This window comes from Streptomyces sp. CA-249302 (genome assembly GCF_050936785.1).
Taxonomy (GTDB): Bacteria; Actinomycetota; Actinomycetes; order Streptomycetales; family Streptomycetaceae; genus Streptomyces.
The window spans coordinates 10,357,358-10,412,582 of the sequence record NZ_JBNJMG010000001.1 but is presented as its reverse complement, the minus strand read 5'-3'; the positions used below and the strand labels follow the sequence as shown (position 1 = coordinate 10,412,582).

Annotated in this window: 50 protein-coding genes, 2 pseudogenes and 1 riboswitch (2 of these 53 cut by a window edge); of the genes and pseudogenes, 29 read left to right on the top strand and 23 right to left on the bottom strand. The window is 71.1% G+C overall.

Translation table 11 applies throughout. The features are described 5' to 3' along the window. Positions 1-811 carry the 5' portion of an ROK family protein gene (locus tag ACQEWB_RS47130; RefSeq protein WP_432842671.1) on the bottom strand. Its footprint begins 350 nt before the window's first position, so the window shows 811 of its 1,161 coding nt (coding positions 1-811); it begins with the start codon at positions 809-811; its stop codon lies off the left edge, out of view. Between the two features lie 167 nt (positions 812-978). Between ACQEWB_RS47130 and ACQEWB_RS47125 the strand changes: the two genes are divergently transcribed. The 4 genes from ACQEWB_RS47125 to ACQEWB_RS47110 are packed head-to-tail and all read left to right on the top strand — an operon-like array spanning position 979 to position 5,465. After that, a complete protein-coding gene (locus ACQEWB_RS47125) occupies positions 979-1,947 on the top strand; it encodes a carbohydrate ABC transporter permease (protein WP_432842669.1) in 969 nt (322 codons plus the stop codon). A 17-nt stretch (positions 1,948-1,964) separates the two neighbouring features. Continuing rightward, entirely contained in the window at positions 1,965-2,891 is a 927-nt protein-coding gene (locus ACQEWB_RS47120) for a carbohydrate ABC transporter permease (RefSeq protein WP_432842667.1), read from the top strand. Between the two features lie 10 nt (positions 2,892-2,901). Then, on the top strand, positions 2,902-4,251 hold the full coding sequence (locus ACQEWB_RS47115; RefSeq protein WP_432842665.1) for an ABC transporter substrate-binding protein: 1,350 nt from the start codon (positions 2,902-2,904) through the stop codon (positions 4,249-4,251). Between the two features lie 14 nt (positions 4,252-4,265). After that, entirely contained in the window at positions 4,266-5,465 is a 1,200-nt protein-coding gene (locus ACQEWB_RS47110; RefSeq protein WP_432844367.1) for a Gfo/Idh/MocA family protein, read from the top strand. Positions 5,466-5,492: 27 nt separating this feature from the next. Here ACQEWB_RS47110 and ACQEWB_RS47105 read toward each other — a convergent pair whose 3' ends face one another. Further along, positions 5,493-6,191: a L,D-transpeptidase family protein gene (locus tag ACQEWB_RS47105; RefSeq protein ID WP_432842663.1), complete on the bottom strand. Its 699-nt coding sequence runs from the start codon at positions 6,189-6,191 to the stop codon at positions 5,493-5,495. Positions 6,192-6,322: 131 nt separating this feature from the next. Next, complete coding sequence (locus ACQEWB_RS47100; RefSeq protein WP_432842661.1) at positions 6,323-7,702, bottom strand: PLP-dependent aminotransferase family protein; 1,380 nt, start codon at positions 7,700-7,702, stop codon at positions 6,323-6,325. A 62-nt stretch (positions 7,703-7,764) separates the two neighbouring features. Between ACQEWB_RS47100 and ACQEWB_RS47095 the strand changes: the two genes are divergently transcribed. Further along, a complete protein-coding gene (locus ACQEWB_RS47095) occupies positions 7,765-9,159 on the top strand; it encodes a pyridoxal phosphate-dependent decarboxylase family protein (protein ID WP_432842659.1) in 1,395 nt (464 codons plus the stop codon). Between the two features lie 3 nt (positions 9,160-9,162). Here the strand turns inward: ACQEWB_RS47095 and ACQEWB_RS47090 are convergent, their stop codons facing one another. Then, on the bottom strand, positions 9,163-9,957 hold the full coding sequence (locus ACQEWB_RS47090; RefSeq protein ID WP_432842657.1) for an SDR family NAD(P)-dependent oxidoreductase: 795 nt from the start codon (positions 9,955-9,957) through the stop codon (positions 9,163-9,165). Positions 9,958-10,007: 50 nt separating this feature from the next. On the opposite strand from ACQEWB_RS47090, the gene ACQEWB_RS47085 reads away from it, so the two are divergent. Beyond that, positions 10,008-10,535, top strand: coding sequence for a hypothetical protein (locus tag ACQEWB_RS47085; RefSeq protein WP_432842655.1), 528 nt, complete (start codon positions 10,008-10,010; stop codon positions 10,533-10,535). A 12-nt stretch (positions 10,536-10,547) separates the two neighbouring features. Here the strand turns inward: ACQEWB_RS47085 and ACQEWB_RS47080 are convergent, their stop codons facing one another. From ACQEWB_RS47080 to ACQEWB_RS47060, 5 genes are all read right to left on the bottom strand, one after another. Further along, complete coding sequence (locus ACQEWB_RS47080; protein ID WP_432842653.1) at positions 10,548-11,462, bottom strand: SDR family oxidoreductase; 915 nt, start codon at positions 11,460-11,462, stop codon at positions 10,548-10,550. Positions 11,463-11,556: 94 nt separating this feature from the next. After that, positions 11,557-11,931, bottom strand: a complete 375-nt coding sequence (locus ACQEWB_RS47075) for a DUF4180 domain-containing protein (protein ID WP_432842651.1) — start codon at positions 11,929-11,931, stop codon at positions 11,557-11,559. 61 nt (positions 11,932-11,992) lie between these two features. After that, positions 11,993-12,622, bottom strand: a complete 630-nt coding sequence (locus tag ACQEWB_RS47070; protein WP_432842649.1) for an MBL fold metallo-hydrolase — start codon at positions 12,620-12,622, stop codon at positions 11,993-11,995. Beyond that, positions 12,622-13,707: an S-(hydroxymethyl)mycothiol dehydrogenase gene (locus ACQEWB_RS47065; RefSeq protein ID WP_432842648.1), complete on the bottom strand. Its 1,086-nt coding sequence runs from the start codon at positions 13,705-13,707 to the stop codon at positions 12,622-12,624. Before ACQEWB_RS47065 ends, ACQEWB_RS47070 begins: the two co-directional genes overlap by 1 nt. Positions 13,708-13,796: 89 nt before the next feature. After that, positions 13,797-14,375, bottom strand: a complete 579-nt coding sequence (locus ACQEWB_RS47060) for a transketolase (protein ID WP_432842647.1) — start codon at positions 14,373-14,375, stop codon at positions 13,797-13,799. 227 nt (positions 14,376-14,602) lie between these two features. On the opposite strand from ACQEWB_RS47060, the gene ACQEWB_RS47055 reads away from it, so the two are divergent. Genes ACQEWB_RS47055 through ACQEWB_RS47040 form a run of 4 tightly spaced genes read left to right on the top strand, consistent with a single transcriptional unit; the run spans position 14,603 to position 19,983 of the window. Continuing rightward, positions 14,603-15,361: an isopentenyl transferase family protein gene (locus ACQEWB_RS47055; protein ID WP_432842645.1), complete on the top strand. Its 759-nt coding sequence runs from the start codon at positions 14,603-14,605 to the stop codon at positions 15,359-15,361. Continuing rightward, a complete protein-coding gene (locus tag ACQEWB_RS47050; RefSeq protein WP_432842643.1) occupies positions 15,358-16,707 on the top strand; it encodes an FAD-binding protein in 1,350 nt (449 codons plus the stop codon). Before ACQEWB_RS47055 ends, ACQEWB_RS47050 begins: the two co-directional genes overlap by 4 nt. Further along, complete coding sequence (locus ACQEWB_RS47045; protein WP_432842641.1) at positions 16,704-18,200, top strand: TIGR00730 family Rossman fold protein; 1,497 nt, start codon at positions 16,704-16,706, stop codon at positions 18,198-18,200. The genes ACQEWB_RS47050 and ACQEWB_RS47045 overlap by 4 nt, the downstream gene beginning before the upstream one ends. A gap of 28 nt (positions 18,201-18,228) precedes the next feature. Continuing rightward, positions 18,229-19,983, top strand: coding sequence for an ABC transporter ATP-binding protein (locus tag ACQEWB_RS47040; RefSeq protein ID WP_432842639.1), 1,755 nt, complete (start codon positions 18,229-18,231; stop codon positions 19,981-19,983). A 94-nt stretch (positions 19,984-20,077) separates the two neighbouring features. On the opposite strand, the gene ACQEWB_RS47035 is transcribed toward ACQEWB_RS47040, so the two are convergent. After that, entirely contained in the window at positions 20,078-20,368 is a 291-nt protein-coding gene (locus tag ACQEWB_RS47035) for a hypothetical protein (RefSeq protein WP_432842637.1), read from the bottom strand. A gap of 171 nt (positions 20,369-20,539) precedes the next feature. On the opposite strand from ACQEWB_RS47035, the gene ACQEWB_RS47030 reads away from it, so the two are divergent. Beyond that, positions 20,540-20,905, top strand: coding sequence for a nuclear transport factor 2 family protein (locus tag ACQEWB_RS47030; protein ID WP_432842635.1), 366 nt, complete (start codon positions 20,540-20,542; stop codon positions 20,903-20,905). Positions 20,906-20,953: 48 nt separating this feature from the next. Here the strand turns inward: ACQEWB_RS47030 and ACQEWB_RS47025 are convergent, their stop codons facing one another. Further along, complete coding sequence (locus ACQEWB_RS47025; RefSeq protein WP_432842633.1) at positions 20,954-21,457, bottom strand: MarR family winged helix-turn-helix transcriptional regulator; 504 nt, start codon at positions 21,455-21,457, stop codon at positions 20,954-20,956. A 61-nt stretch (positions 21,458-21,518) separates the two neighbouring features. On the opposite strand from ACQEWB_RS47025, the gene ACQEWB_RS47020 reads away from it, so the two are divergent. Together ACQEWB_RS47020 and ACQEWB_RS47015 are read left to right on the top strand one after the other, a co-directional pair. Then, entirely contained in the window at positions 21,519-22,373 is an 855-nt protein-coding gene (locus ACQEWB_RS47020; RefSeq protein ID WP_432842631.1) for a hypothetical protein, read from the top strand. 5 nt (positions 22,374-22,378) lie between these two features. Beyond that, positions 22,379-22,462, top strand: a riboswitch (ZMP/ZTP riboswitch). Positions 22,463-22,486: 24 nt separating this feature from the next. After that, on the top strand, positions 22,487-23,335 hold the full coding sequence (locus ACQEWB_RS47015; RefSeq protein ID WP_432842629.1) for a bifunctional 5,10-methylenetetrahydrofolate dehydrogenase/5,10-methenyltetrahydrofolate cyclohydrolase: 849 nt from the start codon (positions 22,487-22,489) through the stop codon (positions 23,333-23,335). Here the strand turns inward: ACQEWB_RS47015 and ACQEWB_RS47010 are convergent, their stop codons facing one another. Further along, complete coding sequence (locus ACQEWB_RS47010; protein ID WP_432842627.1) at positions 23,336-24,337, bottom strand: CU044_5270 family protein; 1,002 nt, start codon at positions 24,335-24,337, stop codon at positions 23,336-23,338. It abuts the gene before it with no gap. Next, the gene (locus tag ACQEWB_RS47005) at positions 24,330-24,878 is read right to left on the bottom strand and encodes an RNA polymerase sigma factor (protein WP_432842625.1); all 549 of its coding nucleotides are present in this window, start codon (positions 24,876-24,878) and stop codon (positions 24,330-24,332) included. The genes ACQEWB_RS47010 and ACQEWB_RS47005 overlap by 8 nt, the downstream gene beginning before the upstream one ends. A gap of 105 nt (positions 24,879-24,983) precedes the next feature. Here ACQEWB_RS47005 and ctaD point away from each other — a divergent pair. After that, a pseudogene (gene ctaD, locus ACQEWB_RS47000) lies at positions 24,984-26,590 on the top strand (aa3-type cytochrome oxidase subunit I). A gap of 5 nt (positions 26,591-26,595) precedes the next feature. Continuing rightward, positions 26,596-26,937, top strand: a complete 342-nt coding sequence (locus tag ACQEWB_RS46995; RefSeq protein ID WP_432844365.1) for a hypothetical protein — start codon at positions 26,596-26,598, stop codon at positions 26,935-26,937. On the opposite strand, the gene ACQEWB_RS46990 is transcribed toward ACQEWB_RS46995, so the two are convergent. From ACQEWB_RS46990 to ACQEWB_RS46980, 3 genes are all read right to left on the bottom strand, one after another. Beyond that, on the bottom strand, positions 26,934-27,356 hold the full coding sequence (locus ACQEWB_RS46990) for a COG4315 family predicted lipoprotein (RefSeq protein ID WP_432842623.1): 423 nt from the start codon (positions 27,354-27,356) through the stop codon (positions 26,934-26,936). The genes ACQEWB_RS46995 and ACQEWB_RS46990 overlap by 4 nt on opposite strands. A 17-nt stretch (positions 27,357-27,373) precedes the next feature. Continuing rightward, on the bottom strand, positions 27,374-31,060 hold the full coding sequence (locus tag ACQEWB_RS46985) for a choice-of-anchor D domain-containing protein (RefSeq protein ID WP_432842621.1): 3,687 nt from the start codon (positions 31,058-31,060) through the stop codon (positions 27,374-27,376). Positions 31,061-31,199: 139 nt separating this feature from the next. Further along, positions 31,200-33,167 (bottom strand): RICIN domain-containing protein, encoded by a 1,968-nt coding sequence (locus tag ACQEWB_RS46980; protein ID WP_432842619.1) that lies wholly within the window; start codon positions 33,165-33,167, stop codon positions 31,200-31,202. Between the two features lie 218 nt (positions 33,168-33,385). Here ACQEWB_RS46980 and ACQEWB_RS46975 point away from each other — a divergent pair, with 218 nt between their 5' ends. Next, on the top strand, positions 33,386-34,615 hold the full coding sequence (locus ACQEWB_RS46975; RefSeq protein ID WP_432844363.1) for a glycosyltransferase: 1,230 nt from the start codon (positions 33,386-33,388) through the stop codon (positions 34,613-34,615). A gap of 49 nt (positions 34,616-34,664) precedes the next feature. Here the strand turns inward: ACQEWB_RS46975 and ACQEWB_RS46970 are convergent, their stop codons facing one another. Continuing rightward, entirely contained in the window at positions 34,665-35,321 is a 657-nt protein-coding gene (locus tag ACQEWB_RS46970; RefSeq protein ID WP_432842617.1) for a TetR/AcrR family transcriptional regulator, read from the bottom strand. Positions 35,322-35,503: 182 nt separating this feature from the next. On the opposite strand from ACQEWB_RS46970, the gene ACQEWB_RS46965 reads away from it, so the two are divergent. Continuing rightward, the gene (locus ACQEWB_RS46965; RefSeq protein ID WP_432842615.1) at positions 35,504-36,763 is read left to right on the top strand and encodes a YncE family protein; all 1,260 of its coding nucleotides are present in this window, start codon (positions 35,504-35,506) and stop codon (positions 36,761-36,763) included. Between the two features lie 160 nt (positions 36,764-36,923). Further along, positions 36,924-38,180 (top strand): MFS transporter, encoded by a 1,257-nt coding sequence (locus ACQEWB_RS46960; protein WP_432842613.1) that lies wholly within the window; start codon positions 36,924-36,926, stop codon positions 38,178-38,180. Between the two features lie 22 nt (positions 38,181-38,202). Here ACQEWB_RS46960 and ACQEWB_RS46955 read toward each other — a convergent pair whose 3' ends face one another. Further along, positions 38,203-40,059, bottom strand: coding sequence for a cellulase family glycosylhydrolase (locus ACQEWB_RS46955; RefSeq protein WP_432842611.1), 1,857 nt, complete (start codon positions 40,057-40,059; stop codon positions 38,203-38,205). A 205-nt stretch (positions 40,060-40,264) separates the two neighbouring features. On the opposite strand from ACQEWB_RS46955, the gene ACQEWB_RS46950 reads away from it, so the two are divergent. From ACQEWB_RS46950 to ACQEWB_RS46920, 7 genes and pseudogenes are all read left to right on the top strand, one after another. Further along, on the top strand, positions 40,265-40,735 hold the full coding sequence (locus ACQEWB_RS46950; protein WP_432842609.1) for a (2Fe-2S)-binding protein: 471 nt from the start codon (positions 40,265-40,267) through the stop codon (positions 40,733-40,735). Next, a pseudogene (locus ACQEWB_RS46945) lies at positions 40,732-43,094 on the top strand (xanthine dehydrogenase family protein molybdopterin-binding subunit). The gene ACQEWB_RS46950 and the pseudogene ACQEWB_RS46945 overlap by 4 nt, the downstream one beginning before the upstream one ends. After that, positions 43,091-43,945 (top strand): FAD binding domain-containing protein, encoded by an 855-nt coding sequence (locus ACQEWB_RS46940; protein WP_432842607.1) that lies wholly within the window; start codon positions 43,091-43,093, stop codon positions 43,943-43,945. Before ACQEWB_RS46945 ends, ACQEWB_RS46940 begins: the two are co-directional and overlap by 4 nt. Positions 43,946-43,951: 6 nt before the next feature. Further along, on the top strand, positions 43,952-44,836 hold the full coding sequence (locus ACQEWB_RS46935; protein ID WP_432844361.1) for an AAA family ATPase: 885 nt from the start codon (positions 43,952-43,954) through the stop codon (positions 44,834-44,836). 5 nt (positions 44,837-44,841) lie between these two features. Then, the gene (locus ACQEWB_RS46930) at positions 44,842-46,008 is read left to right on the top strand and encodes a vWA domain-containing protein (protein WP_432844359.1); all 1,167 of its coding nucleotides are present in this window, start codon (positions 44,842-44,844) and stop codon (positions 46,006-46,008) included. Next, on the top strand, positions 46,001-47,101 hold the full coding sequence (locus ACQEWB_RS46925; protein ID WP_432842605.1) for an XdhC family protein: 1,101 nt from the start codon (positions 46,001-46,003) through the stop codon (positions 47,099-47,101). The genes ACQEWB_RS46930 and ACQEWB_RS46925 overlap by 8 nt, the downstream gene beginning before the upstream one ends. 18 nt (positions 47,102-47,119) lie before the next feature. Continuing rightward, positions 47,120-47,743 (top strand): SRPBCC family protein, encoded by a 624-nt coding sequence (locus ACQEWB_RS46920; RefSeq protein WP_432842603.1) that lies wholly within the window; start codon positions 47,120-47,122, stop codon positions 47,741-47,743. Between the two features lie 146 nt (positions 47,744-47,889). On the opposite strand, the gene ACQEWB_RS46915 is transcribed toward ACQEWB_RS46920, so the two are convergent. Further along, complete coding sequence (locus tag ACQEWB_RS46915) at positions 47,890-48,120, bottom strand: hypothetical protein (protein WP_432842601.1); 231 nt, start codon at positions 48,118-48,120, stop codon at positions 47,890-47,892. Positions 48,121-48,246: 126 nt separating this feature from the next. After that, positions 48,247-48,747, bottom strand: coding sequence for a metallophosphoesterase family protein (locus ACQEWB_RS46910; protein ID WP_432842599.1), 501 nt, complete (start codon positions 48,745-48,747; stop codon positions 48,247-48,249). Positions 48,748-48,852: 105 nt separating this feature from the next. Here ACQEWB_RS46910 and ACQEWB_RS46905 point away from each other — a divergent pair, with 105 nt between their 5' ends. The 4 genes from ACQEWB_RS46905 (at position 48,853) to rfbC (ending at position 52,752) form a co-directional block, all read left to right on the top strand. Then, positions 48,853-49,317 (top strand): MarR family transcriptional regulator, encoded by a 465-nt coding sequence (locus ACQEWB_RS46905; protein ID WP_432842597.1) that lies wholly within the window; start codon positions 48,853-48,855, stop codon positions 49,315-49,317. 162 nt (positions 49,318-49,479) lie between these two features. Then, entirely contained in the window at positions 49,480-50,064 is a 585-nt protein-coding gene (locus ACQEWB_RS46900; RefSeq protein ID WP_432842595.1) for a hydrolase, read from the top strand. Between the two features lie 119 nt (positions 50,065-50,183). Next, positions 50,184-52,139, top strand: a complete 1,956-nt coding sequence (locus ACQEWB_RS46895; RefSeq protein WP_432842593.1) for a glycosyltransferase family 2 protein — start codon at positions 50,184-50,186, stop codon at positions 52,137-52,139. Positions 52,140-52,143: 4 nt separating this feature from the next. After that, positions 52,144-52,752: a dTDP-4-dehydrorhamnose 3,5-epimerase gene (gene rfbC, locus ACQEWB_RS46890; RefSeq protein WP_432842591.1), complete on the top strand. Its 609-nt coding sequence runs from the start codon at positions 52,144-52,146 to the stop codon at positions 52,750-52,752. Here rfbC and ACQEWB_RS46885 read toward each other — a convergent pair. The 3 genes in view from ACQEWB_RS46885 to rfbB are tightly spaced (each overlapping or abutting the next) and all read right to left on the bottom strand, a layout consistent with a single transcriptional unit that may run on beyond the window. Further along, complete coding sequence (locus ACQEWB_RS46885) at positions 52,742-53,545, bottom strand: class I SAM-dependent methyltransferase (protein ID WP_432842589.1); 804 nt, start codon at positions 53,543-53,545, stop codon at positions 52,742-52,744. The genes rfbC and ACQEWB_RS46885 overlap by 11 nt on opposite strands. After that, on the bottom strand, positions 53,542-54,414 hold the full coding sequence (gene rfbD, locus ACQEWB_RS46880; protein WP_432842587.1) for a dTDP-4-dehydrorhamnose reductase: 873 nt from the start codon (positions 54,412-54,414) through the stop codon (positions 53,542-53,544). Before rfbD ends, ACQEWB_RS46885 begins: the two co-directional genes overlap by 4 nt. After that, positions 54,411-55,225 carry the 3' portion of a dTDP-glucose 4,6-dehydratase gene (rfbB, locus tag ACQEWB_RS46875; RefSeq protein ID WP_432842585.1) on the bottom strand. It continues 154 nt past the right edge of the window, so 815 of the gene's 969 nt are visible here — the last part of the coding sequence; its start codon lies beyond the right edge, outside the window — the gene reads right to left on this strand; the stop codon is at positions 54,411-54,413. Before rfbB ends, rfbD begins: the two co-directional genes overlap by 4 nt.

Below are 55,225 nucleotides of genomic sequence, written 5' to 3'. Positions count from 1 at the left end.
GGTAGCGGATGTTGGGGATGGTCAGCAGCGAGACGGCGCTGCCCCGCTCGCCGTCGGGGGTGAGCGGGCCACTGGGGTCGATGATCCAGTGCCGGCCGAAGCCCCGGTCCTCCTCGGCGTTGGGCACGCGTCTGCCGCCCAGGACCAGCCCGTAGCCGATGCCGGCGCCGATGGTCAGTACGACGAAGCGGTCCAGGCCCCGGCCCGCCCCGAACCAGGTCTCGGCCTCGACGAGGGCGGCGACGTCGTTCTCGACGACCACGGGCAGGCCCGTCCGCTCCTCGACCAGTCCGGCGAGGGGCACGTTGCGCCACCGCAGGAAGGGCGACTCCCCCACCACGGAGCGGTCCTCGACGAGGCCGCCGACGCCGATGCCGATCCCGGCGAGCCGCGGGTGGGCGGCCGCGAGCTCGGCGGTCATCTCCGCGAGCAGGTCGGCGACCCCGGCGGGCTCGTGGGTGGTGAGGGGGCGGTCGTGGCGGGCGACGATGTCACTGCGCAGGGTGGTGACGACACCGTAGACCATGTCCTCGGTGATCTTGAAGCCGATGAAGGAGCGGGACTCGGCGACGACGTCGAGGGGTTGCGAGGGGCGGCCCTGGCGGACCTCCGGCGGGGCGCCGGCCTCGGTGACCTCGATCAGCAGCCCGGACTCGATCAGCGGCTTGGTCAGCCGGGTGAGGCTGCCCTGGGAGAGGTCGAGCCGGCGGGCGATCTCGGTGCGCGACAGCGGGCCGTTCACCAGCACCTCGATCGCAACCGAGCGCTCACCGGGACTGAGCGGAAGCCAGCTGGCGGCAACTGTGGTCATGGACGTCAGACTCCCACATGTTTTCTTTTACCGTGAAAGCAACCAGCTCAGCATAGTGCGCTGAAGGGGTTCGGAAAAAGATGTGGGCCACCCCCTTGACGCATTGATTCTTTCGCAACAAAAGTAAGTGACCGAGGACGAGCCGCCGCGGACGAGGGAGTCTCCCGATGACCATCGCCTCCAGCAGCCCTCCGTCGCGTCTGCCGCTCGGCGGCGCACCGGAGGCCCGCACGACAGCGAGGACAGGACGGCGGGCCAGGGCCCGTGAGGGCGGGGGCGACGGACGGCTCGCCGCGGTGTTCATCGCACCGGCGCTGCTGGGCTTCACGGTCTTCCTGCTCTGGCCGACGCTGCGGGGCATCTACCTGAGCTTCACCCGCTTCAACCTGCTCACCCCGGCGAAGTGGGTGGGCCTCGACAACTACGTGCGGATGGTCCACGACCCCATCTTCTGGGACTCGTTGAAGGTCACCGTCGAGTACGTGCTCATCAACATCGGCATCCAGACGGTGTCGGCGCTCGCCATCGCCGTACTGCTGCAGCGGTTGACCCAGTCGGCCATGCTGCGCGGGATCGTGCTGACGCCCTATCTGATGTCCAACGTGGTCGCGGGTCTGGTCTGGCTGTGGATCCTGGACAACCAGCTCGGCATCGGCAACCAGATCATCGCCGGACTCGGCTTCGACCGCGTCCCGTTCCTCGCCGACGAGACCTGGGCCATCCCGACGATCGCACTGATCAACGTGTGGCGGCACGTCGGCTACACCGCGCTGCTGCTGTTCGCGGGACTCCAGGCCATCCCGAACGACGTGTACGAGGCCGCGAAGGTGGACGGCGCGAGCGAGTGGCGGATGTTCTGGCGGATCACGATGCCGCTGCTGCGGCCGGTCCTGGCGGTCGTTCTGATCATGACGGTGATCGGTTCGTTCCAGGTGTTCGACACGGTCGCCGTGACGACCGCGGGCGGTCCGGCGAACGCGACCAACGTGCTCCAGTACTACATCTACGGCGCGGCGTTCGGCCGCTTCCAGTTCGGCTACGCCTCGGCGATGTCCGTGGCCCTGCTCGTCGTGCTCAGCGCGATCACCGTCCTCCAGTACCGGATCACCCGGGCCGGCCAGAGCGACCTCGGCTGACGGGAGAGGAGACCGACATGGCTGCCGTGACCACCACGACCACGACCGCGCGAACACGACCCCTCAGGCGCCGGCCCTCCCTCGGCCGGATCGCGGCCTGGGCGGTGATGGCCGCGATCGTGCTCGTCACCCTGCTGCCGTTCTACTGGATCCTGCGCACCGCGCTGTCCACCAACTCCGGGCTTGCCGCCCACCCCGGCGATCCGCTGCCGGTCGACATCACCACGGGCGGTTTCGAGCGGGCGCTCGGCCTCCAGTCGACCAAGGAGGCGATCGCACAGGGCGGTGCGGGCGGCGGACTGAAGTTCTGGCGCTATCTGCTCAACTCGGTGATCGTCTCGACGCTGATCACCGTCTGCCAGATCTTCTTCTCCGCGATGGCCGCCTATGCCTTCGCCCGGCTCCGCTGGCGCGGACGGGACAAAGTGTTCGGTCTGTTCCTGGCCGGGCTGATGGTCCCGGCGATCTTCACCCTGCTGCCGAACTTCGTACTCATCAAGCAACTCGGCCTGGTGGACACGCTGCTCGGGATCTCGCTGCCGACGATGTTCATGACGCCGTTCGCCGTGTTCTTCCTGCGCCAGTTCTTCATGAACATCCCGAGCGAGGTGGAGGAAGCGGCACTGCTCGACGGCGCCGGGAAGGTGCGGATCTTCTTCCGGGTGCTGCTGCCGATGGCGTCCACGCCGATCATGACGCTCGCGGTCCTGACGTACATCACGGCCTGGAACGACTACTTCTGGCCGCTGATGGTCTCCTACAGCGACAGCTCCCGGGTCCTGACGGTTGCCCTCGCGGTCTTCCGGGCGCAGACCCCGCAGACCGGCACCGACTGGTCGGGGCTGATGGCGGCGACGCTCATCGCGGCCCTCCCGATGCTCGCGCTGTTCGGGTTCTTCGCCCGCCGCATCGTCGGGTCCATCAGCTTCACCGGCATCAAGTAAGGGGACGAACATGCGAGTTGGGATGCGTACGGTCACAGCACTGACCGGAGCGCTGGCGCTGTCCCTGGTGAGCGGATGCGCCAAGGGCGGCGGGGCCGGGTCCGCGTCGGACACGGTGACGTACTGGCTGTGGGACGCCAACCAGCTGCCCGCCTACCAGGCGTGCGCCAAGGGCTTCGAGCGGGAGAACCCCGGACTGCACGTGAAGATCACCCAGTTGGGCTGGGACGACTACTGGACCAAGCTCACCGCGAGCTTCATCGCGGGCACCGGGCCGGACGTGTTCACCGACCACATCCAGAAGTTCGGCCAGTTCGCCGACCTGAAGGTGCTGGAGCCGCTGGACGACCTGGGCATCGACCCGGCCGCCTACCAGAAGGGGCTGGCCGACAACTGGATCGGCCAGGACGGGCACCGCTACGGCGCTCCGAAGGACTGGGACACGGTCGCCCTCTTCTACAACCAGAAGGCGGCGAAGGACGCGGGCCTCACCGCGGATCAGCTCAACTCCCTCTCCTGGAACCCGAAGGACGGCGGCACCTTCGAGAAGGCCATCGCCCGTCTCACCGTCGACCGGAACGGCAAACGGGGCGACGAGCCGGGCTTCGACAGGAACCACGTCAAGGTGTACGGCCTGGCCACCAACGGCGGCGGGGACGGCGACGGCCAGACCCAGTGGAGCAACTTCGCCGCCTCCGCAGGCTGGACCTACACCGACAAGAAGCGGTGGGGCAAGGAGTACCGGTACGACAGCAAGACCTTCCAGTCGGTGGTCAAGTGGTACTTCGGGCTGGCCAGGAAGGGCTACATGGCGCCCTTCACCGACTACAACTCCCAGTCCAGCCAGGCCAACACGCAGGTGGCGGCGGGCAAGGCGGCGGCCGCCTTCGACGGCGCCTGGATGATCTCGACGTACGCCGGCTTCAAGGGCCTGAAGATGGCCACCGCTCTCACCCCCGAGGGACCGACCGGCAAGCGCGCCACGATGATGAACGGGCTCGCCGACTCGGTCACCAAGAACGCCCGCAACAAGCCTGGGGCGTTGAAGTGGGTCAAGTACCTGTCCTCGGACGAGTGCCAGAAGACGGTGGGGAGTTACGGCATCGTCTTCCCGGCCACGCCCGACGGGACCAAGGCCGCGGTGGCCGCGTACGAGAAGAAGGGCCTCGACGTCTCGGCGTTCACCAAGCCGGTCGCCGACAAGAAGGACTTCACGACCTTCTCCTATCCGATCACCAACTACGCGGCCGATGTGTACGCGTTGATGCATCCGGCCATGCAGGACATATTCGGCAACGGCAAGTCGGTGACGAGCCTGAACCGGACCAACAGCCAGATCAACCTCATTCTCGACCAGTGAAGGGCATGTCCCACATGACGTTCTCGCTCGGCATCGTCGGCGCCGGCCAGTTCTCCGGCCAGTTCGCCACCCTGTTCCAAGCCCACCCCGGCGTCACCGACATCTACGTCACCGACCTGCTGCCCGAACGGGCCGAACAACTCGCCGCCGCCCAGGGGCTGGCCGGCACCTTCCCCTCGTACCAGGCGATGCTGGAGTCGGAGGCGGTCGACGCGGTCGCCGTCTTCACCCAGCGCTGGACCCACGGCCCGCTCGTGCTCCAGGGCCTCGCCGCCGGCAAGCACGTGTACTCGGCCGTCCCGATGGCGATCACCACGGAGGAGATCGCGGCGATCATCGACGCGGTCAAGGCGACCGGGCTGACGTACATGATGGGTGAGACCAGCCAGTACAACCCGGCGACCGTGCACGCCCGCAACCAGATCGCCGAGGGCGCCTTCGGGCGGCTCTTCTACGCCGAGGGCGACTACGTCCACGACATGGACCTCGGGTTCTACGAGGCGTACCAGTACAGCGGCGGCGAGAAGTGGAAGGAGACCGCCAGCTATCCCCCGCTGCTCTACCCGACGCACTCGGTGGGCGGGGTGCTCGGTGCCTGGCAGACGCACGCGGTGAGCGTGTCGGCGATCGGTGTCGTGGACGAGCGCGGCGACGGCGTCTTCGACAAGGACGTCAGCCAGTTCGGCAACGACTTCTCGAACGCGACCGCGCTGTTCGAGGTGGCGGGCGGCGGCTCGTTCCGTACGAACGAGTTCCGCCGGGTCGGCTACCCCTCGCACATCCGCGAGTCCCGCTTCCGCTTCTTCGGCACGGACGCGAGCATGGAACAGCTCGCGACCGTGGCCCTGTGGCAGGACAAGAAGGGCGTCAAGGACATCAGCGAGCTCCTGGAGCCCAAGCCCACCATGTCCCCGGACGACCCGTCCCTCCAGCACATCGCGCCGGACCTGCGGGCCGCCTTCACCTCCGGTTCGGCGCCGGTGCACGACCGCTCACGCCTGCCGCGGGTCTTCGACAACCTGCACAACGGACACGAGGGCAGCCACCACTTCCTGGTCGACGACTTCGTGACCGCCGTCAACACGCGCTCGCTGCCCTCGGTGAACGCGTGGGTGGCGGCCCGCTACACCCTGCCGGGCGTCGTCGCGCACGACTCGGCACGGCAGGGCGGGGTCCGCCTCGAGATCCCGGACTTCGGGGACGCCCCGCAGTAACAGGGCGTCCGGGCCGGGCACTTGGGATCAGGTGCCCGGCTTGCGGCCGTACACGAAGACGTCGTCGCCCTTCTTCAGGAGCGACCAGTACTTCTTGGCGTCCTTGGTGGTCATGTTGACGCAGCCGTGCGAGCCCGGCGGGTTCCACATGCTGAGGTTGACCGAGTGGAAGGCCTGGCCGCCGTCGAAGAACTGGCTGTAGGGCATCGGCACGTCGTAGATGTTCGAGACGTGGTCGATGTCCCGCCAGTAGATCTTCTTCAGACCGGTGCGGGTGACGTACCCCTTGCGGCCGGTGCGGACCGGGACCGGGCCGTAGACGAGCCGGCTGCCGTCCTGGATCCAGCTCAGCTGGAGCGTCAGGTTGACGCAGGCGATACGGCCCTTGTTGGTCGGGCACTTGCCTTCCTTGTTGGGGTTGTTCCCGACGGCCTTCTGCTTGTTCATCAGGTCCATCACGCCCCAGGTGACGGAACCCGCGTACCCGATGTTCGGCGTGATGCCGTGCTTGGTCTGGAAGGCCTTGATGGCCTTGCAGTCGCTCGCGGACTGCTTGCCGTCGACCGGCAGGCCGAGGAACTTCTCCACCTTCTTCTGGTACGGCCCCGTCGAGGTCGTGCATCCCGTGGACGCCTGGGCGGACCCGGTGCCCAGTGCGAGGGTGAGCGGTGCCACCAGTCCGGTGATCCCCAGTACGACGGCTCCCCGTCTGCGTATGTCCCCCATGGCCGGCCTTGCCTTTCGCGCTCGATTGGTCGTCCCTTGTGCGATCTCTGCCAGCTAGACCGGTGTGCGGGGTGATCGGTTGTAGAGCCCTGCACGCTAAGACCAAACGGTGACAATCGCAGTGCGTCAGGTCACAGGCGGGCGGTGAGCCGCAGCAGGTCCACGGCGCGGGTGAGGACCTCGGGCGTCGCCGTGAACGGCAGCCGCAGGTGGTGGGTGAGGGTCGCGCGGTCGGGTGCGAAGTGCGGTCCTGGGGTCAGGGCGAGGCCGTGGTCGGCCGCCCGGGCGGCGAGTGCGCTCGCGTCGCTGTCGAGGCGCAGCCAGAGGGACAGGCCGCCGTCCGGGAGGGTGTACGTCCATCCGGTCCCGGCGAGCAGTCGGGCCAGGTGGTCGCGCTGGGCGCGGAGTCTCGCGCGGCGGTCGGCGAGGATCTCGTCGAGGCCGTCGCCGAACAGTTCCTCGGCGATCAGCTGCTCCAGGGGCGGCGGCGAGAGCTGGGCCTGGAGGGGGTTCCGGCACAGTTCCCGTACGAGCTCCGCGGTGGCCCGGATCCAGCCGACCCGCAGCCCGCTCCACAGGGTCTTGCTCGTCGAGCCGATCTGGATCACGCCCGGCCCGGCGAGATACGGCTCGGTCCCGGGCGGGATGCGCAGGTCGAGGTCGCGCATCGTCTCGTCGACGAGGAGGGTCGTGCCGTGGCGATGGGCGAGGCGGGCGGTCTCGGCGCGGACCGGCCGGGTCATGTGGGCGCCGGTCGGGTTGTGGAAGTCGGGGATCAGGTAGGCAAGTCGGGGACGTCGGTCGCGCGGGGCGGCCGCGAGGTGCTCGGTGTCCCAGCCGTCGGCCGCCGTCACCGGCACGGGCAGCAGGCGGGACCGGCGGCGGCGCAGGAGGGCGAGGGCGCCCGGGTACGTCGGGTTCTCGACGGCGACCGGCGCCCTGCGGTCGGTGTGGAGGTGGTCGAGGAGCAGGGTGAGCGCGGCCTGCGCGCCGGAGGTGACCAGGATCTGCTCGGGACGCGTGGGCAGGCCGGCGCGGGTGTACCGGTCCGCGAGGAGCTCGCGCAGCCGGGGCAGGCCCGCGGTCGCGACGCCGGAGTCGACCAGCAGGACGGCACTGCGGGCGGCCGCGCGGCCGAGGGCGGCGAGGTAGGCCTCGTGCGGTGCGGCGGTGACGGCCAGGGTGAGGTCGAGCACGGCGTCGCCGGCGCCGCCGCGGTCCAGGGACCAGGGCGTGGTGCGCTCGGTGAGCCGGGCGGGCAGGCGTACGACGCTGCCGCTGCCGTGCCGGGTGTGCAGCCAGCCGTCGTCCCGCAGCAGGGTCAGGGCGGTGACGACGGTGCCGCGGCTGATCTCCAGCGTGCGGGCGAGTTCGCGCTCGGAGGGCAGTCGGGTCCCGGCCGGCAGCCGACCGTCGACGACCGCCTCGCGCACGGCGTCCGACAGGGAGCGGGCCAGCGGTCCGGGCCGTTCCTGCCAGGCGCCGAGGGCGGCGGCGAAACCTGAGGTCATTGGTCCAGTTTCCCTCAAGTGGACCAGGCGAACGGTCGCCGGTGGAGCCTAGGCTGCCGGTCATGCACCGTACCCTCGCCGGGGACCTCTCCCGGTTTCCCGAACTCCTCCAGTGCGCCCGTGACTTCGCCGCCGGGGAGGTGGCCGGGCTGGACGAGCGTCAGGTCGTACGTCCCGACAAGGCGCCCGGCCCCGAGGGCCTGCCGGTCGGCGGGGCGGGGGCCGAGGGCGCGCTCGCGCGGTTCGCCGAGCGGTGGGCGCCCGGGTTCTCCGGGTCGGCCGGTCCGCGCTACCTCGGGTTCGTCACGGGTGGGGCGACGCCCGCCGCGGTCGCCGGCGACTGGCTGACCAGCGCCTACGACCAGAACGTGTCCGGGGCCGTCGGCTCCTGGGCGGCGGCCCTGGAGCACGAGACGGTGGGCTGGCTGCGGGAGCTGTTCGGGCTGGGCGAGGCGCACTCCGGGGCGTTCGTGACCGGGGCGACCGTGTCCAACACCGTCGGCCTGGCCATCGCCCGGGAGTGGCTCGGCGAGCGGCTGGGCGTGGACGTGTCGCGGGACGGAGTTGCCGAGCTGGGCCCGGTCGACGTGCTGTCGGGCAGCCCGCACTCCAGCGTCGCCAAGGCCCTGTCGGTGCTGGGCATCGGCCGGAACCGGCTGCGGCCGGTGGCCCTGCGGGACGGCAACCGGGAGGCCGTCGACGTGACCGCCCTGGACGAGGCGCTGACGGCACTGGACGGGCGGCCGGCGATCGTCGTGGCGAACGCCGGCACCGTGAACACCGTCGACTTCGACGACCTGCGGGCGATCGCCGCCCTCAAGGAACGGCACGACTTCTGGCTCCACGTGGACGCGGCCTTCGGCGCCTTCGCCGCCCTCTCCCCCACGCACGCGCGGCTCGTCGACGGCCTCGACGCGGCGGACTCGGTCTGCGTGGACCTCCACAAGTGGCTCAACGTCCCCTATGACGCGGCCGTCCAGTTCACCCGCCGCCGCGACCTCCAGACCGCCGTCTTCCACAACGCCTCGCCCTACCTCGGACTGCCCACCGGGGAACCGGACTTCCTGCATCTGACCCCCGAGAACTCCCGGCGCCTGCGCGCGCTGCCGGCCTGGTTCTCCCTCATGGCGTACGGCCGTGACGGGCACCGCGAGATCGTCGAGCGCAATGTCGCGCTCGCCCGTGGCCTGGGTGAACGCATCGATGCCAGGCCCGAGTTGGAGCTGCTGGCACCGGTGCGGCTCAACGTCGTCTGCTTCACCCTGGCCGACGGTCCGTCGCAGGGACGTGTCGACGCGCTGGCGCGGGCGGTCGCCGACTCCGGGGAGACCTTCCTGACGCCGACGGTGTATCGCGGGACGCCCGCGCTGCGGGCCGCGTTCAGCAACTGGCGTACGTCGGCGGGCGACACGGAACGGGTGCTGGACGCACTCGTCGCCTCGGTGCGGGTCGTCTGACGCTCAGCCGTCGGTGTAGCGGACCCTCGCGAGGAAACCGGAGTTCATCGAGGTGAGGCCGCCGTCGACGGTGAGGGCCGTGCCGGTGATCCAGGCCGCGTCGCGGGAGGCGAGGAAGGCGACGGCGGCCGCGATGTCCTCGGGTTCGCCGACCCGGCCGAGGGGGTAGAGCGGGCGGAGCGCCTCGAGTTCGTCCTCGCGTCCCTCCCATGCCGAGGTGCGGACCGTGCCGGGCACGACGAGGTTGACGCGGACGCCGCGCGGGCCGGCGTGTCCGGCCATGGTGCGGGTCAGGGAGAGGAGCCCGGCCTTCGCCGCGCTGTAGGCCTGGTTGCCGAAGTTCTGCAGGGCGTTGACGGAGCCGACGTTGACGACGGCGCCGCGACCGGAGGCGGCCAGGTGCGGGAGGGCGGCGCGACAGCAGCGGTAGGTCCCGGTGAGGGTGATGTCGAGGTCGCGGGCCCAGGCCTCGTCCGTGCCGTCCTCGAAGAGCGGGGTGTCCGGGGTGCAGGAGGCCGCGCTGTTGACCAGGACGTCCAGCGTCCCGAAGGTGTCCACGGCGTGCGCGACGGCCGCCTCGACCTGGGCGCGGTCGGCCACGTCGCAGGCCAACGCCTCGACGCGGAGGCCCAGTTCACGCAGTGCGGTCGCGGTCTTCTCCGCCTCGGGTGGATCGACGTCGGTCAGCAGGACGCGCGCGCCCTCCCCGGCCAGCCGCCTGGCGATGGCGGCGCCGATGCCGCGCGCGGCGCCGGTGACGAGAACTCCGTACCCCTCGAAGCGCTTTGTGTCGGTCATGGGCCCGAACGTACTGCCGTGGCGATCAACTCTGCAGATAGCGTGCAGCCATGAACGCCTTCATACAGCAACTTCCCGCGCTGATCGGTGTCGTGATCGGGGCGCTCGGCTCGTACCTGGCGATCGTACGGGGCGATCGGGCGAGGTTCGACCGTGAGCGGGAGGCCCGTTGGGAGGAGCGACGGCTCACCGTGTACGCGGAGTACGCCCGGACGTTGAAGAAGTCCGTGACCTTGACCTACCGGGTCGCGTCCCATTTCGGCAACGACCCGCATCCACACCCGCTGTCCCCGGCGGAGGCCGCGCCGCTGATGGCCGAGGCGACCGCGGAAGGGGATCCGGCCGGGGAAGCGCTGCTCCTGCTGGGCAGCGCACAGGTGGTGGACAAGGCGCGGGTCTGGGTCAACGCGATGATGGAGATGCAGCATTTCCTGCGCGTGGAGACACTCGATCCGGAGGCGTGGCATGCCCTGATGGAGCGTCAGCGCGACGGCCGCGCGGGCTACTACTCGGCCGTCCGCGACGATCTGGCGCTGCCCCCGGGCAACTCCGCACGGTGGTCGGTGCCACAGGTGTGAGCCGCCCGGGCCTCAGCGGTACCCGGTCACGTCCGCGGGCTTCCCCGCGTCCTGCACCTCGACCAGGTACCGCCAGGCGTCGGGGCGGCTCCCATCGAGGTCCGTGAAGCCGTACACCGGGGCGAGTCCTCCGCTGGACAGGGACCGGCCGTTCCAGCGGGCCACCTCGGGGTCGGCGGCCAGGGCGGCGACGGCACGGCCGATGTAGCGCGGGGTCTCCGAGATGGCGAAGTGGGGCACGCGGTCCAAGGCGTCGCGCCAGTTCTCCTCACGTACCCCGAAGTGGCCGAGCATGATCTCCGAGCGCAGCCAGCCCGGCGTCAGCGCGACCGCGGTGGCTCCGCGCGGTCCGATTTCGTGGCCGAGGGCGAAGGCCATGCGCAGCACGGACGTCTTGGCGAGGTCGTAGAAGAAGGAGACGCGGTAGGTGTCGCGGTTGTAGTCGGCGGTGCCGTCGGTGACCTCGACGACCAGGCCGCCGGGGCGGCGCAGCAGCAGGGGCAGGGCGTGGTGGCTGGTGATCGCGTGGGTCTCGACGGCGAGCCGGAGCAGCCGCAGTCCCTTGTCGAGGTCGTGCTCCCAGACCGGGGTGTCCCATGCGAAGAGGTGCTCGGCGCCCCAGATGTCGTTGACGAGGACGTCGAGGCGGCCCTGTTCGTCGGCGATGCGGTCGACGAGGGTGCGGACCTGCGCCGGGTCGAGATGGTCGGTGGGTACGGCGATGCCGTGGCCGCCCGCCTCGGTGACCAGGTCGGCGGTGTCCTCGATGGTCTCCGGGCGGTCGTACTCGGAGCGCTGGGCTCGGGTGCTGCGGCCGGTGACGTAGACGGTTGCGCCCGCCGCGCCGAGTTCCACGGCGATCCCGCGTCCGGCGCCCCGTGTCGCCCCGGCGACCAGTGCCACCTTGCCCTTGAGTGCTGCCGACATGTCCGGCCTCCCGTTCCCTGCGACTGCTGTCACTGTCGAGGGTGCCGGGGAAGCCGGACATCTTCTGTCGCCATTTACCGCGGGCTTCGAACGGTCACCCGGCCGGGCGCAGTTTCGCCTCCAGTGCGTCGTGGTCGGCGAGGAACCAGATGTGGCCGCGCTGGTTGGTCTCGTGGACGAAGTCGCGCAGGGCCGTGCTCTCGGCGACGTGCTCGGAGATGTCGCCGACGACGGCGAGGCGCTGTCGGTAGTTCACGAACTTCTGCATGACCGCGCCCGCGACGCCCGACCGCAGCCGGAAGAACTCCCCGCCCACCCGCTCCACCGGCACCACGACCACCTCGGCGTCGTTGCCCATCGCGTCGCCGATGAGGTCGAGCGCGGCCTGCTCCCCGTCGAGCGGCGGGCCGTCGGGGGCGCAGACCAGTGCGCGGGTGTGGTGGAAGGTCACGATCGTGTTGGTGGTCATGACCGGTGATCGTATTGCGCGGTGGAGTCAGTGGCCGGGCGATCCACTCATCCAGCCGGGGTCAGTGGCCGCGGGAGATCCATTCCTCCAGGTGCGGGGCCTCGGCGCCGATGGTGGTCGGGTCGCCGTGGCCGGTGAGGACCTTGGTGTCGGGCGGGAGCGTGAGCAGGCGGTCGCGGATGGAGTCGATGATCGTCGGGAAGTGGGAGAAGGAGCGGCCGGTGGCGCCCGGGCCGCCCTGGAAGAGGGTGTCGCCGGTGAACACCGCGCCGAGCCCGGGATCGTGCAGGCAGACCGCGCCCGGTGCGTGGCCCGGGGTGTGGATCACCGTGAGGTCGGCGCCGGCCGCCTCGATGACCTGGCCGTCGACGAGATGGGCGTCGGGGTCGCGGTCGGGGTGGGTCTGCTTCCACAGCGGCAGGTCGTCGGGGTGCAGCCAGATGGTGGCGCCGGTGCGGTCGGCCAGGGCCGGCGCGGCGTCGATGTGATCGTTGTGAGCGTGTGTGCACACGATGGCCTTCAGGCGGCGGTCGCCCACGGCCTCAAGGATGGCGTCGGCGTCATGGGCGGCGTCGATGACGATCGCCTCGTGGTCGTCGCCGACGATCCACACGTTGTTGTCGACGTCCCAGGTCCCGCCGTCGAGGCTGAACTGACCGGAAGTGACAAGACGTTCGATACGAGCGGTCATCACAGCACCACCACCGAGCGCAGGACGTCACCGTGGTGCATCCGCTCGAAGGCCTTCTCCACATCGGTCAGTTCAATCGTCTCGGTCACGAACTTGTCCAGCGGAAGACGGCCCTGCAGATGCAGATCGATCAGCATCGGGAAGTCACGGGACGGCAGGCAGTCGCCGTACCAGGAGGACTTCAGCGAGCCGCCGCGCCCGAAGACGTCCAGCAGGGGCAGTTCGAGCTTCATCTCGGGGGTGGGCACGCCGACCAGGACCACGGTCCCGGCGAGGTCGCGGGCGTAGAAGGCCTGCTTGTACGTCTCCGGGCGGCCGACCGCCTCGATGACGACGTCGGCGCCGAAGCCGCCGGTCAGTTCCTGGATCGCCTCGACCGGGTCGGAGTCCTTGGAGTTGACCGTGTGGGTGGCGCCCATGGACCGGGCGGTCTCCAGCTTCCGGTCGTCGATGTCCACGGCGATGATCTTCGCCGCGCCCGCCAGGTTCGCCCCGGCGATCGCCGCGTCGCCCACGCCACCGCAGCCGATGACGGCCACGCTGTCCCCGCGGCCGACGCCGCCGGTGTTGATCGCCGCGCCGATGCCCGCCATCACACCGCACCCGAGCAGCCCGGCCACCTGCGGTGCGACGCTCGGGTCGACCTTGGTGCACTGCCCGGCCGCGACCAGCGTCTTCTCGGCGAAGGCGCCGATGCCCAGGGCCGGGGACAGCTCGGTGCCGTCCAGCAAGGTCATCTTCTGCTTGGCGTTGTGGGTGTTGAAGCAGTACTGCGGCCGTCCGCGCAGACAGGCCCGGCACTGACCGCACACCGCACGCCAGTTCAGGATCACGAAGTCGCCGGGTGCCACGTCGGTGACGCCCGCGCCGACCGACTCCACCACGCCGGCGGCCTCGTGTCCGAGGAGGAAGGGGAACTCGTCGTTGATGCCGCCCTGCTTGTAGTGCAGGTCGGTGTGACAGACCCCGCAGGCCTGTACCTGTACGACGGCTTCCCCGGGGCCGGGGTCCGGCACGACGATCGTCTCCACCCGGACCGGCTCGTCCTTGCCCGGTGCGATCACGCCGCGTACTTCCTGCGCCATGGTGTTGAAACCTTTCGTCGGCCACTGTCCGTCATTCCCGACCCTACGGGTGACTGATCAGTAACGGCATCGCCGACCCCCCTCGCAGCTCAGCGCAGGAACCCCCGCACGATCCGGGCGAGCGCCTGCTCGTCGAGCCCGTCCGTGCCGCCCAGGGCGCACAGCCGGTGCGGTACGTGCACCAGGGTGTCGGCCACCTGGCGGGCGGAGGTGCCGGGCAGCCCCGGTTCGACCAGGACGACGTCCGCGTGGTCCGCCGCGAGGACGGCGGTGCGCAGACCGATCTCGTCGAAGGGCCGGATGGTGGCGCCGTACAGGACGGACACGTCCAGGTCGGCGGTGGCGCGCAGCACGGGGTCGAGGGCGGCGCCCACGGCGAGGACCACCCCCGCGCGACCCTCCCGGACGAGCTGGAACCGCTCGGCGGCCTCCCGCGGTTCCGCGTTGGACTCGGCCGACACCTGGACGTAGGCCCGGCCGCCGCCGCGTACGGCGTCCAGGATCGTCCGGCGGACCTCGGCGGGATGCCCGGGGACGTGCACGCTCCAAGCGGGGTCGGCGGCGAACCTGGTCAGCTCCGCCACGGCTCCGTAGCCGACCAGGACGGCCCCGCTCCCCCGGGTCTCCGGAACGGTTTCGGCGACGGCGAGCAGCATCTCGGATTCCACTGGAGGGCCTCCTGGGGACGGGCGTTCATTTCGATTCGGGAAGAAATGGTTAAGAAACAAAAGGCGATTCCTAACGCACACTCATATCGCCCTGGATTCCCTGCGGCGGAGCTCACCAATCCGTGTAGTTCAACCTTTAACAGGGGCACAGAAATGTGGAAATCTCTTTGCCCGGTCGAGATGCGCGCCTGGTTCTTGATCATGCGGGGCCTCCGTAGTTTGACGTTATGGCCGAGAACACGACACGTCCGTATGTCCATCTGATCGCGGGACCGACCGGCGTCGGCAAAAGCGCGGCCGCCACCGAACTGGCCCGAAGTACCGGCGCCCCGATCGTGGTCGCCGACCGCTTACAGTGCTTCACCGATCTGGCCACCACGAGTGCCAGGGCCGGCGCCGATGTTCCGGGCGTGCGTCGGCACTGGCTGGGCGACCGGACCTTCGCCGACGGCGACCTGCGCGCCGGCCAGGCGGCGGACGCGCTGGTGGAGCTGGTGGAAGAGCTCGGCTCCCGGCATCGGCTGGTGATCGTCGAGGGCGGCTCGATCTCGCTGCTGCGGGACCTGTCGGCCCGCCTGCCCGGGCTGCCCTGGCGGCTGACGGTCCGGCTGCTGCCGGTTCCGGAACGGGAGGCGTACGTCGCCGCGCTCACCCGGCGGGCTCGGACGATGCTCGCTCCCGAGCCGCCGGGCCGCAGCCTCCTGGCGGAGCTCGCCGCCCTGTGGCACGAGCCCCGCCGGCGGCTGCTCGCGGCTTCGGTCAACGGCTTCGAGGCCGTTCTGGAATGCTGCGCGAAGTATTCGGTCGACGTGGAGACCCTCGACCGGGAACCGCTCCCGGAACACCTGCTGGACCGTATGGCCGCGCTGATCGCCGAGCGGCACGCGGAGCACGGTTTTCTCCAGCACCGCGTGTTCGGCGAAATCTTCGAGGGCCGGACGGCCGGCCCCGTTTTCGACACCGACCCACTGGAGCGTGCGGCATGAAAGGAGCGTCCGGGCTCGTTCCCCCGGCCAATGACGACCGGGAGCAGGATCTGTTGCGGGCCTCGGCCGACTTCGGCCACATCGTCGACTCGCATCCGCTCGGCGTCCTGACGGCGCGTTCCGTGGGGGCCGTACAGGAACTCGTCGCCTTCGCGGGGCCGCGCGGAATCGCGGTGACCGCACGCGGCGGCGGCCAGGCGCTGTACGGGCAGGGGCAGGCGGACGGCGGCTATGTCGTCGACATGGCGGGGCTGAACGACGTGCGCTGTGTGCCGGAGGACCGGGTGCTGGTCGCGGGGGCGGGCGCGCTGTGGAGCGACGTCGTACGGGCCGCGCTCGCGGCGGGACTGGCGCCGCCGGTGGTGCCGGACCATCTCGGCGGCAGCGTCGGCGGGGTGCTGAGCACCGGGGGTTTCGGCGGGGCCAGCCACCGGTTCGGGCTCGTCGCCGACTGGGTGCGGGAGCTGGAGGTCGTCACCGGCGCCGGCGAGCGGCTGGTCTGCTCGCAGCAGGTGTACCCGGACCTGTTCCGCGCCGTGCTGGCGGGACTCGGCCAGTGTGCGCTGATCGTCCGGGCCACGCTCCAGCTGCTGCCCGCTCCGGCCCGGGTCCGCCGCTACCGCCTCTACCACCGCACGCCGGGCACCTTCTTCACCGACCAGCGCCGGCTGGCCCGCGACGCCCGCTTCAGCCATGTCGCGGGCCAGGCGCGCCCCGCGCTCGACGGCGGCTGGCACTACATGATCGAGGCGGTGGCCCCGCACGACGGCCAACTCCAGCCCGAGGACGGCCTGTTCATCGGGGACCTCGACCACGACCCGGACACCGAGGAGATCGAGGACCTCTCCTACGCGGAGTACCTGCACCGCCTCGACCGCGACGAACGCCTCCTGCGTGCGACCGGCGAGTGGCACCGCCCGCACCCGTGGCTGACGCTCCTGCTCCCCGAGGAGGCGGCCACCTCCTTCGTCCCGGCGGTCCTTGCCGAGGACGCCCAACAGGCGCTCCGCTTCTGCGGCACGGTCCAGCTGCGCCCCCTCACCGGCAGCACGCTGCACGCCCCGCTGCTGCGCAGGCCCCCGGGCGAACGGCTCTGCCTCCTCTCGCTGATGCGCACGGCACCACCCGACCGACCGGACGTCGTACGGCGGTTGGTCGCCGCCAACCGCGCGATCCACACCCGGGCCACGGCGGTCGGCGGAGTCCTCCACCCGGGCGGCGCGCTGCCGATGACACCGGACGACTGGCGGACGCACTTCGGCCCCGACTGGGACGAACTCGTCCGCGCCAAGGCCCTCTACGACACCCACCGCGTCCTCACCCGGGGGTACGGGCTGTGGCCGTGACCGCCGTGACGGTGTTCTGCGGAGCCTCCCCCGGCCGCCGTGCGACGCATCTGCGCACGGCCACCGAACTCGGCCGCGCCCTGGCCGAGTCGGGGCTCCGACTGGTCTACGGCGGTGCCCGCACCGGCCTGATGGGCGCGGTCGCGGACGGGGCGCTGGCCGCGGGCGGCGCGGTCACCGGAGTCGTGCCGCGCCGCATGCTGCCGTACGAGATCACCCACACCGGGCTCACCGCGCTGGAGATCGTGCCGGACCTGCACGCCCGCAAGGCGCGGATGGCCGAACTCGGGGACGCCTTCGTGGCGTTGCCCGGTGGTCTCGGCACGGCGGAGGAGCTGCTGGAGGCGCTGGCCTGGGCGCAGCTCAACATCCACCGCAAGCCATGCGTGCTGCTGGATCCGGACGGCTTCTACGAGCCGCTGCTGGCCTTCCTGGAACACGCCCGAGACGAGGGGTTCCTGCGGGACGGGGATCTGGAGCGGGTGGTGGTGTGCAGGTCGGCGCGGGAGGTCGTCGCACTTCTGACGGCCCCGCGCCCGGCCGCGCGGGCCGATCCCTCGCGGCTGCCGGCCGGGCGGACCGCGTTCCTGTTCTCGGGCGGCGGCTCACAGCAGCCGGGGATCGGCCGTGAACCGCACGCCCGCAGCCCGGTGTTCGCCGAGGCGCTGGACGAGGTGTGCGCTCGGCTCGATCCGTATCTCGAAGTGCCGTTGCGGGACGTGATGTTCGCCGACGCGGGCACGCGGACGGCCGCGCTGCTGGACCGGGTCGCGTACGGCAATCCGGCGGTCTTCGCGCTCCAGGTGGCACAGTTCCGGCTGCTGGAGAGCCGGGGCGTGGTGCCGGACGTGCTCTTCGGGTACTCGGCGGGGCGGATGGCCGCCGCGCACGCCGCCGGGGTCTTCTCCCTCGCGGACGCCTGCCGTGCGGTGGGCACGCTGTCCCGGCTCATGGGCGGACTGTCGGGCACGGGCGGCATGGCGGCCCTTGAGGCGTCCGAGAGCGAACTGGCGCTGCCGGACGGTGTGGTGGTCGCGGCGGTCAACGGCCCGCGGTCGGTCGTGGTGTCCGGGGACCGGCAGGCGGTGGCACGGGTCCACGCGGAGTGGTCGGCAAGGGGCCGCCGGGCCCATCTGCTGCGTGTGGACATCGCACCCCACTCACCCCAACTCGACCCGCTCCTGGACGAGTTCCGGGCCACCGTGGCCGACATGGAGCTGAGCTCCCCGAGGATCCCGCTCGTCTCCGACGTGACCGCCCGGCCGGTCGGCGCCGAGGCGACCCGGGCCGACTTCTGGGTGCGGGAACTGCGCCACCCGGTGCGGTTCGCGGACGCGGTCGACCGGCTGCGCCGGGACGGCACCACGGTCTGGCTCGAACTGGGCCCGGGCGAGGTGCTGGTGGGCATGCTGGAGGAGTGCCTGCCCGGCGCGTACGCCGTATCGGCGGCCCGGAACTGTTCGTGGTCGGGGGCGGGTGCCGACGTAGCCTGAATGCTCACCCGCCTGTCGAAGGAGCGCCGTGAGCATCGCAGAGACCGAGACCGGCCCGCCCGCCTGGCGGCTGCTCCTCGGCTACGTACGACCGCACCGGTGGCCCTTGCTCGCGGGCGCCCTTCTCTCCCTGGTCACGGGCGCGACCGGCCTGCTGCTCCCGCTGGTGGCCAAGGGCCTGATCGACGACCTCTCGCACGACCGGGCCATCACCGGTGCGCTGCTGGCCATGTCGGCGCTGGTCGTGACCAACGCGGCTCTGGGCGCGCTCGGTTCGTATGTGCTGCGCCGCACCGCGGAGTCGGTGGTGCTCGGCGCACGGCGCGCCCTGTCCTCGTACCTCCTGCGACTGCGGATCCCGGCGGTCGACCGCAGCGAACCGGGCGATCTGATGGCCCGCATCACCTCCGACACCACTCTCCTGCGCGAGGTCACGACCGACTCCCTGGTCGGCCTGGGCACCGGCGGACTCACTCTGGTCGCGACCGTCGTGATGATGGGGCTGGTGGATCCGGTACTGCTCGGGGTCACCCTCGCCGTCATCCTGGGCGCGGGCACGGTGCTCGGCGTGATCGTGCCCCGTATCAACCGGGCCAGCAGACGGGCGCAGGACGCGGTCGGCGTCATGGGCGCCTCGCTGGAACGGATCCTCGGCGCCCTCCGCACGGTCAAGGCGTCCGGCGCCGAACACCGCGAGGAGCGCACGCTGCACGACGCGGCCGAGGAGTCGTGGCGGCAGAGCGTGCGGGCGGCCAAGTGGGCGGCGGCCGCGGGCAACACGGCCGGGCTCGCGATGCAGATCGCGTTCATCACGGTGCTGGCGGTGGGCGGGGCGCGCGTCGCGACCGGCGCCATCCAGGTCGGCACACTCGTCGCCTTCCTCCTCTACGTCTTCTATCTGATGTCGCCGATCCAGAGCGTGGTCGGCGCGATCACGCAGTACCAGACGGGTGCGGCCGCCCTGGCCCGTATCCAGGAGGCGCTGAGCCTGCCGTCCGAACCGGTGGCCCGCCCGGCCCCGCTCCCCTCCCCCGGCGCGGAACCGGCCGCGCTCGCCTTCGACGAGGTCCGCTTCCGCTACGCCGACGACCTGCCGTACGTCCACCACGGGGTGACGTTCGCCGTGCCGGCCCGCGGCATGACGGCCTTCGTCGGACCGTCAGGCGCGGGAAAGACCACGGTGTTCTCGCTCATCGAGCGGTTCTACGACCCCGAGTCCGGGGGGATCACGCTGGACGGACGCGGGCTACCGGACTGGGAGCTGCCGCAGCTGCGTTCGGCGATCGGGTACGTCGAGCAGGACGCGCCGGTGCTGTCGGGTTCGCTGCGGGACAATCTGCTGCTGGGGAATCCGGAGGCCGACGAGGCCACGGTCAACCGTGTCCTCAAGACCACGCGCCTCGACGGTCTGGTCGCGCGGCTGCCCAAGGGGCTGGACACCCTGGTGGGGCACCGGGGCACCAAGCTGTCGGGTGGTGAACGTCAACGGGTCGCCATCGCCCGTGCGTTGCTGCGACGGCCGCGGCTGCTGTTGCTGGACGAGGCCACGTCGCAGTTGGACGCGGTGAACGAGGCGGCGTTGCGGGACACGGTCGCGGATGTGGCCCGGACGACCACGGTGCTCGTCGTGGCCCACCGGTTGTCGACGGTGACGATGGCCGACCGGATCGTGGTGATGGATGCGGGGCGGGTGCGGGCGGTGGGAACGCATCGGGAGTTGGTCGCCGGGGATCCGCTGTACGCCGAGCTCGCGGCCACGCAGTTTCTGGCTACTTCCGGGTGAGGCTCTACGTTCGCCGGGTGAAATTGCATGCACAAAGTCAAGGGCCGCCCGTTCCCGGGCGGCCCTTGCTGGAGACGTGCGGTGTGACCTGGGCCTATTCGAAGGCTCCGAGCAGCCCGTAGGCGGGCGCCGCCAGATCGGTCACCTGGTGCAGCTGGTTCAGGTCGTTGAGCCGGTTCAGCTGCTGGAGCTGCGCGGAGGGCCGCGGAATCTGCGCCTTGTGCTCCTCGGGCAGGTCGCTCACGGTCAGCGAGTCGAGGGTGGCGATCGGGTTGATCTGGCCCTCGTTCGGGGCGACCGTGGCCGCGTTCGCCATGGGGGCCGCGAGGCCGGTGATACCCGCGGCGAGGCCAACGGCGGCGACGATACGTCGTGTTGAGATCATGTTTTGAGCAACGGCACCGGACGCCCGGCGGTCACGGGAGGGCCGCGCCCCTCACCCGTCAGGCGGAGCACCCCCCTGCGCTTGCCGAGGCCGCCGGGGCGGAGGAGTCTCGGAGGAGAGGCCCTTCGCGGCCCGCCCCTCGTCGGGTCGCGGCCCTCGAAGGAGGTCACCATGGGCACCGCGGCAAGCACCGCCTTCAACGCCGATACCCTGCGCAAGGGCGTCGAAGGACACACGGCGGCAGATCTTCTGTCGCTCTACGCGGACGACGCGCAAGTGCGCATCGTGGACCGCAACACCCAGCCGAGCCAACCCAGGGTCCTGCACGGCCGTGCCGAGATCGGCGCGCTGTTCGAGGACATATACAGCCGTGACATGACGCACAAGGTCGACCAGTGCATCATCCAGGGCGACCACGCCGCCTACAGCCAGTCGTGCCGGTACGCGGACGGGACGCGTGTCCTGGCCGAGTCGATGATCACGCTGCGGGACGGGAAGATCGCCGAGGAAATCCTGATCCAGGCATGGGACGAGTAGCAGGGAGAACCCCGAGGGTCCAGGTCACCACCCGGCTGACCTGGACCTTCACGGCTCGCCTCGGCCGGCCTCGGCCGCCACGACCAGCTTCCGCAGCAGGTCGGCTAGCGTCCGTTGCTCTGCTTCGCTCAGTGCTGAGAGCAGCGCGACCTCGCCGGCTTCCTCCGTCACCGCATGCTGTTCGAAGGCGGCACTTCCCGCGCCGGTGAGCCGGACCCGCACCCGCCGCCGGTCGCCCGTCTCGTGCGTACGGCTGATCAGCCCCGCCTCCTCCAGCGGCCCCAGCCGCGCGGACAGCGCGCCCCGGGTCAGCCCCAGCCGGTCAGCGAGCTGCGACGGGCTCGCGGTGTAGGGCGGGCCGAGCCGTCGCAGCGTGAGCAGCACCTTGTACTGCCAGCGCCGGAGTCCGTCGGAGTCCAGGGCCTCCCGCCGGGCCTGGGACGCGTGCCGGGCCAGGAACGCAAGGCGGACGAAGATCGCCTCCTTCACCGGGTCCATCCAGGCCAGTTCCTTCGACCACTCCTCGACGTGCCGGTCGGCCGAGTCCTCCATCGCCTGTCTCCCGCAGTGGTTTTCTTGTGGATGGTTTTCCGCATAACTACCTTCTCCCGTCATGACGAACACGACGAGCGCTTTGCGCACATCCGTGGATCTCGACGAACTGATCGCCGCCGCAAGGGAGTTGTCCCTCGCGGCCCGCTGGCCCCGCGCCCTGGGCCTGCTGGAGTCGACCGCCGTCGCCGAGCCGGCCGACCGTGCCCGGCTCGCGCTGGCCGCGACCGAAGTCGCCCTGGAGAGCGACTGGTTCGCGGGTACGGATCTCGCCCCGGCCCGCATCGGGGCCGCGGCCGAGCTGCTGCCGGAGGACGACTGGGACCTCGGCTTCGCACGCCTGCGGCACGCCTACTACCGGCTGCTCCGCGTCGACGGCTCCGTGCGCTTCGGCCCCGACGGCAAGGATCCCGCAGCCCTCCACGCGATACGGCAGGAGGCGTACGCCCTCCGTGACCGCGCCCCGGACGAGGTGCGTGGCGGCTGGGCCTCGATGTACCTGGGCCTGATCATCGACAACCAGTTCGGCGAGGTCGACGCCGCGCCCGCCCACTACACGGCCGCGCTGGAGGCCGGGGAGTCGGGCCCCGATCCCCTCCTGGCCCGGGAGGCGCTGCGCCACCTCGGCGGCCACGACCACGACACCGGCGCCCATGACCGTGCCCTGGAACGCTGGCGCCGGGCCACCGCGCTGGGCGCCGGCGCGGGCAACGTCCCCGGCACGCTGTCCCAGCAGCTCCTCCTGGCGATGCTGGCGCGCGACACCGGCGACGAGCCCGGGGCCAGGGCCCTCGCGACCGAGGTCGCCCGCTGGGCCGGGGCCATCGGCGCCGGGCGCCTCGCGGCACAGGCGACGAACTTCCTCGCCGGAGCCGACCCGATGGGCCCGCCGAAGGAGACGGAGAGCGTCGGTTAGGCTCGTGGCTGGGCCGTGACTGGCGCTGAGGTGGAGTACCACCGGGGAGCGGCTCCGCAGAGTCGATGCCGTGCGCCTGGGCGATCCGGTCAACACCAGCCCAGGAGTGGATCATGTCCCAGGCCCGGCTCATCGACGGCACCGCGCTCGCCCGGCGCATCGTCGAGGCCACCGCGAAGAAGGCGGCCGGTCTCACCGAACGCACCGGCACCGCGCCCTGCCTCGCGACGGTACTGGTCGGCGCGGACCCCGCCTCCGTCACCTACGTCCGTATGAAGCAGAACCGCTGCCGCAAGGCCGGCATCGAGTCCCGCCGTGTGGAGCTGCCCGCGACCACGACCACCGATGAACTCGTCGCCGCTCTCCGCGAGTTGTCGAACGACCCCGCCGTGCACGGCATCCTGCTCCAGCACCCGGTGGGCGAGCACATCGACGAGCGGGCCGCGTTCGAGGCGATCGCACCCGAGAAGGACGTCGACGGCGTCACCTTCGCCTCGTTCGCGACGATGAGCTTCGGCCTGCCGGGCTTCGTGTCCTGCACGCCCGGCGGCATCATGCGCCTCCTCGACGAGTACGACGTCGACCCGGCCGGGAAGCGCGCGGTGGTCGTGGGCCGCAGCGCCATCCTCGGCAAGCCGGTCGGAATGCTGCTGCTGGGCCGCGACGCCACGGTGACCTACTGCCACTCGCGCACCCGGGACCTGTCGTCGGTGGTGCGGGAGGCGGACATCGTGGTCGCCGCGGTCGGGCGGCCCCGGCTGATCCGCGGCGAGGACATCAAGCCCGGCGCCGTAGTGATCGACGCCGGCTACAACGAGGGCAACGTGGGTGACGTCGACTTCGACTCGGCCGTGGAGCGGGCCGGCCTGATCACGCCGGTGCCGGGCGGTGTCGGTCCGATGACGATCGCCACGCTGCTGGAGCAGACCGTCGACGCCGCCGCCCGGCAGCTCGGCGTGTGATCAGCGCATCCAGGCGCTGTAGTCCATGACGTCGCCGGCCTTCACCCCGTACTCGGGGTCGGCCCTGGTGAAGGTGGTCTCCAGGCCCAGGACGGCGCCCGTCGCCGGGTCCATGATCAGCATCCGGCGGGGGCCCGACCCCTCGTACACGTACGCCTGCCCGCGCCTGCCGAGCCGGTCGGTCACCTGCCCGACCGGCCGCAGCCCCTCGGCGCCGGCCAGCAGCCGGGCGAGCGTCGCGGACTCGCGGGCGCCGAGGGTCCAGTGGTCGAGCAACACCGCTACGGCGTCCAGGAGTTCACCGGTGTCCGGCTCGCCGTGGAGGGACGCGGCCTCCAGAAGGTAGGCGCGCAGCCGGGTGACGTCGTGCGGCGGCGGGGACTCCGGCGGGGCGTCGCTCCAACTCGGCGGATACGTCTGCCGACTGATGACGTGGCCGTCCTCGACCAGATGGGGATCGTCGCCCTCGTCCCTGAGGACGGGCCGGCCAGGGTGCCGGGGGTCGGTCGCGACCACGAGTTCGGTGTGGCTGTCGTCGGCCCTCCAGCGCACGATGCGCTCCTCGGGGAGGGTGACCGGAGGCTTGTCCTCGCTCATGCCCATGCTCCACGACTGCACATGCGTGCCCTTGTGCAGCTTCGGCGACCCGTCGGCCGCGGCCGCCTCGGCCCGCTCCGCCAGCGCCTTCAGGGGTACGGGGGTGGAGTCGGCCTGCACGACCAGCGGACGGGGTGCCGCCACGGCCGGCGGCGTACCGGGACCACTGACGACGAGGGTCAGTGTCATGGCGGTGACGACGGCCGCGGCGACCAGGCCCCAGGCGAGCCGGGCGCGGTGCGCGGGGACCGTGCGGCGCAGCCAGGTCCGGCGGGCGGCGGTCCGTCGGCCCAGCAGCTCGGCCAGCCGCCGTTCGGCGTTGTGGTCCAGGGGTCCGTCGCCGTAGTGCGGGCCGTCGACCGGCACCGGGTCGGCGCGGCGCAGGAGTTCGAGTTCGTCAGCCATGGTGGTGCTCCTTCGTGGCTGTCGTACCGGTCGTGAGGGCGGGGCGCATGCGGTCGATCTCGGCTCTCAGCCGACGCCGGGCCCGGTGCAGCCGCATCGCCGCGGCCCGCTTGCCGCAGCCGAGCACTACGGCGACCTCGTCGACGCCCAGCTCCTCCCACGCCGTCAGGCGCAGCACCTCCTGGTCGGCTTCGGAGAGCCGGGCCAGCGCCTCGTGCACCCAACTCCCGGGCGCCTCCGTGTCGGGGCTGTCCACGATCTGCCGGCCGTGCGCGGTCTCGTCGTTGCCCAGCCGGTCCATCAGCCGGCGCCGCCGCCCGTATCCGCGCACCGCGTTGGCCAGGCAGTTGCGGGCCACGCCGTACAGCCAGGGCAGCGGGGACACCGGCAGGTCGGCCCGGCGTCGCCAGGCGACCGTGAACACCTCCGCCACCACTTCCTCCACCTCGCTGGTCCGCCCGTCCAGTCGCCGCGCGACATAGCGGCTGACCGCCCAGTAGTGCTCGCGATAGGCAGCGGCGAAGGTCTCGTCGTTGCTCATGTTCGGTTCATGTCCGGCACCGTCCGGATCGTCACACCCTTCTTCGTGAGGCTCGTCGCACCGATCGAGTGTGACCGGTTCGACCGGTCCGGACACAGGCGGGGCATGAGGAACCTCAAGTGGCTCACGACCACGGATCACAAAACGATCGGAACGCTCTATCTGGTCACGGCGTTCTCGTTCTTCTGCATCGGTGGCGTGATGGCCCTGTTCATGCGCGCCGAGCTGGCTCGCCCGGGCCTGCAGATCATGTCGAACGAACAGTTCAACCAGGCGTTCACGATGCACGGGACGATCATGCTGCTCATGTTCGCGACCCCGTTGTTCGCGGGTTTCGCGAACTGGATCATGCCGCTCCAGATCGGCGCCCCGGACGTGGCGTTCCCGCGCCTGAACATGCTGGCCTACTGGCTGTATCTGCTCGGTTCGACCATCGCGGTCGGTGGCTTCCTCACCCCGCAGGGTGCGGCGGACTTCGGCTGGTTCGCCTACGCCCCGCTGTCGGACGCGGTCCGCTCACCGGGCGTCGGCGCCGACATGTGGATCATGGGTCTGGCGCTCTCCGGCTTCGGCACGATCCTGGGCGCGGTCAACTTCATCACCACCATCATCTGCATGCGCGCGCCCGGAATGACCATGTTCCGCATGCCGATCTTCGTCTGGAACGTCCTGCTCACGGCCGTGCTCGTACTGCTCGCCTTTCCAGTCCTGGCGGCGGCCCTGTTCGCCCTCGAAGCGGACCGGAAGTTCGGGGCGCACGTCTTCGACGCGGCCAACGGCGGAGCGCTGCTCTGGCAGCACCTGTTCTGGTTCTTCGGGCATCCGGAGGTGTACATCATCGCGCTGCCGTTCTTCGGCATCATCTCCGAGGTCATTCCGGTCTTCTCACACAAGCCGATGTTCGGCTACACGGGCCTGATCGGCGCGACCATAGCGATCGCCGGACTGTCCGTGACGGTCTGGGCGCACCACATGTACGTCACCGGCGGCGTCCTGCTCCCCTTCTTCTCCTTCATGACCTTCCTGATCGCGGTACCGACCGGAGTGAAGTTCTTCAACTGGATCGGCACCATGTGGCGGGGCTCCCTGTCGTTCGAGACGCCCATGCTGTGGGCCACGGGCTTCCTGGTGACCTTCGTCTTCGGCGGCCTGACCGGCGTGATGCTCGCGTCCCCACCGATCGACTTCCACGTCTCGGACTCGTACTTCGTGGTGGCGCACTTCCACTACGTGGTCTTCGGCACGGTCGTCTTCGCGATGTTCGCCGGATTCCACTTCTGGTGGCCCAAGTTCACCGGGAGGATGCTGGACGAGCGCCTCGGCAAGATCACCTTCTGGACCCTGTTCATCGGCTTCCACGGCACCTTCCTGGTCCAGCACTGGCTGGGCGCCGAGGGCATGCAGCGCCGGATCCCCGACTATCTGGCGGTCGAGGGTTTCGCCACGCTCAACACGGTCTCGACGATCTTCTCGTTCCTGCTGGGCTCGTCGCTGCTCCCCTTCTTCTACAACGTCTGGAAGACCGCCAAATACGGCGAGCAGGTCGACACCGACGACCCCTGGGGCTACGGCCGCTCCCTGGAGTGGGCGACCTCCTGCCCGCCCCGCGCCACAACTTCCTCACTCTCCCCCGCATCCGCAGCGAGTCCCCGGCCTTCGACCTGCACCACCCCGAACCCGGCGCAGCCGCAAGGGAGTTGACGTCCCTGTGACGGCCATGGACGAACACCCCGTCGACGCACAGGCCTTCCTCAACGACATCGAGGGTCACCTGCTCCTGGCCTCGGTCCGCGACGAGAGCCACGCGGCCGCTCGGCGTTTCACCACCCCGCTCGACTGGCTCACCGATGGCCAACGGGCCGAGGTGGAGCGCCGTTTCGAGGCGGAGTACCTGGCCCTCGCCCGCGTCTCCTGGGAGCACACTGCCGAACGGGGCCGGGAACTGCGCGCCGAGTACGAGGCGGCGTATCAAAGGCTGCGCGAACGGACGCTCGCCGTCTGCCTGTTGGGGCTCGCCCTGTTCGCAGCGGTGGGCGTCGTGCTCCTGCCGCTGCTCTAGCGCGCCGCGTCCCTCGGCCGGACGGCGTGCCACTGCAACGTCACGCCGTCGGTCTCGGCGGGCTGGGTGTCGCCGGTGTAGGTGTACAGGGGTGAGCCGTCGTAGGTGACCTGGTCGCCGGTGCCGTCGGGGCGGGTGATCCGGCCGAGGGCGCCCGCGATGCCGGGCGGGAGCCGGAGTTCGGCGGCGGCCTCCGCGAGGAGGGGACGACGGGTGTCGGTGCACGGGGCGAGGCATTCGACGTCGCCGGTGGCCTCCAGGTCATAGCGATAGAGCGTGTGGCCGGACAGGTCTGTGAGCACGCGGCCCAGGGTGTCGCTGTCGCCCAACATGACGGTCAGGGGCGGCGGTTCGGGTGCGGCGCCGAGGCAGCACAGGACGGCCGCGGCGGTCAGCAGGGGCGTCAGCAGTCTGCGCATGGGGGCTCCTTCGGCGGTCAGTAGGCGATACGTACGCCGGTCACGGTGTGCTTGTCGGTGCTGCTGCCGGTGGCGCCGGCGAATCCGACGAGCAGGTTCTTCGGCAGGCTCACCGCCTTGTCGATGACCTGCGTGCCGTCGACGCTCACCACCAGGTGCCCGGCGCTGGTGACGTTGGCGTCGATGGTGTGGGTGCCGGAGCGCAGGTTGGGGACGGCGGTGGAGGTGGCGACGTAGTGCGGGGCCGATCCGGTAGCCGCGGTGGCGATGCCGACGAAGTTGTTCGACGGCTCGGTGCCGTTCTTGTGGGTGTCGAGGGTGACGGCGAGGCCCGGCAGGCCCGCGTAGCCGAGCCCGCCGCCGCCCGCGCCCAGCGCTGTCGAGGTCGCCTTGGACGCGTCGAGCAGGAGCAGCGCGAGGCCGTCGGCGCCGGTGCCGCCACCGATTGTGGCGGTGAAGTGGGCGCGCAGCCGGGCCGAGGGTACGGCGGTGGCCTGGACGCCCGAGCCCTTGACCGACGCGGTGGCCGGGGTGAGCACGAGGCTGGTGCCGGAGAGAGCCGCGCTGCCGTTGTACGTCCAGCCGTTGGGACCGGGCGGCGGTACGGCATACGAGGACGCGGTGACGGCCACGTCCCGCACGGCGTGGATGTCGGTCTTCCCGCCCGTGCCGCCGGTGAAGGCGACGAAGGCCGTCGGACTCAGCGAGGCCACCGTCGTCCTGAGGATTTGGGTTCCGTCCATGGTGACGGTGAGGGTCTTGCCGGAGACGGACACGGCCACGGCGTGCGGACCCGAGCGCAGAGCGGGCACGTTGGTCGCGGTCGAGGCGTAGGTCAGGGTGGTGCCGGTGCCCGCGGTGGCGATGCCGACGAAGTTCGCCGACGGATCGTTGCCGTTCTTGTACGTGTCGACGGTGACCGCGACTCCTGGCACTCCCGTCCAGCCGAGGCCACCGCCCTTGGCGCCCAGGGCAGTTGGAGTCGCGCGGGCCGGATCGATCAGGCTGAAGGTGAGGCCGTCGGCGCCGGTGCCGCCTCCGACGACCGTCGTGAACGTCGCCGTGAGGCCGTCCGTGAGGACGGGGACGGGGAAGACCGCCGAGCCCGCCTGGTAGGTGCTCGCCTGGGTGAGCTGGAGGTCGTCGCCGGAGAGCTGGGCGGCGCCGTTGAGTTTCCAGCCGCCCGCCCCGGGTGCCGGTACGACGACTCCGGTGCCGGCGGTTCCGGTCGCGGTGAGCGTCTCGTTCTGCGGGCCGCGGCCGTCGTCGGAGGTGAGCTGGTAGGTGCCGGTGACGGCGCTGACGGAGGTCGGCGAGAAGGTGACCGACTGGTGCACCACGTCGTCCGGTCCGAGGACCTGGCCCTCGCTGATCGGGTTGGTGACGTGGAAGGGGGCCGCGGGCGGCGCCGCCTTGGTGATGGTCAGCGGGATGTTGCCGGTGTTGCTGATGTCGAAGGTCTTCGTCACCGACTGGCCGACCTTCACCTGCCCGAAGTCGGTCGAGGTGGGCGTGACGGTCAGCCGGGCCTCGCCGGCGACCGCGGTGCCGGTCAGGTCGACGGTCGCGGTGCCGTTCTGCCCGGTGACGGACAAGGTTCCGGAGTCGTCGCCGGCCGCGGTCGGCGTGTACGTCACCTGCACGGTGACCGACTGCTGCGGCTCGACGACCGTGCCGTCGGCCGGCAGACCATCGGCGCTGAAGGGTCCGCCGGGCGGCACGCTCGCCGAGACCGTCTCGGCCTCGGTGCCTGTGTTGGTGAAACTGACCCCGAGGGTCTTGCTCGTACCGGTCGCGACGGTGCCGTAGACCAGCGAGGACGGTGCGGCGGCGAGGCCGGGCCTGGTGCCGTACCCGGTGAGCCCGAGGCCGATGTCGCCGACGTCCGTCGCGAAGCTCAGGACGGAGGTGTCCGCGCCGGGCGTGGTCGGCGAGAAGGTCACGGGGAGCGAGTAGGTGTCGCCGGTGTGCAGGGTGCGCGGCAGCCCGGTGGGCGCGGCGGCGAACTGGCTGCCGGACGGGGTGCTCACCCCGCTGATCGTCACGTCCCGGGTGGCGGTGACGGTGGCCGTGCCCTGGCCGCTCTCCCCCACCGGCACCTTCCCGAGGTCGACGGCGTCCCCGATCAGCGCCGCGTTGGAGGGTCGTCCGAATGCAAGGACGTGGCCGTCCCGGGTGCCGACGTAGACCCGGCCGCCGTCGGTCGCGGGCACCGAGAACTTGGCGGCGGTGCCGATCGGGCCGGACCAGCGCAGCTTCAGCGTGCCGTTCACGGGTTCGGCGTCGTACGCCCGCAACTGGCCGCCTGCCCCGTTGGAACCGTCGGAGTAGACGGCCCACACGAGCGCGGAACCCGGTGTCGTGCCGGTCGAGGTCACCACGGGCGAGCCCGAGGTGTAGCCGAACTTCTCGGCGCTGTTGCCGGTGTTGCTCAAGGCGGGCAGGCCCGAACCGGTGGTGCCGTAGTGGAAGGCGCGCAGGAGGCCGCGGCTGCCGATGGTGTAGACGTAACCGCCGCTGCCGCCGTACACCGCCGGGTGTCCCCAGACGCCCTCGTACGGGCCGAAGGCGCCGAGCACCTTGTCGGTGCCGCCGGCGCCCTGGCTGCGGCCGCCCAGGTCGTCGCGGTCGAGGAGGAAGAGGCGCCCGTCCTTGCCGATCTGGACGAGGAGATGGGGATGGCCGCTCGTGCCGAACGTCGGACCAGGCAGGGCGACGGGGCCGCCCGAGCCGAGGTCGGTGTCGTTCTGGTCGAGGGTGGGGGCGTTGCTCGGGCTGAAGAAGTCCTGCGCGGACATGGTGCCGTCGCTGTTGACGCCGAGCCGGACCACCGACTCGGCCAGCTGGCCCGGCGGCCTGGAGCCGGGGCCGGGTGCCGGGGAGATGCCGTTGCCGGTGGAGAAGAGGATGCGTCCGGGGCCGTCGGAGACCAGGCCGCCGCCGCTCATCCAGATGCCGGCCATGCCGTTGGCGGAGGAGTCCTCGGTGGCCCACAGGGTCTGCTTGCGGGTCGAGGTGTTGACGCCCAGGACATAGCCGACGTACGGCTTGACGTCGCAGTGCGAGGCAAAGCCGGCGTAGACCGAGCCGCCCATCAGCAGCAGGCCGGGGCGCTGTCCGGCGGTGAAGGCGCTGAAGGGGCGGCCGGGGTCGTTGACCGGCACGCCGGCCACCTTCACGGGCCAGCCGGTGCGTTCGGCGCCGGTGCTCGCGTTCAGGGCGTGGACGTACCAGCTGGGGTGCTGGGTGTCCGCGCCGTCGTTGACCTTCGAGGTGAGGTAGACGGTGCCGGTGGCCGCGTCGTACACCGGTGTCGAGGTCACACCGAGGTTGGGGACGAGGTCGCCGCAGCCGATGGCCGACGCCGGCCAGGGCGCGCCCAGGTTCCGGGTCCAGGTGATCGCCCCGGTCGCCGAGTCGAGGCCGTACACCTTGTTGTTCTCGGTGGCCGCCACGACCGTCCTGCCGACCACCAGCGGCTGGGCGTAGACCTGCCCGTCGACGGTGGTGGAGAACTGCTGCCCGAAGTCGGAACTGGCGACCTGGTCGGGGGCGAGGCCGGGTTCGTTGGTGTCCCAGCCGGTGCGGTAGGTGTCCGCGGAGACGGTCGTCTCGTCGGCGCGGGCGGTCTGCGGTGACGCCGGCGGCGGACACACCGCCAGGAGTACGGCGAGCACGCCACCCGTGAGTCCCCTGCCGCGCATCCGTGCCTCCGCCCTCGCTGTTCCGGCGCGGAGACCGACAGGTCCCGCCGACCGTCATGGTCGGCGGGACGGCACCGGGGACCGGTGATCAGGGTGCCCGGCCCGCCCGGGTCCACCCGGACGGGCCAAGCGGGCGGAGCTAGTTCAGCGTCCACTTCTGGTTGGTCTGGCCGTTGCAGGCCCACAGGTCGAGGAGCGTGCCGTTGGCCGTGCCGTTGTTGTACGCGTCCAGGCAGATCCCGGCGTTGACGTTGGTGATCGTGCCGTCGCTGTTGACGTTCCACTTCTGGTTGTTCTGGCCGTTGCAGTCCCAGATCACGACCTTGGTGCCGTTGGTCGTGCCCTCGTTGTAGGCGTCGAGGCACTTGTTGCCGTACACCACCAGCTCCTTGCGGGAGGTGTACGTCCAGGCCTGGTTCTGGCCACCGTTGCAGTCCCAGATCTCGGCCTGGGTGCCGTTGGTGATGGTGTTGTTGTAGATGTCCAGGCAGCGGCTCGACTGGCTGCCGACCACCTGGTTGCCGTTGGCTCCGGCCAGTGGCCGGACGGTGATGTCGGCGAGGGTCGGCGCGCTGGTGAAGGTCAGCGTGTTCGAGGAGCCCTTGGCCAGGCCGACCATGACCGAGATGGTGCCCTGCGAGGAGCCGGTCGGCGGGAAGGAGACGGTCGTCGTGCCCTGGCCGTTGACCTTGAGGGTGCCGGTGACGGCGGCGGAGGTGTTGTTGGTGTAGGCGACGTCCACGACCTTCACGCCCGTGTTGCCGGCCACCACGCCGGAGAAGCTGGACGTGCCGGTGTAGGTGCTGCTCGACGCCTCCGTGCCGCCGGTGACGGAGAGCATCACCGAGCCGCCCGCCGGGACGCTGGTGGTGTAACTGGTGCCGTAGGAGCCGATGTTCGTACGGGACCACAGGTCACGGACGGTGGCGGAGGCGGTCGTCAGACCCAGGTCCGACCAGCGCACGGTGATGTTCTGCGCGGAGGACGTGCGGTTGAGCAGGACGACGGCGCGGTTGCCGGTGCCGGAAAGGACCTTGCCGTACACCTGGAGTCCGGTGGTGTCCTCGGCGACCTTGACGCCCTGGAGCCCGCGGGCGTCCTGGTCCACGGCGACGACCTCGGGGTTCGTCAGGATGTTGGCGGTCTCCGTCGTCATCGTGGCGAGGTTGTTGCCGGCGAGGAGGGGGGCGCCGGAGATCGCCCACAGGTTCATGTGGGTGCGGTTCTGGGCGGCGGTGAAGCCGTCCATGCCGACCATCAGCATGTCCGGGTCGTTGTAGTAGCCGGTGTGCTGGGCCAGCGGGTGCAGCGTCTGGTCGAAGTTGGAGAGCAGGTTCGTCATCGACGGCGAGTTGCCGTAGATGATGATGTCGTTGCTGGTGCGCCACATCGGGGCCTCGCCGGGCGCCCAGTTCCACGGGTTCTGCTTGCCCCAGTTGCAGATCGAGAGGGTGAGCGGACGGCCGGTGGCGGCCGCGGCCTTCGCGACCGAGTCGCTGATGGACTGGTACGTCGTCGCCGCGTCCAGCCCCTCCACGTCACCGCCGCACCAGTCGACCTTCACGAAGTCGAAGCCCCATTCGGAGAACTGGAGCATGTCCTGGTCGTAGTGGCCCTCGCTGCCGGTGTTGGCGGCGGCGGGGCGGCCGGTCGGGTAGTAGTAGCCGCAGCCGTTCTTGCCGGCGTCGGTGTAGATGCCGGCCTTGAGGCCCTTGCTGTGGATGTAGTCGGCGATGGCGCTCATGCCGCCGGGCCACTCGGACTCGTCGACGGTGATGTTCCCGGCACTGTCCCGGGTGCCCTGCCACCAGCCCTCGTCGATGTTGATGTACTTGTAGCCGGCCGCCGGCAGGCCCGCGGCCACGAACGCGTCGACCTGCTGCTTGATGACGCTGTAGTCGATCTTGGCGGCGAAGCTGTTCCAGGACGCCCAGCCCATCGGGGCGGAGGGCACGGCTATCTGACGGGTCGCCGCCGCCTGCGCCGGGGCGGGCCCGGCGAACAGAAGCGCGGCGGCTGCGGTGACAGCGAGGACGAGAAGGCGTACGGCGGTGGCTCTGAGGTGTCGTACGAGACCTCTGCGGGTCGTTCGCGGCGGGGGGTACATGCGGCTCCTTCGGGCGGGGGAACTCCCGGACAGGCAAAGACAGTTATTCGATATACCGAACATGGATCGGCGAACCGAACATATCGCGGGCCGAAAGTAGAGCCACTCGGAGAAGGAAGTCAACGGATGTGACAGGCGTGAAGTGGCCTTTCCGCACGGGTCGTTCTCGCCGAGCGGCGCTCCGCGGCGCCATACTGACCGTCGTGCGCGTAGCGATCATGACGGCGGGCTCGCGGGGCGACGTGGCCCCGTACACCGGACTGGGCCACCGGCTCTCCCACGCCGGGCACGAGGTCACCCTGGTGACCCATGCCCGGTTCGAACCACTGGTCGCCGGGTCGGGGGTCCGCTTCCACCCCCTGCCGGTCGACCCGCGGGCCGAGTTGGAGTCCTCGCGGGGGCGCGGGCTGCATCGGAGCGGGACCGGCGTGGGCAAGCTGGTGCGGGTGGTCGCGATGGCGCGGGCGCTGGTCGGGCGGATGACGGACGACCTGGTGGCCGCGGCCCGCAAGAGCGACATGCTGCTGCTGTCCGGTTCGGTGGGCCCGCTGGGCCACACGATCGCCGACGGCCTGTCACTGCCGTATCTGGACGTCCCGCTCCAACCCCTGGCCCCCACAAGGGAGTTCGGCCCGCCGATGCTGGGCGTCCGCTCGCTCGGCGGCGCGGGCAACCGCCTCGCCGGACACGGGGTGAGCCTGGCGGTGGAGTTGGTCTTCGCCGGGGCCCAGCCCGAGATCCGGGAGCGCCTCGGACTGCCCCGTGTGCGGGCCGCGGCGGCATGGCGGGCCCGGGAGCGGCAGCCGCGGCCGGTCCTGCACGGCTTCAGCCCGCTGGTGGTACCTCGCCCGTCCGACTGGCGGCCGGGCCTGGACGTCACCGGCTACTGGTGGCCGTACGACGGTGAGGCCCAACTCCCGCCGCCACTGCGGGACTTCCTCGACGCGGGCCCGCCTCCGGTGTACGTCGGTCTCGGCAGCGCGACCGTCCCGGACCCGGCGCGCCTGAGTGCCGCCGTCGTACGCGCCCTGCGCCGGGCCGGGCTGCGGGGCGTGATCCAGCGCGGCTGGGCCGACCTGGAGGCCTCCGGCGATGACATGCTCACGGTCGACGAGGTCGCGCACTCGGCGCTGTTCCCCCGCATGGCCGCGGTGGTCCACCACTCGGGCGCCGGCACGACGGCGGCGGGGTTGCGGGCAGGGGTGCCGGCGGTTCCGGTGCCCATCCAGTTCGACGAGGGCTTCTGGGCGTCCCGGTTGGTGAGCCTGGGGGTGGCGCCGCGTGCCCTGCCCCTGCGCCGGCTGACCGCCGCCACCTTGGGCCCGGCGCTGATGCGGGCCACCCGGGATCCGGCGTTCGCGCGGCGGGCGGCGGAGTTGGGGGCGCGGATCCGGGCAGAGGACGGGGCGGGGCCGGTGTTGGAGGCGGTGGGGCGGTCGGGGCCCTAGGGAGCGCTCCTGGGATCAGCCCGGCTCCCACTCGGCTTCGTCCGTCGGGTCACCCCGGCTCCCACCCCGTCGGCCGCAGAATCGACAGCAGCTGCCGGACCAGTTCGTCCACCACCTCGTCGAGGGTCGCCTCCACCCACCCCGCGCTCCAGTCGTGCAGCAGCCCGTTGACGCTGCCGATGAACGCCGTCGCGGCGATGCGGTAGTCGCGGCGGGCCGCCTCCCCCCGTGCCGCGGCCGCGTCCGCCTCGGCGCAGATGAGGTCGACCCAGCGGGCGCGGCGGGCCAGGCGCTGTTCCTCCAGCCGCGGGCTCACGCCGATGATCTCGACGAAGGTGATGCGGATCCGGCGCGGGTCCCCGGTGACGTTCGCAGCGTAGGCACGGAAGATCGCGGTCACCCGTTCCGCGAGCGGGCGGCCCTCCGCCTCGGCGAACGCGGCCAGGACCGCCGTCTCGGCCCAGTCGTTGACCTGGAGGTGCAGCGCGGCCAGCACGTCCTCGAGGGTGCGGAACTCCTCGTAGAACTGACGCGTCGACAGTCCCGCCGCCTCGCTGAGCGCGGCGACCGTCGTCGCCCGGTAGCCGGGGTCGGCGCCGAACAGCTCCAGCGCGGCGTCCAGGAATCTCCCGCGCCGCTCGGCCTGCCGCTGAGCGGCGGTCTTGCCGCCGTACCGCCCCGTCGGCGCCTTGAGCCTCCCCGTCACGGACCCTCCTTTGTCGCCTGATCCCCAATTTTGTCGTGTACGCAGTCTTGTGGAGAAGGGCGCCTCTTCCTTACTTTCCAGTAAGTAAGAATCTGAAGGCGCTTCTTTTCAGAATCTTGCCCAGCCCTTCACGCCACGCCTCTGCTTGGCATGCCCCCGTCACCCCAGAGGAGAGAGCAGCCATGCCTGCCTTCAGATCCAGGCACCTTTGCTCCGTAGCCGCCGCCCTCGTCCTGACCATCGCCGTCCCCGCGACCGCCGCCAACGCCGCCAACGCCGCCGACTCCGCCGCCGCCCTCCGTGAGGTGCTGTTCGTCGGTAACAACTGGGACGGCACCGCGGACGTCATCAAGTCGTCCGGCGACTTCGCCAAGGTCGGCCGGCTCAACGTCATCCCGGACAAGGACGCCCGGATGGCGGAGATCAACGCCGACCCGATCAAGTGGATCTACTTCATGGCGATCCGCAACGGCGTCGGCGAGGGCCACGACCAGTTCGTCGACGACATGTACTCCACGCCGGACGGCAAGTCGGTGGTCGTCTCCCGGCCGAGCTTCGCCGACGTCGTCTCCATCGACCTCGCCACCGGAAGCATCAACTGGCGCTTCCCCGTGTCGGGTTACCGCTCCGACCACATGGCGGTCTCCCCCGACGGCACCCGGGTCGCGGTCTCCGCCTCGACCGCGAACACCGTGCACGTGCTGGACATCAACACCGGCAAGCAGCTCGGTTCGTTCGCGACGGGCGACAAGCCGCACGAGAACATCTTCACCAAGGACGGCAAGTACATCTGGAACATGGCCATCGGGGACGTCAACACCTCCCTCGACGACCCGGCCTGGGACTGGACCAAGGGCGACCGGCACATCACGGTCGTGGACGCGACGACGTACAAGCAAGTGAAGATCATCGACATGCGGGACCGGCTCGACGCCTTCGGTCTCACGGACTTCTCCGACGCCGTGCGTCCGGCCGTCTTCTCGCCCGACGAGTCGAAGCTGTACTTCCAGGTGTCCTTCTTCAACGGGTTCCTCGAGTACGACGTCGCCACCGACAAGATCACCCGGATGAAGACGCTGCCGAAGAACCCGGCGACCAGCGAGGACCGCACCACCTGGGTCAACGACTCGCGCCACCACGGCATTTCGATGAACCCGGCCGGCACCAAGCTGTGCGTCGCCGGGACGATGGACGACTACGCGACGGTCGTCGACCGGACCACCCTCCAGGAGGGCCCGCTGGTCACCGCCTCCAAGCCCTACTGGGCCACGGTCAGCGGCGACGGCAAGGACTGCATCGTCTCGGAGAGCGGCGCCGACCAGGTCACGGCCATCGACTTCGCGACAGGGCAGAAGGTCACCTCCGTCGCGGTGGGCGACCATCCGCAGCGGGTGCGGCTGGGGCATGTGCAGTCCGACTGGACAGGCCCGTCCACCGGCTGAGACCGCGGCGGCGCCGGACTCCCTCCTCCGGCGCCGCCGCACGCTCCGAGATGCGGGCGCACCGGTCACCGCCGATCATGAGAGGCGTTGTCGGGAGATCGGACGCACCCGCGCCGCCGTCGGCTCCGGGTGCCCGCACGGCGTAGCTGGGAGCGTGCCCATGACCGGCCCCATCAGCGACCTTCCGTCCACGACGGAGCGGCCGCCCCCCGCGGCCTGGCGCAACCTCGTGATGGCGACCCTCGGCTTCGGCCTGACCTTCTGGGCCTGGAACCTGATCGCCCCGCTGGCCGGCGACTTCGACGACCGCCTGCACATGAGCTCGTCCGCCCAGTCGCTGCTGGTCGCCGTCCCGGTCCTGGTCGGCTCGGTGGGCCGTATCCCGGTCGGCGCCCTCACCGATCGCTACGGCGCCCGGCTGATGTTCCCGCTGCTGAGCGCGCTGACGATCGTGCCGGTGCTGCTGCTGATCCCGGCGAAGAGCTCCTACGGCGCACTCATCGCGGTCGGCTTCTTCCTCGGCCTCGGCGGTACGACCTTCGCCATCGGCGTCCCGCTGGTCAACGCCTGGTTCCCGCCGGCCCACCGGGGCGCCGCCCTCGGCGTCTTCGGCATGGGCATGGGCGGTGTGGCCGCGTCCGGGTACTTCACGCCGCGCATGTTCAAGCACAGCGAGAACCTCCCGTTCCTGGTGCTCGCGATCGCCCTCGCGGTCTACGCCGTACTCGCGGCCCTGCTGATCAACGACCGGCCCGGCCGCCCGATCCCGTCCACCCCGCTCGCCCAGCGCCTCGCCCAGGCCGGCCGGCTGCGGGTGACCTGGGAGCTCTCCGCGCTGTACGCGATCGGCTTCGGCGGCATCGTCGCGTTCGGGGTCTACCTGCCGACGTACCTCAAGACCTGGTACGAGCTGAGCCCCACCGACGCGGGCACCAAGGCCGCCGGGTTCGCGGTGGTCACCGTGGTGTTCCGGCCGATCGGCGGGTGGCTCGCCGACCGCATCCACCCTGCGGTGGTCACCTCCTTCGCCCTGGGCGTCGTGGCCCTCCTCGCGATCGTCCAGGCCTTCGACCCCGAGCTGACGCCCGGCGCGACGATCTGCCTGCTGGTGATGGCGGCCGGCCTGGGCACGGCCAGCGGCTCGGTGTTCGCCCTGGTCGCCCGGGTCACCCCGCAGCCGCAGGTGGGCAGCGTGACGGGCATCGTCGGCGCGATGGGCGGCCTCGGCGGCTTCGTCCCGCCGCTGGTGATGGGCGCGGTCTACAGCGCCAAGGGCTCGTACTCGATCGGTTTCATGCTGCTGTCCGACCTCGCGCTCGCCGGTTGCGTCTATGCGTACGGCCGGATGCGCGACGCGGGTCGCGGCACCCCGGCCGAGGAGTCCCGGGCGGGCGTGTCGGAGAAGGTCCCCGGCTAGCCGGCCCGCCCGGGCCGCCCCGTCAGAAGCGTGCCGCCGCCCAGGCAGCCAGCTCGGACTTGGCCGCGCTGAGCAGGCTCGCCGACGGGGAGGTGGCCCCGTTGGTGACCAGCGCGTAGTGCAGGACGCCCGAGTCGGAGTCGGTCAGCAGCAGCCGTCGGCTGCCCGTGCCGCCCGGCTCGGTGGTCGCGCCGACCGGCGTGGAGCTCGTGTAGGCCGGCGGGCCGTAGACCGTGCCCAGGTCGGAGACGACCGTGGTCGTCGCGGTCGGGAAGGACGCCGGGAGGTGCAGCTCGGTGGGTGCCGAGCCGGAGCCCGACTTCCAGACCAGCAGCCCGTACTGGCCGGAGCCGACCAGCGTGGACACGTTCGGCAGCGAGCTCGGCACCGGGTTCCAGGTGAGGGTGGTCGAGCCGTCGCGCGAACGGTCCTCGTAGGTGAAGGCGAGGGTCGTGCCGGCGGTGGCGCTCGGGTAGACGCGGTCGAGGAGGCGTGCGTCCTGGCGGAGCGTCACCGTGCCGGAGTCGGTCATGTCGACGGCCGACAGGTCCTCGTCGTTCCAGGCGTCGCCCGAGGTCAGCACCTTGTCGGGGTTGTCGTTCATCAGCTCGTTGTGGCGCCCGTTGTAGATGTCCCACTGCCACTGGTTGCCCGACAGCACCGGCCCGGAGGAGGACGGGCTGGACCACCAACTGGAGCCGGGCAGACGGGAGTCGAGGGCCTGGTACATCGCCTTGTCGACGGTCGGCGCCTTGCCCGACACCGAACCCGAGAGCGGATGGCCGAACTCGCTGACGATCGCCGTGGTCCCGGCGGCCGAGGCCCGGTCGCGGATCGTGCCGAAGTTCGTCGAGTACTGCCCGTCGGAGGCGTTGCCCCACATCAGGATCCCGGAGATGGCCTTCTGGTCGTAGAAGTGGGTGTTGAAGACGTAGCGCGAGCCGAGCGTGCCGGCGTCGAGCAGTCCGCCCTCCTGCTTCTGGGAGTCGATGTTGGCGTTCCAGAAGAGGTTCGGCTCGACGAAGGCGGGCTTGTCCTGCCAGCCGGCCGCGTCCATCCGGGCCCGGAACTTCTGGTAGAAGGGCCACAGCAGGTTCTGCTCCCAGGTACGGGAGGTCTGCCCGGAGTCGTAGGTGCCGGCGTACGGCTCGTTGTAGGGGTCGAAGCCGACGATGCCGGTGAACTCCTCGGTGTTCAGGTTCTGCCGGATGTACGTCATGGTCTTCTGGGCGGTGGCCAGGAAGGCGTCCTGGAGACCGTAGGCGTTGTGCCAGAAGTCGTACTGGGCGGCCGTCACCGCCCCGTTCTGGGTGATGTTCTGCCCCCAGAACAGGCAGATCCCGCAGGACTCCTGGGGGTAGTCCCCCAGCTCCACCGCCCACTCGGGCGCCCCGTCGCCGGTGTACCAGCTGCCCGAGTTGAAGAGGTAGCGGGAGTAGAGGTCCTGGTGGAAGTCGGGGTAGACGCGGATGCCGGCGTCGAGGAAGGCGCGTATCTGGTCGGTGACGGCGGCCAGATACGCGGAGTCGACCTGGCCCTGCGTGGGTTCCGCGTGGGCCCAGGAGAGCAGGAAGCGGACGGAGTTTCCGCCGCCCAGGGCGCGGAGCGCGGTCGCGGACTTCTTCGCGTCGGCGACCGACGCGAAGGGCAGACCGCTGTTCTCCTCCAGCTTGGTCTCGCCGGAGACGTTGTAGCCGCGCAGCACGACCTCGCGGCCGTTGCCGTCCACGAAGCGGCCGTTCGAGACGGTGAGCGCCGTGCCGTCGAAGGAGAGGGAGTCGGGGACCGTGGCGGCGGAGGCGGGCGAGGCGCCCACGACCGTCAGGAATCCGCTGAGGACAACCAGAACAACGAGCAGACGTGCCCGGATATTCGGCATGTCCACTACAGTCCGGCGATCTCCGGACATCGTCAATACTTCTGACTCTTGAGTAAGTTTCAGGATTTTGGGGACGCCTCTTTGAGCGCTCAACGAACCCCGCCCGACCACTCGCCCCCTCACGTGCGCGGTCATAGAGTGACGTACATCACGATTGGTCGCTGGTTTCCCTCGCTTTCCCGCCCGCACGGCCACTGGAGGGCACATGACCCACATCTCGGTGAAGGTGGACGGCACGACCTACCAGGACGAAGTGGAACCCCGTCTCCTCCTGGTCCACTACCTGCGTGACCGCCTCGGCCTGTCCGGCACCCCGATCGGCTGCGACACCTCGAACTGCGGGGCGTGCACGGTCGAACTGGACGGCGTGACCGTCAAGAGCTGCTCCGTACTGGCCGTCCAGGCGGACGGCGGTGAGGTGACCACGGTCGAGGGGCTGGCGAAGGACGGGGAGCTGTCGGCGCTCCAGCGGGCCTTCCACGAGAAGCACGCCCTCCAGTGCGGCTACTGCACGCCGGGCATGCTCATGGCGGCGCGCGACCTGCTGCGCGAGAACCCGCACCCCAGCGCGGACGAGATCCGGCACGGCCTGGAGGGCAACCTCTGCCGCTGCACCGGCTACCAGAACATCGTGCGGGCCGTACAGGCCGCCTCCGAACAGGAGGTCCCGGCATGACCGACCAGGCCGTGGAACCGGAGGTCGGGCGCGCCCGGCCGCGCAAGGAGGACGCCCGGCTGATCACCGGGCAGACCAACTGGACCGACAACATCAGCGTCAACGGACTGCTGCACATGGCAATCCTGCGCAGCCCGATGGCGCACGCCCGCATCACCCGCGTCGACGTCTCGCCGGCCCTCGAACGCCCCGGTGTCATCGCCGCGTTCAGCGGCGCCGACCTCGCCGAGGGCCTGGGCTCGCTGCCCTGCGCCTGGCCGGTGACCGAGGACATCGTGCTGCCCGACCATCCGCCGATCGCCGTCGACGAGGTGCGTTACGCCGGCGACCCGGTGGCGCTCGTGGTGGCCCGGGACCGGTACGCGGCAGCCGACGCGTTGGAGGCGATCGAGGTCGACTACGAGCCGCTCTCCCCGGTCCTGGACCTGGAGGCAGCGCTCGCGGACGACTCCCCGCTCGTCCACTCCGACAAGGGCACCAACCGAAGCTACGTATGGCCCCTGAAGACGGGCGAGGACTTCGACTCCGTACGGCAGCGCGCCGAGGTGACGGTCAAGCGCCGCTACCACCACCAGCGGCTCATCCCGAACGCGATGGAACCGCGTGCGGTCGTGGTGACCCCCTCGCCGCGTCCGGCGAGTACACGCTCTACTCGTCCACGCAGATCCCGCACATCGTGCGGATCATGATGGCCGTGGTCACCGGCATCCCCGAGCACAAGCTCCGGGTGGTCGCCCCCGACGTGGGCGGCGGCTTCGGCTCCAAGCTCCAGGTGTACGGCGAGGAGGCCCTGGCGCTCGCGGTCGCCCGGAAGACCGGCCGCCCGGTGAAGTGGACCGAGTCCCGCTCCGAGGGCTACCTGGCCACCCACCACGGCCGCGGCATGATCCAGGACATCGAGATCGCCGCGAACCGGGACGGCAAGCTGCTCGGCCTCAAGGTCGACCTGCTCACCGACATGGGCGCCTATCTGATGCTCGTCACCCCGGGCATCCCGATCCTGGGCGCCTTCATGTACCCGGCGATCTACAAGATGGACTCCTACGACTTCACGTGCACCGGCGTCTTCACGACCCGGACGCCGACCGACGCCTACCGCGGCGCCGGGCGCCCGGAGGCGACGTACGCCATCGAACGGATCATGGACGAGCTGGCGGTCGAACTCGGCCTGGATCCGGTGGAGTTGCGGCGCCGGAACTGGATCGGGCACGAGGAGTTCCCGTACACGTCGATCGCGGGTCTGACGTACGACAGCGGCAACTACGAGGCGGCGACCGAGAAGGCCCTCGCGTTGTTCGACTACGACAAGCTCCGTGCCGAGCAGGCGGACCGCAACCGGCGGGGCGACTCGGTGCGGCTCGGGATCGGTGTGTCGACGTACACCGAGATGTGCGGGCTCGCGCCGAGCCGGGTGCTGCGGGATCTGCGGTACGCGGCCGGTGGCTGGGAGGCGGCGACCATCCGGATGCTGCCGACCGGCAAGGTCGAGGTGGTCACGGGCACCAGCCCGCACGGGCAGGGGCATGCGACCTGCTGGAGCCAGATCGCCGCCGATGTGCTGGGCGTCCCGTTCGAGGACGTCGAGGTGGTGCACGGCGACACCAAGGCGGCCCCGCAGGGCATGGACACCTACGGTTCGCGCTCGCTCGTGGTGGGCGGGGCGGCCGTGCACCACGCGGCGGTGAAGGTCGTCGACAAGGCGCGGAAGATCGCCGCGCACCTGCTCGAAGCGAGCGAGCACGACCTGGAGTTCACGAACGGCGTGTTCTCCGTGAAGGGTTCGCCGGACGCCCGTAAGACGATCCAGGAGATCGCCTTCGAGACGTTCACCTCGCACGACCTGCCCGACGGCCTCGAACCCACCATCAACGCCGAGCACTTGGTGGATCCGGACAACTTCTCTTACCCGCACGGCACCCACCTGTGCGCGGTCGAGGTCGACACCGAGACCGGACAGTCACGGATCAGGTCGTACGTATGTGTCGACGACGTCGGCAAGGTCGTCAACCCGATGATCGTCGAGGGCCAGGTGCACGGCGGGCTGGCGCAGGGCATCGCGCAGGCGCTGTACGAGGAGGCCGTGTACGACGACGAGGGCAACCTGGTCTCCGGCACCATGACCGACTATCTGGTGCCGTCGGCGGCGGACCTGCCCGAGTTCACGACCGAGCGGACGGAGACGCCGGCCACCTCGAATCCCTTGGGAGTCAAGGGAGTTGGTGAAGCGGGCACGATCGCGTCCACGCCCGCCGTGGTCAACGCGATCGTGGACGCGCTGCGTCCGTTCGGCGTCCAGGACATCCGGATGCCCTGTACGCCCGAACGGGTCTGGCGAGCGGTGAGGGAGGCCCGGTCATGATTCCTCCGGTATTCGACTACGCCCGTCCGAGCAGCGTCGACGAGGCGGTGCGCGCGCTCGCCGACGCGGGCGAGGACGCGAAGGTGCTGGCCGGCGGCCAGAGCCTGCTGCCCCTGCTGAGGCTGCGGCTGGCCTTCCCCGAGCTGGTCGTGGACGTGGGCCGCATCCCCGAGTTGCGCGGGGTGCGCGAGGACGGCGACACGCTGGCCATCGGCGCGATGACCACGCACCACGACGTGATCCGTGACCCGCTGGTGCGGCGCCATGCCGGTCTGCTGGCGGCCGCCACGGCGACCGTCGCGGATCCGGCGGTACGGCACCGGGGCACCCTCGGCGGCTCGCTCGCGCACGCCGATCCGGCCGGGGACCTCCCAGCGGTCGTACTGGCGCTCAACGGTGAACTGGTCGCGCAGGGCCCGGGCGGGCGGCGCACGATCGCGGCACGGGACTTCTTCGTCGACTACCTCCAGTCCGCTCTCCGGCCCGACGAACTCCTCGTCGAGGTGCGGGTGCCGAAGACGGACGGCTGGGGCTTCCACTACGAGAAGTTCCACCGGGTCGCGCAGGCCTACGCGATCGTCGGCGTCGCCGCGCTGGTGCGGCGCTACGACGGGCGGATCGCCGAGGCCAGGGTCGGCCTCACCAACATGGGCGCGACCCCGGTGCGAGCCACGGCGGCCGAGGAGGCCCTCTCCGGAGCCGGGGACACGCAGGCCGTCGCCCAGGCCTCGGACGCGGCAGCGGAGGGCGTCCGGCCGCCGCAGGACGTGTCCGCGTCGTCCGAGTACCGGGAGCACCTGGCGCGGGTGCTGACCAAACGGGCGGTGCTGGCCGCCTCCGGAATGGGGTGAGAGGCGATCGCGGACATCGACGGCCCGGAGCAGGTGCGGGCCCGCCTGGAGGAGACGGGGTATCTCGTCGACGACGGGCTGGCCGTCGCCTGCTTCCTGGCCCTGCGGCTGCACCGGCCGATCTTCTGCGAGGGCGACGCGGGCGTCGGCAAGACGGCGCTCGCCTCCGCCCTCGCCGAGGCGCTCGGGGCGCCGCTGATCCGTCTCCAGTGCCACGAGGGCATCGACGCCTCACAGGCCCTGTACGACTGGGACTTCCCACGTCAGCTGCTGCATCTGCGGGCCGCCGAGGCGGCCGGGGTGAAGGACGCGGAGCGCCTGGAGAGCGAGCTGTACGACCGCCGTTTCCTGGTCGCCCGGCCGCTGCTGAAGGCGCTGGAGACCGACCCGTCGGTGCTGCTCGTGGACGAGATCGACCGGGCCGACGACGAGTTCGAGGCGTTTCTGCTTGAGCTGCTGTCGGAGTTCTCGGTGACGATCCCGGAGCTCGGCACCCTGCGCGCCGAGACTCCCCCGGTGGTCGTGCTGACCTCCAACCGCACCCGCGAGGTGCACGACGCGCTCAAGCGGCGCTGCCTGTACCACTGGTTCGACCATCCCGGCTTCGCCCGTGAACTGGCCATCGTGCGGCGGCGGTTGCCGGGTGTGTCGGCCCGGCTGGCGGAACAGGTGACCGTGCTGGTGCAGGCGCTCCGCTCGCAGGACCTGTTGAAACCGCCGGGCGTGGCCGAGACGATCGACTGGGCGCAGGCCCTCGACGCGCTAGGCGCGGACGAGGTGGACGCGGAGCTGGCGGTGGCGACGCTGGGCTCGGTGCTGAAGTACCGGGAGGACGCGGAGCGGGCGCGGGGGCTCGATCTGGCGGCGGTTCTCAAGGGTCGAGGGGCGTGAGCGGGATGGAAGCGCACCCCGGCCCGGGCGGTGACGCGGCGCTTCTCGGCTTCGCCCGTGCCCTGCGGGCGGCCGGTGTCGACGCGAGTGCCGAGCGGGTGCACGCCTTTCTGCGGGCCGTCGGGGAGTTGCGGCCCGGGATGCGGGCGGACGTGTACTGGGCGGGGCGGCTGACGCTGTGCGGTGGGCGGGACGATCTGGAGCGGTACGAGCGGGTGTTCGCGGCCTACTTCGACGGTGCCGTGCCCAATGGGCGGACCCTCACCTCGGCTCCCCCGCCTCGGCTGCGGCTCGTCGTCCGGGACGGTCCCGTGCCTCGTGGCGCCGCCCGGCCGGACCGGCAGCCGGCCCCGCCCGCCGCCGCCCTCGCCAGCTCCGCCGAGGTCCTGCGCCATCGCGATGTCGCCGAGCTGGATCCCGCCGAGCGGGAGCAACTGCGCCGTCTGGTGGCCGCGTTCGCACTGCGCGGCGAGACGCGCCGCAGCGCGCGGCGGCGGCCCGCCCGGCGCGGGCCGGTCGATCCGCGCCGGACGGTACGGGAGTTGCTGCGCGGCGGCGGGGAGCCGGCGCGGCTTCACCGGCACACCCGGGCCGACCGGCCGCGTCGGGTCGTACTGCTGGTGGACGTCAGCGGTTCGATGGCACCGTACGCCGATGTGCTGCTCCGCTTCGCGCACGCCGCGGCGCTCCCCCGGGCCGAACGCGGCGCCCGAACCGAGGTGTTCACCATCGGCACCCGGCTGACCCGGGTGACCCGCGAACTCTCGCACCGCGACCCCGACTTGGCGATGAGCGCGCTCGCGGCGGCCGTGCCCGACTGGCGCGGCGGCACCCGACTCGGGGAGCTGCTACGGGAGTTCCTCGACCACTGGGGGCAGCGGGGCATGGCACGCGGCGCGGTCGTGGTGCTGCTGTCGGACGGCTGGGAGCGCGGCGACCCGGAGCTGCTCGGCGCCCAGATGCGCCGGCTGCACCGGCTCGCACACCGGGTGATCTGGGCCAACCCCCGCAAGGCGCGGCCCGGTTACGCGCCGCTGGCGGCCGGGATGGCGGCGGCATTGCCGAGCGTGGACGCGTTCGTCGAGGGGCACAGTCTGGCGGCGCTGGAGAGGCTGGCGGCGGTGGTACGCGGGGCCGGGCCGGCCCCCGTGGAAGGAGCGGAACGTGCGTGAGATTCTCCCGACGCTGGCCGAGTGGTACGCGGCCCGGGTCCCGTTCGGCCTCGCGACCGTCGTCGGCGTGAGCCGCAGCGCCCCGCGCGACCCCGGTGCCGCGATGGCGGTGGGGCCCGGCGACGAGGCGGTGGGGAGCGTGTCCGGGGGCTGTGTCGAGGGCGCGGTGTTCGAGCTGGCCAAGGAGGTCGTGGCGGACGGTGAGCCACGGCTCGAGACCTTCGGGTACAGCGACGAGGACGCCTTCGCGGTCGGGCTGACCTGCGGCGGCGAGATCACCCTGCTGGTCCGGCCCGTCACGCAGGACACCGACCCCGGGTTCGCCGAGGTGGCGGAGTCGGTCGCCGCGGGCCGCCCGGTGACCGTGGCGACGGTGACGGACGGCCCGGCGTCGATCGGGGCCACCCTCGCCGTCTGGCCGGACAACGTGGCCGGCACGCTCGGCTCGACCGGCCTGGACGTCGCCGTCACCGCCGACGCACGCGGTGAACTCGCCCTCGGCGCAACGGGGTTGCGCCACTACGGCCCGCGCGGTGAGCGCCGCGAGGACACGGTCACCGTCTTCCTGCACTCCTTCGCCCCGCCGCCGCGCATGCTGGTCTTCGGCGCCATCGACTACGCGGCCGCGGTCGCCCGCATCGGCAGCTTCCTCGGCTACCGGGTCACGGTCTGCGACGCCCGCCCGGTGTTCGCCACGCCGAAACGCTTCCCGGACGCCGTCGAGGTGGTCGTCGACTGGCCGCACCGCTACCTGCACGGTACGGACACCGACGAGCGCACGGTGATCTGTGTCCTCACCCACGACCCCAAGTTCGACGTGCCGCTGCTTGAGGAGGCGCTGCGTCGGCCGGCCGCGTACATCGGGGCGATGGGCAGCCGTCGTACCCACGACGACCGGATGAAACGCCTGGTCGACGCCGGGCTCTCCGACGGCGAGCTGGCCCGGCTGCGCTCCCCCGTCGGCCTCGACCTCGGGGCCCGTACGCCCGAGGAGGTCGCCGTGTCCGTCGCCGCCGAGATCGTCGCCCTGCGCTGGGGCGGCAGCGGCACCCCGCTCGCGGCCACGGCCGGGGCCATCCATCCGTCGACGTGACGCCCGTTGGAGGAAGTCATGGAACTGCACCACGAGTTCACCGTGCCGGTCCCGGTCGACGACGCCTGGCGGACTCTCCTCGACATCGAGCGGGTCGCGCCCTGCATGCCCGGGGCCGCCGTCGAGGACTACGACGGCAAGACGGTCACCGGCTCGGTCAAGGTCAAGGTCGGTCCGATCACCGTCACCTACAAGGGCACCGCCGTCTTCGAGGAGCAGGACGAGTCGGCGCACCGCATGGTGCTGATCGCGAGTGGCCGGGAGACCCGGGGCCAGGGCACCGCACGCGCCACGGTGACCGGCACGCTGAGCGAGAGCGACGGCGGTACGGCGGTGTCGGTGCGCACCGACCTCACGGTGACCGGGCGTCCGGCGCAGTTCGGGCGCGGGGTGATGGCGGAGGTGGGCGACCGGCTCGTCGGCCGGTTCGCGCAGTGCCTGTCCGAGCGGATCACCGAGCCGGCCGAGCAGGAGGCCGAGGAGCGGGAGCAGGTGGAGGAGCGGGAGGAGCCCGAACCCCTCGACCTGTTCCGCACGGCGGGCGTGCCGGTGGCCAAGCGGGCGGCTGTAGGGGTCGCCGGGGTGGTGCTCATGGCAGTGGTGTTCGCCCGGATCCGGCGCCGGTTGTCCCATCGGAAATGAGAGGTGTGAACCGGGCCCAGAAGGGTAGTCGCGGCACAGAGCACCTCTGTCGGAAGGAGGTCCGTGACAGCGCACACACACTCGCAGCGCCCGGGCCGCTTCCGTTCGTCTGAAGCGGCCCGGATCCTGCGCTCACGCCGATCGGATCACCTCTCGCCGCCCGGGAACAGCGCCCCCGGCAACACAACCAGCGCCAGCACGGCCGCCGCCGCGTAGACACCGGCCGCGCCCAGCGCGACGGCGTGGAATCCCCGTACGAAACGCGCCTCGTCGGCAGGCTTACCCGCGACCGCGCCCGCCACCGCGATGCCTGTCGCACCGCCGGTCTGACGTGCGGTGTTGTTCATCGCGGAGGCCGGGAAGTATCCGGCGCACATGACGACGAGAACGGTGCGCGGCGATCCCGCGCGCCGGGCGGGGTCCACCGCGCGCCGGAGAAGCCTTACCGGTGCAGCAGCCGTGTTCCCGGCGGGTGCCCCGTGCCGGTGTGCCGAAACCGTCGGCTACCTCGGGGGCAGCCGGTGCAGTTCCACGTCCGTGAGCCGGCCGTCGGCCGCGGTGGCGGTCAGGTACGTGCAGTGGGGCTGGCGTCGGCGGTCGGTCGGTGAGCCGGGGTTGAGCAGGCGCAGGCCGCCGGGGGCGGTGGTGTCCCAGGGGATGTGGCTGTGCCCGAAGACGAGCACGTCGAGGTCGGGGAACCGGGCCGCGCAGCGTGTCTCCCGGCCCTGTGCGGCTCCGGTCTCGTGCACGACTCCGAAGCGCAGGCCGCCGACCTCGGCGTACGCCACCTCGGGCAGCCGCTCGCGCAGCGCGGGCCCGTCGTTGTTGCCGTACACGGCGACGAGCCTGCGGCTGCGGCTCTCCAACAGGTCGAGGGTGTCGGTGTCGACCCAGTCCCCGGCGTGGAACACGACGTCGGCGCGCGGGAGTTCGGCGAGCAGCTGCTCGGGCAGCTGCTTGGCACGCTTGGGGAGGTGGGTGTCGGTCGTCAGGAGAAGGCGCACGGAATCAGCCTAGGCGGCGGTGCGCAGCGGGCACTTCCAGGTTCACAGGTGAAACTGTTCAGTCTGAACTGGACAGTTTCACCTGATGGTTTTACGGTGGTGGTCATGGACGCACAGGCCACGCCCGACACCCCCGAGGGCATCTCCGGCTCGGCCGCCCGGGCCGCGCGCGATCTGCGGGTCGTGGTCAGTCGACTGCGGCGCAGGCTCAGGGAGGTCGCGGAGGACGAGGAGCTCTCCCCGTCGCAGGTCTCCGCGCTGACCCTGGTCGCCAAGCACGGGGCGGCCACGGCGAGTGCGCTGGCCACGGCCGAGGGCGTACGGCCGCAGTCGATGGCGACCACGCTGGCCGCTCTGGACCGGCAGGGGCTGATCCGGCGCAGTCCGGACCCGGACGACGGCCGCCGCCAGCTGGTCACGCTGACCGACGCCGGACGGCGGCGGGTGGAGGGCGACCGGCAGGCACGCGAGGAGTGGCTGGCCCGCGCCCTTCAGGACCGGTTCACGGAGGACGAACGGCGGACGGTGCTGGAGGGGCTGGCCCTGCTGGAACGGCTCACACAGCAGTGATACCGCGGCTCCCCGGCACCGCCCGCACCACGGGCCCCTCCCCCACCGGGTTCGACCGGCGGCTGATCGCACCGATGCTGCGCCGGGTCCGCACTGCTCCTGGCGACCACCCTGCCCGACCGCTCCCTGAGCGACCTCACCCCCACCCGAAAGGCCTGAACCATGACCGTCACCGCGCTCGACCCGCGCACCGCCCTCGTCGTGATCGACCTCCAGGCCGGCATCGTCGGTGCCCCTACGCAGCCGTACAGCGGCGCCGAGGTGGTCGCCCGTACGGCGCGGCTCGCCGAGGAGTTCCGCGCCCACGGCCTGCCCGTCGTCCTGGTCCGGGTCTCCTTCGCCGACGACGGCGCGGACATCGTGCCCGGCCGGACCGAGGCGGCCCCGCGCGGCGGCGCCCGGCCCGAGGGCTGGGACCGGATCGTCGGCGAACTGTCCGGCCACCCCGGCGACATCACCGTCACCAAGCGCAACTGGGGTGCCTTCCACGGCACCGGACTCGATGTGCAGCTGCGCCGCCGTGGCGTCACACAGATCGTCCTGGCCGGCATCGCCACCAGCATCGGCGTCGAGTCGACCGCGCGCGCCGCCCACGAGCACGGCTATCACGTCACTCTGGCCACGGACGCCATGAGCGACCTCGACGCCGAGTCCCACCGGCACAGCGTCGAGCGGATCTTCCCCCGGCTGGGCGAGACCGGCAGCACGGACGAGATCCTTCAACTCCTCGCAAAGACGCACGGCTGAGCGGGACCCGAAAGGGATCAAACGGGCAGCGAAAGGTGGGACAAAGCCCCCGGCCGGGTTAGCATCTGGCCACCGCACCACATCACACGGCGAGCGAACCGAGGGGGCTCGGAAGCCCGATGCCGGTCAAGGTCAGCGTCATCGTCCCGGTCTACAACCCGGGGCCCTACATCGAGGACTGCATCGCCTCGCTGCTCAAGCAGTCCCTGCCTCCGGACGAGTACGAGGTCCTCTTCGTCGACGACGGCTCCACCGACCAGACCCCGGCCCGGCTCGACGAGCTCGCCGCCAAGGAACCCCGGGTCCGGGTGTTCCACCAGGAGAACTCCGGCTGGTCCGGCAAACCCCGCAACGTCGGGATCGCCGCCGCCCGGGGCGAGTACGTCATGTTCGTCGACAACGACGACTCGCTCGGCGAAGAGGCCCTTGAGCGTATGTACGGCTACGGGGTGGCCAACGGCGCCGACGTGATCGTCGGCAAGATGGCCGGCAAGGGCCGGGCGGTACCGGTGGAGTTGTTCCGCCAGAACCGCCCGCGGGCCTCCGTCGAGAACGCCCCGCTCATCGACAGCCTCACCCCGCACAAGATGTTCCGGAAGGCGTTCCTCGACGAGACCGGCCTGCTCTTCCCGGAGGGCAGGCGGCGGTTGGAGGACCACGTCTTCGTGGTGGAGGCGTATCTGCGCGCCGCCAACGTCTCCGTGATCGGCGACTACGTCTGCTACTACCACATCAGGCGCGACGACGAGGCGAACGCGGGCATCCAGCAGTTCGACCCCGCCGGCTACTTCAAGAACCTGCGCGAGGCGCTCGACGTCGTCGAGGAGTACACCGAGCCGGGCGAGGTCCGCGACAGTCTGCACCGGCGCTGGCTGCGGGTCGAGATGGTGGAACGGCTGCGCGGCAAACGCTTCCTCAAGATGCCGGACGACTACCGGCGCAAGCTGTTCCAGGAGATCCACCACATCACCGCCGAGCGCTTCGGCCCCGGAGTCGCCGCGGGTCTCCAGCCGACCCAGCAGGTGGTCTCCGCGCTGGTCGCCGCCGACCGGTACGAGGACGTCGTCGCCTTCGCCGAGTGGGAGGCCGGCCTCGCCCTCAAGGCGGCGCCCGGGAGCCTCCAGTGGCGGGACGGCAAGCTGCGGATCGAGCTGGCCGCGGAGTTCACGGCGGGCGGTGCGCCGCTGACGTTCCCCGGCGGCGGGGTGCGTGCCCCGCTGGACGGGCCGCCGCCGAACATCGCCGAGGCGCAGGCCTGGGTGGGCGCCGACACCGTCGCCCGGTTCGGCAAAGCCGCCCTGGACCTGCTGGTGCGGGACCGTTCCACCGGCGCCCAGTACTTCCAGCCGGTCGAGGTCACCCGGGAGATCGTGCCGGTCGAGGACAGCGGGAAGGTCCGGCTGGTGCTGCGCGCCACGGGCACCGTCGACCCGGCCCGCGCGGTGGAGGGTGCCGCGCTGCACTCGGGGCTGTGGGACACGTACGCCCGGGTGCGGCTGGGGGGTTGGAGCAAGGACGCCCGTGTCGGGCCCGGCCCGCGCAGGGCCCGGACGGCCGCGTCCGCCGCGGTCGTGGGCGGGCGCGTGGTGCTGCCGTACTGGACCGACCCGCACTGGAACCTCTCCCTGGACGTCGACCGCGCGAGCAAGCGTCTCGGCCTCAACCAGCTGGACCCGGACCAGGTCACCGTCTCCGCGGGCCGGCTGCGCGCGCCCCTGCCGCTGCACGTCCCCGGCGAGACCGCCGTACTGCTGCGGCTCACCTCGCCCCAGCGGTCGGTGGACACGCCCGCCACGCTCTCCCCGGCCGGGAACGGGGCGGTGCTGGAGGCCGCCCTGCCCGCCGGTGAGCTGAGCGGTGCCACCTGGCGGACCGCGCTGTGCGCGGCCCCGGACGCCGCCGAGCCGCGCTTCGTGCCGCTGCCGCTGTCCCTGCGCGCGGACGCGAACCAGGTGAAGGTGGTGCGGACTCCCGGACCGTCGGTCCTGCAACGGCTGGTCCGCTGGACCCGGCGCACGCTCGCCGCGGTCCTGGGACGGCGTACGTCGTCCCGCGCCAAGGCTCGGAAGGTGTGAGAGATTGCGATCACTGGGGATTGCCGGCGCCTGGGCGCTCGAACCGAAGGTCTTCCCGGACGAGCGGGGCAGCTTCCACGAGTGGTACCGCGGGGCCGAGTTCCGCGAGGCCACCGGGTACGACCTGTCGCTCGCGCAGGCCAACTGCTCGGTCTCCCGCTGGGGCGTGCTGCGCGGGGTGCACTTCTCCGACGTGCCGCCCGGACAGGCCAAGTACGTCACGTGTGTGCGCGGCGCGGTCCTCGACGTGGTCGTCGACCTGCGGGTCGGCTCGCCGACGTTCGCTCAGTGGGAGGCGCTGCGCCTCGACGACGACACCCGGCACGCGCTGTTCCTGGCCGAGGGCCTCGGGCACGCCTTCATGGCCCTCACCGACGACGCGACGGTGGTGTACCTGTGTTCGACGGGGTACGCGCCGGAGCGCGAGCACGGTATCGACCCGCTCGACCCCGACCTGGGCATCGTCTGGCCCGAGGGCATCACCCCGGTGCTGTCCCCGAAGGACGCGCAGGCTCCGTCGCTGGCGGCGGCCCGGCGGACCGGGCTGCTGCCGTCGTACGAAGCCTGCGTCGCCCGCTACGAGGAGCTGACGGGGCGGCCGTTCAGCGGCTGACGGCGAACGGCTCCAGGGCCGAGTTCAGCGCCTTCCAGCCGCGGGACCGGTTCAGGCCGCGGTTGCGGGCGCGGACCAGCGGGCGCCAGAAGTCGGCTCCCATCAGCGTCTCCGGCTTGACCGCCTTCACCCGCTCCAGGATCGCCTCGGGCACCTTCTGCGGGTCCGGCACCTCGAACTCGGCGATGATCTCGTCGTACTTGTCCTTGAGGACGGTGTTCTTGGGGTCGGCGCCGAAGACGACCAGCTGACCGGTGGGCTGGGTGTCGACGAGGACGGTCACCAGGTCCGGGCGGTAGCGGTTCAGGATCTCGATGACCTTGTAGACGTCGCCGGTCCAGGCCGTGGTGTGCCGGTCGCGGGCCGCCTCGTCGATGCTGCGCGGCAGCATGTCGTCGAAGACGATGACGCTGGCCCAGTCGGCGTGCTTCTCGATGTTGATGAAGTCCCGCAGCGCGTACTCGAACAGGTGCATGCCGTCGATGAACGCCAGGTCCAGCGTGGTGCGCCGCCAGTAGCCGAACGGGCTGCGGCCCCGGCGCAGGTTGCGCACGGGGTGCCGGCCGCCGCGCAGGTGCTGGAGGGGGTTGTCGCGGGCGAAGAAGTCGTCGCTGGTGGCCTTCACCAGGTGGACGTCGCACTTGATCTCCGTGACGACCTTGAACGCGGGGTCGACCGCGATGCTGGGGACGCGGGACAGCTTGAGGCTGCGGCCGTCGTTGACCCCGATCTCCAGGTAGTTGCGGTTGGCGGTGACCTTGTGCAGTTCCCGCAGGAACTCATGGCGTTTCACGAAGGGGACTCCTTGCGGATCAGGGGAAGTGCCTCGTGCAGGGCGGCGCGCCAGTCCCGCAGGGGCGGCAGGCCGAGTTCCTGCCAACGGCCGTGGGCGAGGGCGCTGTACGCGGGGCGGGGTGCCGGGCGCGGGAAGGCCCCGCTGCCGACGGGCCGCACCCGGTCGGGATCGGCGCCCAGGCCGGCGAAGACCTCGCGGGCCAGCTCGTACCAGCTGGTCTCGCCGGAGCTGGTGGCGTGGAAGACACCGCTCGCGCCGCGGCCCAGGTGCGGGCCCAGGTCGGCGAGGCGTGCGGCGACGTCCGCGCTCCAGGTGGGCTGCCCACGCTGGTCGTCGACGACGTCGAGGGTGTCTCGGCGGGACTCCAGGTCGATCATCGTGCGGACGAAGCTACGCCCGTGGACGCCGTAGAGCCAAGCGGTTCGCACGATTGCGCTCGATGTGGGGAGTTCCTCCGAAACGGCCCGCTCGCCGACGAGTTTGGTGCGGCCGTAGGCGGTGCGCGGGGCGGCCGGGTGGTCCTCGGGGTACGGGGTGGCGGCGGTGCCGTCGAAGACGTAGTCGGTGGAGACGTGGATGAGGCGGGCGCCGTGGGCGGCGCAGGCGCGGGCGAGGTGGCGCGGGCCGTCGCCGTTGATGCGCAGGGCGCGGTCCTCGTCGGTCTCGGCGTCGTCGACGGCCGTGTACGCGGCACAGTTGACGACCAGTTCGGGGTGGTGGACGGTCAACGCGCCCTCCACCGCGAGGGGTTGGGTGATGTCGAGGGCCGCGTGGTCGAGGCCGGTCACGTCCGCGCCGCGTCGGCGCAGTTCCTCGACCGTGTCCCGGCCGAGCATGCCGCCGGCGCCGGTGACCAGCCACCTCATGCCGGCCGCCGTTTCAGGGGCTCCCACCAGGCTCTGTTGTCCCGGTACCAGATGATGGTGTCGGCGAGGCCGGTGGTGAAGTCGTGGCGCGGGCGGTAGCCGAGCTCGTCGCGGGCCTTGCTCCAGTCGACCGAGTAGCGCAGGTCGTGGCCCTTGCGGTCCTCGACGTACCGCACCCGGTCCCAGTCGGCGCCGCAGGCCTCCAACAGCAGTCCGGTGAGCTCCTTGTTGCTGAGCTCGGTGCCGCCGCCGATGTTGTAGACCTCCCCCGGGCGGCCCTGTGTCCGCACCAGTTCCACGCCCTGGACATGGTCCTCGACGTGCAGCCAGTCGCGGACGTTGAGCCCTTCGCCGTAGAGCGGGACCTTCAGGCCGTCGAGGAGGTTCGTCACGAACAGCGGGATGACCTTCTCGGGATACTGGTGCGGGCCGTAGTTGTTGGAGCAGCGGGTGACGCGGACGTCCAGGCCGTGGGTGCGGTGGTAGGCGAGGGCGAGCAGGTCGGAGGAGGCCTTGGACGCGGAGTAGGGCGAGTTGGGGCCCAGTGGGTGGTCCTCCGGCCAGGAGCCGGACTCGATGGAGCCGTAGACCTCGTCGGTGGAGATGTGCACGAAGGGCCCCACCCGGTGGCGCAGGGCCGCGTCGAGGAGGGTCTGGGTGCCCACCACGTTGGTGAGGACGAAGTCGGTGGCCCCGCTGATGGAACGGTCGACGTGGGACTCGGCGGCGAAGTGCACCACCTGGTCGGCCTCGCCCATCAGTTTGTCGACGAGTTCGGCGTCGCGGATGTCGCCCTGCACGAAGTCCAGCC

Excerpts from the sequence above, each read along its gene's own strand:
- ACQEWB_RS47125 (WP_432842669.1), top strand. The coding sequence starts at position 979 with ATGACCATCGCCTCCAGCAGCCCTCCGTCGCGTCTGCCGCTCGGCGGC.
- ACQEWB_RS47120 (WP_432842667.1), top strand. The coding sequence starts at position 1,965 with ATGGCTGCCGTGACCACCACGACCACGACCGCGCGAACACGACCCCTC.
- ACQEWB_RS47115 (WP_432842665.1), top strand. The coding sequence starts at position 2,902 with ATGCGAGTTGGGATGCGTACGGTCACAGCACTGACCGGAGCGCTGGCG.
- ACQEWB_RS47110 (WP_432844367.1), top strand. The coding sequence starts at position 4,266 with ATGACGTTCTCGCTCGGCATCGTCGGCGCCGGCCAGTTCTCCGGCCAG.
- ACQEWB_RS47105 (WP_432842663.1), bottom strand. The coding sequence starts at position 6,191 with ATGGGGGACATACGCAGACGGGGAGCCGTCGTACTGGGGATCACCGGA.
- ACQEWB_RS47100 (WP_432842661.1), bottom strand. The coding sequence starts at position 7,702 with ATGACCTCAGGTTTCGCCGCCGCCCTCGGCGCCTGGCAGGAACGGCCC.
- ACQEWB_RS47095 (WP_432842659.1), top strand. The coding sequence starts at position 7,765 with ATGCACCGTACCCTCGCCGGGGACCTCTCCCGGTTTCCCGAACTCCTC.
- ACQEWB_RS47090 (WP_432842657.1), bottom strand. The coding sequence starts at position 9,957 with ATGACCGACACAAAGCGCTTCGAGGGGTACGGAGTTCTCGTCACCGGC.
- ACQEWB_RS47085 (WP_432842655.1), top strand. The coding sequence starts at position 10,008 with ATGAACGCCTTCATACAGCAACTTCCCGCGCTGATCGGTGTCGTGATC.
- ACQEWB_RS47080 (WP_432842653.1), bottom strand. The coding sequence starts at position 11,462 with ATGTCGGCAGCACTCAAGGGCAAGGTGGCACTGGTCGCCGGGGCGACA.
- ACQEWB_RS47075 (WP_432842651.1), bottom strand. The coding sequence starts at position 11,931 with ATGACCACCAACACGATCGTGACCTTCCACCACACCCGCGCACTGGTC.
- ACQEWB_RS47070 (WP_432842649.1), bottom strand. The coding sequence starts at position 12,622 with ATGACCGCTCGTATCGAACGTCTTGTCACTTCCGGTCAGTTCAGCCTC.
- ACQEWB_RS47065 (WP_432842648.1), bottom strand. The coding sequence starts at position 13,707 with ATGGCGCAGGAAGTACGCGGCGTGATCGCACCGGGCAAGGACGAGCCG.
- ACQEWB_RS47055 (WP_432842645.1), top strand. The coding sequence starts at position 14,603 with ATGGCCGAGAACACGACACGTCCGTATGTCCATCTGATCGCGGGACCG.
- ACQEWB_RS47050 (WP_432842643.1), top strand. The coding sequence starts at position 15,358 with ATGAAAGGAGCGTCCGGGCTCGTTCCCCCGGCCAATGACGACCGGGAG.
- ACQEWB_RS47035 (WP_432842637.1), bottom strand. The coding sequence starts at position 20,368 with ATGATCTCAACACGACGTATCGTCGCCGCCGTTGGCCTCGCCGCGGGT.
- ACQEWB_RS47030 (WP_432842635.1), top strand. The coding sequence starts at position 20,540 with ATGGGCACCGCGGCAAGCACCGCCTTCAACGCCGATACCCTGCGCAAG.
- ACQEWB_RS47025 (WP_432842633.1), bottom strand. The coding sequence starts at position 21,457 with ATGGAGGACTCGGCCGACCGGCACGTCGAGGAGTGGTCGAAGGAACTG.
- ACQEWB_RS47020 (WP_432842631.1), top strand. The coding sequence starts at position 21,519 with ATGACGAACACGACGAGCGCTTTGCGCACATCCGTGGATCTCGACGAA.
- ACQEWB_RS47015 (WP_432842629.1), top strand. The coding sequence starts at position 22,487 with ATGTCCCAGGCCCGGCTCATCGACGGCACCGCGCTCGCCCGGCGCATC.
- ACQEWB_RS47010 (WP_432842627.1), bottom strand. The coding sequence starts at position 24,337 with ATGGCTGACGAACTCGAACTCCTGCGCCGCGCCGACCCGGTGCCGGTC.
- ACQEWB_RS47005 (WP_432842625.1), bottom strand. The coding sequence starts at position 24,878 with ATGAGCAACGACGAGACCTTCGCCGCTGCCTATCGCGAGCACTACTGG.
- ACQEWB_RS46995 (WP_432844365.1), top strand. The coding sequence starts at position 26,596 with ATGGACGAACACCCCGTCGACGCACAGGCCTTCCTCAACGACATCGAG.
- ACQEWB_RS46990 (WP_432842623.1), bottom strand. The coding sequence starts at position 27,356 with ATGCGCAGACTGCTGACGCCCCTGCTGACCGCCGCGGCCGTCCTGTGC.
- ACQEWB_RS46985 (WP_432842621.1), bottom strand. The coding sequence starts at position 31,060 with ATGCGCGGCAGGGGACTCACGGGTGGCGTGCTCGCCGTACTCCTGGCG.
- ACQEWB_RS46980 (WP_432842619.1), bottom strand. The coding sequence starts at position 33,167 with ATGTACCCCCCGCCGCGAACGACCCGCAGAGGTCTCGTACGACACCTC.
- ACQEWB_RS46975 (WP_432844363.1), top strand. The coding sequence starts at position 33,386 with ATGACGGCGGGCTCGCGGGGCGACGTGGCCCCGTACACCGGACTGGGC.
- ACQEWB_RS46965 (WP_432842615.1), top strand. The coding sequence starts at position 35,504 with ATGCCTGCCTTCAGATCCAGGCACCTTTGCTCCGTAGCCGCCGCCCTC.
- ACQEWB_RS46960 (WP_432842613.1), top strand. The coding sequence starts at position 36,924 with ATGACCGGCCCCATCAGCGACCTTCCGTCCACGACGGAGCGGCCGCCC.
- ACQEWB_RS46955 (WP_432842611.1), bottom strand. The coding sequence starts at position 40,059 with ATGCCGAATATCCGGGCACGTCTGCTCGTTGTTCTGGTTGTCCTCAGC.
- ACQEWB_RS46950 (WP_432842609.1), top strand. The coding sequence starts at position 40,265 with ATGACCCACATCTCGGTGAAGGTGGACGGCACGACCTACCAGGACGAA.
- ACQEWB_RS46940 (WP_432842607.1), top strand. The coding sequence starts at position 43,091 with ATGATTCCTCCGGTATTCGACTACGCCCGTCCGAGCAGCGTCGACGAG.
- ACQEWB_RS46930 (WP_432844359.1), top strand. The coding sequence starts at position 44,842 with ATGGAAGCGCACCCCGGCCCGGGCGGTGACGCGGCGCTTCTCGGCTTC.
- ACQEWB_RS46920 (WP_432842603.1), top strand. The coding sequence starts at position 47,120 with ATGGAACTGCACCACGAGTTCACCGTGCCGGTCCCGGTCGACGACGCC.
- ACQEWB_RS46915 (WP_432842601.1), bottom strand. The coding sequence starts at position 48,120 with ATGTGCGCCGGATACTTCCCGGCCTCCGCGATGAACAACACCGCACGT.
- ACQEWB_RS46905 (WP_432842597.1), top strand. The coding sequence starts at position 48,853 with ATGGACGCACAGGCCACGCCCGACACCCCCGAGGGCATCTCCGGCTCG.
- ACQEWB_RS46900 (WP_432842595.1), top strand. The coding sequence starts at position 49,480 with ATGACCGTCACCGCGCTCGACCCGCGCACCGCCCTCGTCGTGATCGAC.
- ACQEWB_RS46895 (WP_432842593.1), top strand. The coding sequence starts at position 50,184 with ATGCCGGTCAAGGTCAGCGTCATCGTCCCGGTCTACAACCCGGGGCCC.
- rfbD (WP_432842587.1), bottom strand. The coding sequence starts at position 54,414 with ATGAGGTGGCTGGTCACCGGCGCCGGCGGCATGCTCGGCCGGGACACG.